This window comes from Microbacterium zouquanmingi (assembly GCF_052266695.1).
Taxonomy (GTDB): Bacteria; Actinomycetota; Actinomycetes; order Actinomycetales; family Microbacteriaceae; genus Microbacterium.
The window spans coordinates 170664-228131 of the sequence record NZ_JBQPQZ010000005.1 but is presented as its reverse complement, the minus strand read 5'-3'; the positions used below and the strand labels follow the sequence as shown (position 1 = coordinate 228131).

At 64.1% G+C, this 57468-nt stretch carries 56 protein-coding genes (2 of these 56 running past the window's edge); 45 read left to right on the top strand and 11 right to left on the bottom strand.

Going from position 1 to position 57468, the window contains the following annotated elements; genetic code table 11:
* The 18 genes from murD to ACTU6U_RS12495 all read left to right on the top strand — a co-directional run.
* Positions 1 to 1288: the 3' portion of a UDP-N-acetylmuramoyl-L-alanine--D-glutamate ligase gene (gene murD, locus ACTU6U_RS12580; RefSeq protein ID WP_443469447.1), read on the top strand. 245 nt of this gene lie to the left of the window's left edge; only the last 1288 of its 1533 coding nucleotides appear in the window; its start codon lies off the left edge, out of view; the stop codon is at positions 1286 to 1288.
* Positions 1257 to 2465 (top strand): putative lipid II flippase FtsW, encoded by a 1209-nt coding sequence (ftsW, locus tag ACTU6U_RS12575; protein WP_443469446.1) that lies wholly within the window; start codon positions 1257 to 1259, stop codon positions 2463 to 2465. The genes murD and ftsW overlap by 32 nt, the downstream gene beginning before the upstream one ends.
* Complete coding sequence (locus ACTU6U_RS12570; RefSeq protein ID WP_443469445.1) at positions 2462 to 3535, top strand: UDP-N-acetylglucosamine--N-acetylmuramyl-(pentapeptide) pyrophosphoryl-undecaprenol N-acetylglucosamine transferase; 1074 nt, start codon at positions 2462 to 2464, stop codon at positions 3533 to 3535. Before ftsW ends, ACTU6U_RS12570 begins: the two co-directional genes overlap by 4 nt.
* A 12-nt stretch (positions 3536 to 3547) precedes the next feature.
* Entirely contained in the window at positions 3548 to 4960 is a 1413-nt protein-coding gene (gene murC, locus ACTU6U_RS12565; protein WP_443469444.1) for a UDP-N-acetylmuramate--L-alanine ligase, read from the top strand.
* Between the two features lie 3 nt (positions 4961 to 4963).
* Positions 4964 to 5878, top strand: a complete 915-nt coding sequence (locus ACTU6U_RS12560) for an FtsQ-type POTRA domain-containing protein (protein WP_443469443.1) — start codon at positions 4964 to 4966, stop codon at positions 5876 to 5878.
* A 166-nt stretch (positions 5879 to 6044) separates the two neighbouring features.
* A complete protein-coding gene (gene ftsZ / locus ACTU6U_RS12555; protein WP_443469442.1) occupies positions 6045 to 7196 on the top strand; it encodes a cell division protein FtsZ in 1152 nt (383 codons plus the stop codon).
* A 7-nt stretch (positions 7197 to 7203) separates the two neighbouring features.
* Positions 7204 to 7905, top strand: a complete 702-nt coding sequence (locus ACTU6U_RS12550; RefSeq protein WP_443469441.1) for a YggS family pyridoxal phosphate-dependent enzyme — start codon at positions 7204 to 7206, stop codon at positions 7903 to 7905.
* A gap of 40 nt (positions 7906 to 7945) precedes the next feature.
* Positions 7946 to 8428 carry a cell division protein SepF gene (locus ACTU6U_RS12545; protein ID WP_443469440.1) on the top strand — a complete coding sequence of 161 codons (483 nt, stop codon included), beginning with the start codon at positions 7946 to 7948 and terminating at the stop codon, positions 8426 to 8428.
* 12 nt (positions 8429 to 8440) lie between these two features.
* Entirely contained in the window at positions 8441 to 8731 is a 291-nt protein-coding gene (locus ACTU6U_RS12540; RefSeq protein ID WP_443469439.1) for a YggT family protein, read from the top strand.
* Positions 8732 to 8838: 107 nt separating this feature from the next.
* Complete coding sequence (locus tag ACTU6U_RS12535; RefSeq protein WP_443469438.1) at positions 8839 to 9447, top strand: DivIVA domain-containing protein; 609 nt, start codon at positions 8839 to 8841, stop codon at positions 9445 to 9447.
* A 9-nt stretch (positions 9448 to 9456) separates the two neighbouring features.
* A complete protein-coding gene (gene lspA / locus ACTU6U_RS12530) occupies positions 9457 to 10050 on the top strand; it encodes a signal peptidase II (RefSeq protein WP_443469437.1) in 594 nt (197 codons plus the stop codon).
* A gap of 2 nt (positions 10051 to 10052) precedes the next feature.
* Positions 10053 to 10973: an RluA family pseudouridine synthase gene (locus ACTU6U_RS12525; RefSeq protein ID WP_443469436.1), complete on the top strand. Its 921-nt coding sequence runs from the start codon at positions 10053 to 10055 to the stop codon at positions 10971 to 10973.
* 59 nt (positions 10974 to 11032) lie between these two features.
* The gene (locus tag ACTU6U_RS12520) at positions 11033 to 11605 is read left to right on the top strand and encodes a GNAT family N-acetyltransferase (protein ID WP_443469435.1); all 573 of its coding nucleotides are present in this window, start codon (positions 11033 to 11035) and stop codon (positions 11603 to 11605) included.
* Between the two features lie 88 nt (positions 11606 to 11693).
* Positions 11694 to 15164, top strand: coding sequence for a DNA polymerase III subunit alpha (dnaE, locus tag ACTU6U_RS12515; protein WP_443469502.1), 3471 nt, complete (start codon positions 11694 to 11696; stop codon positions 15162 to 15164).
* A gap of 11 nt (positions 15165 to 15175) precedes the next feature.
* Complete coding sequence (locus ACTU6U_RS12510) at positions 15176 to 16231, top strand: hypothetical protein (RefSeq protein WP_443469434.1); 1056 nt, start codon at positions 15176 to 15178, stop codon at positions 16229 to 16231.
* A 1-nt stretch (position 16232) separates the two neighbouring features.
* Complete coding sequence (hisD, locus tag ACTU6U_RS12505; RefSeq protein WP_443469433.1) at positions 16233 to 17561, top strand: histidinol dehydrogenase; 1329 nt, start codon at positions 16233 to 16235, stop codon at positions 17559 to 17561.
* A 4-nt stretch (positions 17562 to 17565) separates the two neighbouring features.
* Positions 17566 to 18042 (top strand): transcriptional regulator NrdR, encoded by a 477-nt coding sequence (gene nrdR, locus ACTU6U_RS12500; protein WP_443469432.1) that lies wholly within the window; start codon positions 17566 to 17568, stop codon positions 18040 to 18042.
* Between the two features lie 10 nt (positions 18043 to 18052).
* Positions 18053 to 19060 carry a quinone-dependent dihydroorotate dehydrogenase gene (locus tag ACTU6U_RS12495; protein WP_443469431.1) on the top strand — a complete coding sequence of 336 codons (1008 nt, stop codon included), beginning with the start codon at positions 18053 to 18055 and terminating at the stop codon, positions 19058 to 19060.
* 1 nt (position 19061) lies between these two features.
* Here the strand turns inward: ACTU6U_RS12495 and ACTU6U_RS12490 are convergent, their stop codons facing one another.
* Positions 19062 to 19625: a DUF3043 domain-containing protein gene (locus ACTU6U_RS12490; RefSeq protein WP_443469430.1), complete on the bottom strand. Its 564-nt coding sequence runs from the start codon at positions 19623 to 19625 to the stop codon at positions 19062 to 19064.
* 45 nt (positions 19626 to 19670) lie between these two features.
* On the opposite strand from ACTU6U_RS12490, the gene ACTU6U_RS12485 reads away from it, so the two are divergent.
* The 5 genes from ACTU6U_RS12485 to ACTU6U_RS12465 all read left to right on the top strand — a co-directional run bounded on the left by ACTU6U_RS12485 (position 19671) and on the right by ACTU6U_RS12465 (position 24712).
* Positions 19671 to 21074, top strand: coding sequence for a dipeptidase (locus ACTU6U_RS12485; RefSeq protein ID WP_443469429.1), 1404 nt, complete (start codon positions 19671 to 19673; stop codon positions 21072 to 21074).
* Between the two features lie 79 nt (positions 21075 to 21153).
* The gene (erpA, locus tag ACTU6U_RS12480; RefSeq protein ID WP_417511294.1) at positions 21154 to 21516 is read left to right on the top strand and encodes an iron-sulfur cluster insertion protein ErpA; all 363 of its coding nucleotides are present in this window, start codon (positions 21154 to 21156) and stop codon (positions 21514 to 21516) included.
* Positions 21517 to 21611: 95 nt separating this feature from the next.
* Entirely contained in the window at positions 21612 to 22520 is a 909-nt protein-coding gene (ctaC, locus tag ACTU6U_RS12475) for an aa3-type cytochrome oxidase subunit II (protein ID WP_443469428.1), read from the top strand.
* 5 nt (positions 22521 to 22525) lie between these two features.
* The gene (gene ctaD / locus ACTU6U_RS12470; RefSeq protein WP_443469427.1) at positions 22526 to 24274 is read left to right on the top strand and encodes an aa3-type cytochrome oxidase subunit I; all 1749 of its coding nucleotides are present in this window, start codon (positions 22526 to 22528) and stop codon (positions 24272 to 24274) included.
* Between the two features lie 3 nt (positions 24275 to 24277).
* Entirely contained in the window at positions 24278 to 24712 is a 435-nt protein-coding gene (locus tag ACTU6U_RS12465) for a cytochrome c oxidase subunit 4 (protein ID WP_443469426.1), read from the top strand.
* Between the two features lie 115 nt (positions 24713 to 24827).
* On the opposite strand, the gene ACTU6U_RS12460 is transcribed toward ACTU6U_RS12465, so the two are convergent.
* The 5 genes from ACTU6U_RS12460 to ctaE form a co-directional block, all read right to left on the bottom strand.
* A complete protein-coding gene (locus tag ACTU6U_RS12460; protein ID WP_443469425.1) occupies positions 24828 to 25247 on the bottom strand; it encodes a rhodanese-like domain-containing protein in 420 nt (139 codons plus the stop codon).
* A gap of 99 nt (positions 25248 to 25346) precedes the next feature.
* Positions 25347 to 27158, bottom strand: a complete 1812-nt coding sequence (gene qcrB / locus ACTU6U_RS12455) for a cytochrome bc1 complex cytochrome b subunit (RefSeq protein ID WP_443469424.1) — start codon at positions 27156 to 27158, stop codon at positions 25347 to 25349.
* On the bottom strand, positions 27155 to 28231 hold the full coding sequence (qcrA, locus tag ACTU6U_RS12450) for a cytochrome bc1 complex Rieske iron-sulfur subunit (RefSeq protein ID WP_443469423.1): 1077 nt from the start codon (positions 28229 to 28231) through the stop codon (positions 27155 to 27157). Before qcrA ends, qcrB begins: the two co-directional genes overlap by 4 nt.
* A gap of 36 nt (positions 28232 to 28267) precedes the next feature.
* Positions 28268 to 29071 carry a cytochrome bc1 complex diheme cytochrome c subunit gene (qcrC, locus tag ACTU6U_RS12445; RefSeq protein ID WP_443469422.1) on the bottom strand — a complete coding sequence of 268 codons (804 nt, stop codon included), beginning with the start codon at positions 29069 to 29071 and terminating at the stop codon, positions 28268 to 28270.
* 20 nt (positions 29072 to 29091) lie between these two features.
* On the bottom strand, positions 29092 to 29784 hold the full coding sequence (ctaE, locus tag ACTU6U_RS12440) for an aa3-type cytochrome oxidase subunit III (protein ID WP_443469421.1): 693 nt from the start codon (positions 29782 to 29784) through the stop codon (positions 29092 to 29094).
* Positions 29785 to 29927: 143 nt separating this feature from the next.
* Between ctaE and trpD the strand changes: the two genes are divergently transcribed.
* Together trpD and ACTU6U_RS12430 are read left to right on the top strand one after the other, a co-directional pair.
* Positions 29928 to 30992, top strand: a complete 1065-nt coding sequence (gene trpD / locus ACTU6U_RS12435; RefSeq protein ID WP_443469420.1) for an anthranilate phosphoribosyltransferase — start codon at positions 29928 to 29930, stop codon at positions 30990 to 30992.
* Between the two features lie 6 nt (positions 30993 to 30998).
* A complete protein-coding gene (locus tag ACTU6U_RS12430) occupies positions 30999 to 31985 on the top strand; it encodes a PHP domain-containing protein (protein WP_443469419.1) in 987 nt (328 codons plus the stop codon).
* A gap of 1 nt (position 31986) precedes the next feature.
* Here ACTU6U_RS12430 and ACTU6U_RS12425 read toward each other — a convergent pair whose 3' ends face one another.
* The 3 genes from ACTU6U_RS12425 to ACTU6U_RS12415 are packed head-to-tail and all read right to left on the bottom strand — an operon-like array spanning position 31987 to position 34305.
* The gene (locus ACTU6U_RS12425; RefSeq protein WP_443469418.1) at positions 31987 to 32922 is read right to left on the bottom strand and encodes a 5'-3' exonuclease; all 936 of its coding nucleotides are present in this window, start codon (positions 32920 to 32922) and stop codon (positions 31987 to 31989) included.
* A gap of 46 nt (positions 32923 to 32968) precedes the next feature.
* A complete protein-coding gene (locus ACTU6U_RS12420; RefSeq protein WP_443469417.1) occupies positions 32969 to 33778 on the bottom strand; it encodes a hypothetical protein in 810 nt (269 codons plus the stop codon).
* Positions 33766 to 34305, bottom strand: coding sequence for a hypothetical protein (locus ACTU6U_RS12415; RefSeq protein WP_443469416.1), 540 nt, complete (start codon positions 34303 to 34305; stop codon positions 33766 to 33768). Before ACTU6U_RS12415 ends, ACTU6U_RS12420 begins: the two co-directional genes overlap by 13 nt.
* Positions 34306 to 34516: 211 nt before the next feature.
* On the opposite strand from ACTU6U_RS12415, the gene rpsA reads away from it, so the two are divergent.
* From rpsA to coaE, 5 genes are all read left to right on the top strand, one after another.
* Entirely contained in the window at positions 34517 to 35980 is a 1464-nt protein-coding gene (gene rpsA, locus ACTU6U_RS12410) for a 30S ribosomal protein S1 (protein ID WP_443469415.1), read from the top strand.
* A gap of 112 nt (positions 35981 to 36092) precedes the next feature.
* Positions 36093 to 38105, top strand: coding sequence for an acetate--CoA ligase (gene acs, locus ACTU6U_RS12405; protein ID WP_443469414.1), 2013 nt, complete (start codon positions 36093 to 36095; stop codon positions 38103 to 38105).
* Between the two features lie 31 nt (positions 38106 to 38136).
* A complete protein-coding gene (locus ACTU6U_RS12400; RefSeq protein WP_443469413.1) occupies positions 38137 to 39441 on the top strand; it encodes an O-acetylhomoserine aminocarboxypropyltransferase/cysteine synthase family protein in 1305 nt (434 codons plus the stop codon).
* Positions 39438 to 40001, top strand: coding sequence for a CoA-binding protein (locus ACTU6U_RS12395; protein ID WP_443469412.1), 564 nt, complete (start codon positions 39438 to 39440; stop codon positions 39999 to 40001). Before ACTU6U_RS12400 ends, ACTU6U_RS12395 begins: the two co-directional genes overlap by 4 nt.
* 31 nt (positions 40002 to 40032) lie before the next feature.
* Positions 40033 to 40623 (top strand): dephospho-CoA kinase, encoded by a 591-nt coding sequence (gene coaE / locus ACTU6U_RS12390; protein ID WP_443469411.1) that lies wholly within the window; start codon positions 40033 to 40035, stop codon positions 40621 to 40623.
* Here coaE and ACTU6U_RS12385 read toward each other — a convergent pair.
* Positions 40610 to 41215, bottom strand: a complete 606-nt coding sequence (locus ACTU6U_RS12385; RefSeq protein ID WP_443469410.1) for a DUF4126 domain-containing protein — start codon at positions 41213 to 41215, stop codon at positions 40610 to 40612. The two genes, coaE and ACTU6U_RS12385, sit on opposite strands and share 14 nt — an antisense overlap.
* A gap of 54 nt (positions 41216 to 41269) precedes the next feature.
* Between ACTU6U_RS12385 and uvrB the strand changes: the two genes are divergently transcribed.
* Together uvrB and ACTU6U_RS12375 are read left to right on the top strand one after the other, a co-directional pair.
* Positions 41270 to 43345: an excinuclease ABC subunit UvrB gene (gene uvrB / locus ACTU6U_RS12380; protein ID WP_443469409.1), complete on the top strand. Its 2076-nt coding sequence runs from the start codon at positions 41270 to 41272 to the stop codon at positions 43343 to 43345.
* A 2-nt stretch (positions 43346 to 43347) separates the two neighbouring features.
* On the top strand, positions 43348 to 43689 hold the full coding sequence (locus ACTU6U_RS12375) for a TfoX/Sxy family protein (protein ID WP_443469408.1): 342 nt from the start codon (positions 43348 to 43350) through the stop codon (positions 43687 to 43689).
* A gap of 5 nt (positions 43690 to 43694) precedes the next feature.
* Here ACTU6U_RS12375 and ACTU6U_RS12370 read toward each other — a convergent pair whose 3' ends face one another.
* Positions 43695 to 43955 carry a hypothetical protein gene (locus tag ACTU6U_RS12370; protein ID WP_443469407.1) on the bottom strand — a complete coding sequence of 87 codons (261 nt, stop codon included), beginning with the start codon at positions 43953 to 43955 and terminating at the stop codon, positions 43695 to 43697.
* Between the two features lie 62 nt (positions 43956 to 44017).
* On the opposite strand from ACTU6U_RS12370, the gene ACTU6U_RS12365 reads away from it, so the two are divergent.
* The 13 genes from ACTU6U_RS12365 to ACTU6U_RS12305 all read left to right on the top strand — a co-directional run.
* A complete protein-coding gene (locus ACTU6U_RS12365; protein WP_443469501.1) occupies positions 44018 to 44437 on the top strand; it encodes a MarR family winged helix-turn-helix transcriptional regulator in 420 nt (139 codons plus the stop codon).
* Positions 44438 to 44502: 65 nt separating this feature from the next.
* Entirely contained in the window at positions 44503 to 45189 is a 687-nt protein-coding gene (locus ACTU6U_RS12360; RefSeq protein WP_443469406.1) for a DUF4129 domain-containing protein, read from the top strand.
* On the top strand, positions 45186 to 45656 hold the full coding sequence (locus ACTU6U_RS12355; protein ID WP_443469405.1) for a hypothetical protein: 471 nt from the start codon (positions 45186 to 45188) through the stop codon (positions 45654 to 45656). The genes ACTU6U_RS12360 and ACTU6U_RS12355 overlap by 4 nt, the downstream gene beginning before the upstream one ends.
* Positions 45653 to 46618: an AAA family ATPase gene (locus tag ACTU6U_RS12350; protein ID WP_443469404.1), complete on the top strand. Its 966-nt coding sequence runs from the start codon at positions 45653 to 45655 to the stop codon at positions 46616 to 46618. The genes ACTU6U_RS12355 and ACTU6U_RS12350 overlap by 4 nt, the downstream gene beginning before the upstream one ends.
* Positions 46615 to 47880, top strand: a complete 1266-nt coding sequence (locus ACTU6U_RS12345) for a DUF58 domain-containing protein (RefSeq protein WP_443469403.1) — start codon at positions 46615 to 46617, stop codon at positions 47878 to 47880. Before ACTU6U_RS12350 ends, ACTU6U_RS12345 begins: the two co-directional genes overlap by 4 nt.
* A complete protein-coding gene (locus tag ACTU6U_RS12340; RefSeq protein WP_443469402.1) occupies positions 47877 to 48401 on the top strand; it encodes a hypothetical protein in 525 nt (174 codons plus the stop codon). The genes ACTU6U_RS12345 and ACTU6U_RS12340 overlap by 4 nt, the downstream gene beginning before the upstream one ends.
* Positions 48402 to 48445: 44 nt before the next feature.
* Entirely contained in the window at positions 48446 to 51334 is a 2889-nt protein-coding gene (gene uvrA / locus ACTU6U_RS12335; RefSeq protein WP_443469401.1) for an excinuclease ABC subunit UvrA, read from the top strand.
* Positions 51334 to 53238 (top strand): excinuclease ABC subunit UvrC, encoded by a 1905-nt coding sequence (gene uvrC / locus ACTU6U_RS12330; RefSeq protein ID WP_443469400.1) that lies wholly within the window; start codon positions 51334 to 51336, stop codon positions 53236 to 53238. Before uvrA ends, uvrC begins: the two co-directional genes overlap by 1 nt.
* A 27-nt stretch (positions 53239 to 53265) precedes the next feature.
* A complete protein-coding gene (rapZ, locus tag ACTU6U_RS12325; protein WP_443469399.1) occupies positions 53266 to 54138 on the top strand; it encodes an RNase adapter RapZ in 873 nt (290 codons plus the stop codon).
* Positions 54139 to 54211: 73 nt separating this feature from the next.
* Positions 54212 to 55189, top strand: a complete 978-nt coding sequence (gene whiA, locus ACTU6U_RS12320) for a DNA-binding protein WhiA (protein ID WP_443469398.1) — start codon at positions 54212 to 54214, stop codon at positions 55187 to 55189.
* A 141-nt stretch (positions 55190 to 55330) separates the two neighbouring features.
* Positions 55331 to 55957, top strand: coding sequence for a superoxide dismutase (locus tag ACTU6U_RS12315; RefSeq protein ID WP_443469397.1), 627 nt, complete (start codon positions 55331 to 55333; stop codon positions 55955 to 55957).
* Positions 55958 to 56074: 117 nt separating this feature from the next.
* Positions 56075 to 57085, top strand: coding sequence for a type I glyceraldehyde-3-phosphate dehydrogenase (gene gap / locus ACTU6U_RS12310; RefSeq protein WP_443469396.1), 1011 nt, complete (start codon positions 56075 to 56077; stop codon positions 57083 to 57085).
* A gap of 7 nt (positions 57086 to 57092) precedes the next feature.
* Positions 57093 to 57468, top strand: the 5' portion of a protein-coding gene (locus ACTU6U_RS12305; protein ID WP_443469395.1) for a phosphoglycerate kinase. Its footprint extends 839 nt past the window's final position; 376 of the gene's 1215 nt are visible here — the first part of the coding sequence; it begins with the start codon at positions 57093 to 57095; its stop codon lies beyond the right edge, outside the window.

Below are 57468 nucleotides of genomic sequence, written 5' to 3'. Positions count from 1 at the left end.
TGACGTCGTCGTCGCGTCCCCGGGATTCGCGCCATCGCACCCGGTCATCCGCTGGACGCTCGAGTCGGGCATCGCGCTGTGGGGAGATGTGGAACTGGCCTGGCGCGTGCGCGACAAGGTCGTGCGCGCCGATGGAACGCCAGCGGACTGGGTGCTGATCACCGGCACCAACGGCAAGACGACGACCACCCAGCTGACCGCGACGCTGCTCGTCGAAGGAGGGCTTCGCGCCGCTCCCTGCGGAAACATCGGCGTTCCGGTGTTGGATGCTGTTCGCGATCCCGCCGGATTCGATGTGCTCGTCGTGGAGCTCTCCAGCCACCAGCTCTGGTACATCGGACAGAGTGCGCCAGAGGGACAGCTCGTGCCGCATTCCGCGGTCTGCCTGAACCTCGCTGACGACCACCTCGTGTGGCATGGCAGCGCCGAGGCGTACCGCGAGGCGAAGTCCTTCGTCTATCGCAATACGCGCGTCGCCTGCGTCTACAACAAGGCCGATGAGGCGACCAGGGTCATGGTGGAAGAGGCCGACGTCACAGACGGCGCCCGAGCGATCGGGTTCGACCTCGGGATTCCCGGTCCCAGCGATGTCGGCGTGGTCGACGGCATTCTCGTCGATCGTGCTTTCCTCGACGACCGTCGAAACAATGCGCTCGAGCTTACGACGATCGCTGAGCTAGTAGAGGCAGGGCTTGCCGCTCCGCACATCGTGCAGAACATCCTCGCTGCCAGCGCTCTGGCGCGGGCCCTCGGTGCAGAGCCCGCTGCGATCCGTCGCGCACTGGAGCGCTTCCGCCTCGATGAGCACCGGATCCAGGTCGTGGCCCGACATGCTGGCGTCACCTGGATCGATGATTCCAAAGCCACCAACCCGCATGCGGCTGCCTCCTCGTTGCGTGCGTACCCCGGGGCCGTCTGGGTCGTGGGCGGAGACCTGAAGGGTGTCGACGTCTCTGAAGTCGTGGCAGGTGCCGGCCGCACAGCGAGCGCAGCTCTTGTCATCGGCGTAGAGCGCGGCGACGTTCTGGCGGCATTCGCGCGACACGCGCCCGACGTGCGGGTCTATGAGGTCGCCACTGGTGAGACTGAAGATGTGATGACCCGCGTGGTGGAACTGGCCGCAGGGATCGCCACTGACGGGGGCACAGTTCTACTGGCACCCGCCGCGGCATCCTTCGATCAGTTCGAAAGCTACGCGGATCGTGGCCACCGCTTCGCCGACGCGGTGCAGAAGTGGATCGACCGGGGGAGTGCCGATGACGCAGGCAGCCCGCCCGTCGCGCACTGACCGCGCGGTAGCCGACTCCTCGCCCTCGGACTCACGCGGTCTTGCCGCTCGCGTCTCACTGGGACGTATCTTCACGCCGCCCTCGAGCGAGTTCCTGCTGATCGCATCCACAGCTCTGTTGCTGACGGTGTTCGGGATCGTGATGGTGATCTCCGCTACCAGCGCGACCGAATCCGGCGTCATGGACACGGCGCTGAAGCAGAGCATGTTCGCCGCCATCGGCATCCCGCTGATGTTCCTCGTGAGCAGACTGCCGATCAAGTTCCTGAAGAAGATGGCGTGGCCGCTGCTGATCGCCGCCACCCTGATGCAGCTGCTGGTGTTCACGCCTCTGGGCGTCACCGACGCCGGAAACCGCAATTGGATCCGTCTGGCCGGCTTCACGATGCAGCCATCAGAATTCCTGAAACTCGCGCTCGCACTGTGGATCGCCTACGTGCTGCTGCGCAAGCGCGCCCTGCTGGGCATCTGGCGCCACGTGTTCATCCCGGTGATCCCGGTCGGGTTGCTCGTCTTCGGCACCGTGATGGCCGGTCGTGACCTCGGTACGGCGATGGTGCTCGTGCTCATCTTGCTCGGCTGCCTGTTCTTCGCCGGCGTGAAGCTGCGCCTGTTCATCCTCCCCGTTCTGCTCGGGGTCGTCGGCGTCATCGCTCTGGCGATCGCAAGCCCCGACCGCATGCGACGGATCACCGCGGTGTGCTCCGACATGAGCAATTACGAGCATGACTGCTACCAGTCGATCCACGCCGTATGGGGCATGGCCAACGGCGGGATCTTCGGCCTGGGCCTGGGCAACTCCCAAGAGAAGTACGGCTGGCTTCCTGCAGCCGCGAACGACTTCATCTTCGCGATCGTCGGTGAAGAGCTGGGACTCATCGGCTGCCTCGTCGTGCTGGCGCTGTTCACCTTCTTCGCGGTCGGCGCCTTCCATGTGATGCGCAAGACCGATGACCCGTTCATCCGCGTCGCAGCCGGTGGCATCACGGTATGGATCCTCGGCCAGGCACTCATCAACATCGGCGTCGTCATCGGCGTGCTCCCGGTCATGGGCGTGCCGCTGCCGTTCATGTCGCAGGGCGGTACCGCCTTGCTCGCCGTGCTGTTGGCGTGCGGCGTGCTCCTCGCGTTCGCTCGCACGATTCCTGCAACTGAGCGGGGTAAGGTCACGAGGTGACCTCGTACCTCCTCGCAGGTGGCGGCACTGCCGGCCACGTCAATCCTCTGCTCGCTGTCGCCGATTCTCTGCGAGAGCGCGACGCGCACGCTTCCGTACTGGTTCTCGGGACGAAGGAAGGGCTGGAAGCGAGGCTCGTGCCCGCACGCGGCTATGAGCTGCTCATCGTCGACAAGGTGCCGTTCCCTCGGCGCCCGAATCAGGCGGCCATCGCTTTTCCCGGACGGTTCCGCAAGGCGATCGCGCAGGTGCGCGCGCACATCCGCGAGCACGAGGTCGATGTCGTGGTCGGATTCGGCGGCTACGCTTCCGCGCCCGCCTATGTCGCCGCGCGCCGGGAGAAAGTTCCCTACATCGTGCACGAGGCGAACGCCCGGCCGGGCCTGGCGAACAGATTGGGCGCTGGACGCGCTGCCGGAGTGGGCGTCGCTTTCGAGGGCACCCCGCTCAAGCGGGGAGAGGTCGTCGGGATGCCGCTGCGCCACGAGATCGTTGATCTCGATCGGGCGGCATCGCGCGCAGAGGCCGCTGCAGCCTTCGGATTGGATCCGGCCCGCCCCGTGCTGCTCGTGTTCGGCGGGTCACTCGGTGCGCAGCGACTGAACGAGGCGCTGGCCGATTCCTGGGGCGATGTGCTCGCCGCCGGGTGGCAGCTGCTGCACGTCACGGGGGAGCGCAGCGACCTCGTTGACCCAGAAGTGCCCGGATATGCGGTGCGTCGCTACGTCGACCGGATGGATCTCGCATTCGCGCTGGCCGATCTGATCGTCTCGCGCGCAGGCTCTGCGACCGTCAGCGAGATCAGTGCTCTCGGCATCCCCGCGGTATACGTGCCGTACGCCGTCGGCAATGGTGAGCAGCGTCTGAATGCCGCGTCGGCTGTCGCCGCGGGAGCCGCGCTGCTGATCGATGACGGCACCTTCACCGGTGACAAGGTGCGCGAGGAGATCATCCCGCTGCTCGCCGATCGCGCGCGCATCGATCGCATGGCTGAGGCAGCCGTGCACGTCGGCACGCGCACCGGCACACAGAACGTCGTCGCCATGATCTACGGCGCTCTCACGAATTAGGATGGAGGGGACATGATCAAGCCTGACCTCTCTCTCCCGATTCCGGACTCCATCACCGCCGCCCACTTCATCGGGATCGGTGGGTCTGGCATGAGCGGGTTGGCGAAGATGTTCCTCGATGCCGGCATCCGGGTGTCCGGTTCAGACCGCGCGGACAGCGATAGCCTTCGTGCTCTCGCGGCAGCTGGCGCGACCGTGCACGTCGGTCACGATGCCGCCCACCTCGGCGATGCTGACACCGTCGTGCACACGGGCGCGATCTGGCCGGAGAACCCCGAGTTCGTCACCGCCAAGGAACGCGGCCTGCACGTCATCCATCGTTCGCAGGCGCTGCACTGGCTGATTCGCGGGCATCGGCTCGTCTCGGTCGCCGGCGCGCACGGCAAGACGACCTCCACGGGCATGATCGTGACGGCCCTGCAGGCCCTGCGCACCGACCCGAACTTCGTCAACGGCGGAGTGATCGAGCAGCTCGGCGTCTCGAGCTCCTCGGGAACCGATGATCTCTTCGTCATCGAGGCCGATGAGTCCGATGGAACGTTTCTGCTCTACGACACGGCCATCGCTCTCATCACCAATGTCGATCCTGATCACCTGGACCATTACGGATCGGACGAGGCATTCCACGACGCATTCGTGCAGTTCGCGGATGCGGCAGGCGAGGCCGTTGTGATCTCCAGCGACGATCCTGGTGCCCTGCGCGTGAAGGCCGGTCTCTCGCACCAGAACGTGATCACGTTCGGCACTGCCGCCGATGCCGATGTCCGCCTCGCCGACATCTCCACGACAGGCCCCGTTTCAGCGACGATCAGCCACGGTGGCGCGAGCGAGCGGATGCAGCTGGTCATCCCCGGTGCGCACAACGCGATCAATGCCGCAGGCGCGGTGGCGGTACTCGTCGCTCTCGGCCATGCGTTCGCCGATTCTGTGCGCGCTGTGGAGAGCTTCGCGGGCACCGTGCGCCGATTCGAGCTGCACGGCGTTGAGCGCGGTGTGAGTGTCTTCGACGACTACGCTCATCACCCGACCGAGGTGAAGGCGGCGCTGGAAGCCGCGCGAGGCGTCGTCGGCGAGGGAAGGCTCATCGCCATCCAGCAGCCGCACACGTACTCGCGCACACAGCACATGTATCGCGAGTTCGCGGAGGTGCTGGAGACCTATGCCGATCACACTGTCATGCTCGACGTATACGGGGCACGGGAGGATCCGGTGCCTGGAGTCACGGGCGAGCTGGTCAGTGGTGCGTTTGCCGACTCTGACCACGTGCACTACGTTCCGGACTGGCAGGAGGCCGCCGATTACACGGCGTCGATCGTGCAAGAGGGCGACTACGTCATCACTCTCGGCTGCGGCAATGTCTACCTGATCATCCCGCAGGTGCTCGAATCGCTCCGACAGCGCCCGGCGCCCGGCGCAGAGGGCTGATCGATGCGCCGCCCGGCACCGCTTCCGACTCCACCGGGGGAGGCGCACGCAACATCGGCGCGCCGGCCTCTCACCGACGAGACGGTCGAGCCGGTCGAGCTGCGTTCGAGCGCCACTGATCTTGACGCGGATATTTCGCAGGCCGAACCGGAGTCGTGGGACGACCTCACCGCGAAAGATGTGTGGCGGGCCGCTCGTGCTCGCCGTAAGCGTCTGCGCGCCGAGATCCGCCGGTTCACTCAGCGGTCCCGCAGGCGCCGAATCATCTGGCTGAGCGTTCTCGGCGCACTGATCGTGCTGGTCGGCGGCAGTGCGATCGCGGCATACAGCCCGCTGTTCGCGGTCGAGCGGATCAATGTCGTCGGGGCTTCCACGATCGACCCAGCGCAGATCCAGGCCGCGCTGGCCGACCAGATCGGCACGCCGCTCGCTCTTGTGGATGAGAGCGAGGTGAAGGCCGCGCTGATGGCCTATCCGTTGATCGAGAGCTATGCGCTGGAGGCGAAGCCGCCGCATGATCTGACGGTTCGCATCGTCGAGCGCACACCCATCGGCGTGATCGAATCGGATGCCGGGTACACGCTCGTGGATGCCGCGGGAGTCGCCCTGTCGACCACTGCGCAGGTTCCTGCAGGACAGCCGATACTGCGCGTGGAACGTGGGGTCGAGTCAGACGCATTCGAGTCGGTCGGACTCGTGATCCGCTCGCTTCCCGCTGACGTGCGCGGATCGCTCGTCGAGGCTTCGGCGAGCACTCTGGACGATGTGTCGCTGAAGCTCTCTAGCGGACTGACCGTCTTCTGGGGGAGCGCTGAGAAGTCGGTTGAGAAGGCGCGCACTCTGACCTCGACGATGCTGGCGAATCCGGCGGCCCGCACGATCGATGTCTCTTCGCCGGACGTGGTCGTCGCCGGTTGAGCGCGATTGCGCACCGGAACACACGACACACCCGTGTCGCTGCGCGCACACGGCAGGATCGCGCATACCTTCGATCTTGAGAACGCAATACCGGGAAATACTTTACACCTCTAGTTGAGGTTTAAGGTTCACATTCTTTCCAGGCTCGAACTATCGGAGGCCGGCCATGAGCCAGAACCAGAACTACCTCGCCGTGATCAAGGTCGTCGGCGTCGGCGGTGGCGGCGTCAACGCCGTCAACCGCATGATCGATCTCGGCCTTCGAGGCGTCGAGTTCATCGCTGTCAACACCGATGCGCAGGCGCTGCTGATGAGTGACGCCGACGTCAAGCTTGACGTCGGCCGCGAGCTCACCCGAGGACTCGGCGCAGGAGCCGACCCTGAGATCGGTCGGCGGGCCGCAGATGACCACGCCGAAGAGATCGAGCAGGCACTCGCCGGAGCCGACATGGTCTTCGTCACTGCGGGCGAGGGCGGCGGAACCGGCACCGGTGGCGCTCCGGTCGTCGCGCGCATTGCGAAGTCGATCGGCGCGTTGACCATCGGTGTCGTCACCAAGCCGTTCTCGTTCGAAGGCCGCCGCCGTCAGAGCCAGGCAGAGGCCGGCGTCGCCAAGCTGAAGGAAGAGGTCGACACTCTCATCGTCGTGCCCAACGACCGTCTGCTGGAGATCAGCGACCGCGGCATTTCGATGATCGAGGCGTTCGCCACGGCCGACCAGGTGCTGCTCGCCGGTGTGCAGGGCATCACCGACCTCATCACCACCCCTGGTCTCATCAACCTCGACTTCGCTGACGTGAAGTCGGTCATGCAGGGTGCCGGCTCGGCTCTCATGGGCATCGGGTCCGCTCGCGGCGCCGACCGCGCCATCAAGGCGGCTGAGCTTGCTGTCGAATCGCCGCTGCTCGAAGCATCCATCGAGGGCGCGCACGGCGTGCTGCTCTCGATTCAGGGTGGATCGAACCTCGGAATCTTCGAGATCCACGATGCTGCAGACCTTGTCAAGGAAGCGGCGCACCCCGAAGCGAACATCATCTTCGGTACCGTCATCGACGACACTCTCGGCGACGAGGTGCGCGTGACGGTGATCGCCGCTGGGTTCGACGGTGGTGAACCCTCGCAGCGCCTTGACCCGATCATCGTCTCTCGTCCGGAGCCCGCATCGCTTCCCGAGGTCACTCTCTCCGACGAAGAGACTGAGGCGCCGAAGAGCACCGCCGAGTCCGCTGAGCGACCGGCGGCGCCTCGCGTGGCATCGACGAGCCTCGAGCCGGCGTTCACGGACGATGACATCGACATTCCCGAGTTCCTGAAGTAGGCCCGCTTTGGGTGAACTGGCGCAGCGGCTGTCTGCGATCGACGCGCAGATCGCAGAGGCCGCACGCTCGGCGGGCAGAAACCCCGGCGAGATCACGCGCATCGTGGTGACCAAGTTCCACCCGGCTTCTCTCGTACGCGACCTGTACGCACTCGGCGTACGAGACGTGGGGGAGAACCGGCAGCAGGAGCTCACCGCGAAGCGTGGAGAGATTGCTGATGACCTCGCGGAACTGCGCTGGCACTTCATCGGTCAGGCGCAGACGAAGAAGGCCGGAGCCATTCGGCGAGGTGCGGATGCCGTGCACTCGGTCGATCGCGCCAAACTCGCCGATTCGCTGCATCGGGCGGCGCAGTCGGATGAGTCAGAGGACCAGCGAGTGCTTGACGTGCTCCTGCAGGTCAATCTCACAGCGGATGAGGGGCGCGGGGGAGTCGAGCCGGATGCTGCGGCAGAGCTCGCCGATCACATCCTCACGCTGCCCTCGCTGCGGCTGCGTGGAGTGATGGGAGTCGCTCCACTGGATGAGCCGCCGGCGGCAGCCTTCGAAAGGCTACGAGGCGTCTCAGACGTCGTCCGCGAGAGCGAGCCGAACGCCACCTGGATCTCGGCTGGCATGACCGGAGACTTCGCCGAGGCGATTGCCGCAGGTGCGACACACCTGCGGATCGGCTCGGCAATCACGGGACCCCGGCCAGACCGGGGTTAACCTCGAAACAGATCAGCCCACGTCGAACACGGAGGACACGATGGGAAACCCGCTGAAGAAGACCATGGTGTACCTGGGACTCGCCGATGAGGAAGAGGCCTACGAGGAGCAGCTCGCTCCGGCACCCGCACGCGCGCAGCGCGAGCGTGACCGCGATCGTGAGCAGAGCGAACCCGCTCCGGCACCTGTCACCCCGCTGCGTCGCCCCGTTGCCGTGCGCCAGCCGTCGGCCGGTGCGGTCAACGAGATCCTCACTGTGCACCCCAAGCAGTACCGTGACGCGCAGTTGATCGCCGAGAGCTTCCGCGAAGGCATTCCGGTGATCATCAACCTGTCGCAGATGTCGGATGCTGATGCACGCCGTCTGATCGACTTCGCAAGCGGCCTGTCCCTCGGACTGTACGGCCGGATCGAGCGCGTGACCAGCAAGGTGTTCCTGCTCTCGCCCGAGAACATCGCTGTCTCGGGGCACGGCGGCATCGCAAGCGCTGACCCGGAGTCCACGGGCTTCGACCAGTCCTGATCCGTGGCCGGGGTGGTCTCCTGGATCGCATCGATCATTCATTTGATCCTGCTGATCTACATCTTCGTGCTGTTCGCGCGGCTCATTCTTGATTACATTCCGCTGTTCAATCGCGGTTGGCGCCCCAAGGGTGCTGGTCTCATAGCCGCTGAGGCGGTCTACACGGTCACTGACCCGCCGATCAGACTGTTCCGACGCTTCATTCCTCCACTGCGTATCGGAACGCTGGCACTCGATTTCGGGTTCACTTTCACCATGCTCGCAGTGCTGATCCTGATGTCCATCGTGCGGCAATTCATCTGATCGGGACTATGCTGGCACGAGGCGCGCGCCCCGGGTACGCGCCTCATCAATAACACGCCATGCTTCAGACACTGGCAACAGAACTCATCGAAAGAGGAGCCGAGATAATGGCACTGACCCCGGATGACGTCGTCACCAAGTCGTTCCAGCACGTTCGTTTCAAGGACGGCTTCGACCCGGACGAGGTCGATGACTTCCTCGACGAAATCGTCGTCGAGTGGCGCAAGACGCTGGAAGAGAATGCTGAGCTGAAAGCGAAGCTCGCCGCCTACGAGTCCGGCGAGACGCCTGCTGAGGCTTCGGCGGCAGAGCAGGCGCCTGTCATCGAGGAAGCTCCGGCTCCCGTTGCAGCAGTTCCGGCAGCGCCTGTCGAGACCGCTACCGGATCGACGACCGCTACTGCGGGCATCATCGAACTGGCCCAGCGCCTGCACGATGAGCACGTCGCAGAGGGCGAGGCGAAGAAGAGCCAGCTCATCTCCGAGGCTCAGGCCGAGGTCGACCGCATCCAGAGCGAAGCTCAGGTCAAGCAGCGCGAAGAGTCGGCTCGTCTCGAGCGCGAGCGCAACACGCTCGAGGCTCGCATCACCGAACTCCGCAACTTCGAGCGCGACTATCGCACGCAGCTGCGCGGCTACATCGAGGGTCAGCTCCGCGACCTCGATGAGAAGTCGACTTCGACCGACTCGACACCGGTCTCGGCGATCGGACTGTAGGTCAGCCCTTTGGCCGAACATCGTCCGATTCGTCGGTCGGCGGCCGGCATCATCGTCGCGATTCTCGCGGTGGTGGTGCTGGCCGCCGATCAGTTTGTGAAGTACCTCACGGTCGAGAACCTGCCTCTCCATGAGGTGGTCCCCGTGATCGGCGAGTTCTTCCAGCTGTATTACATTCGCAACTCCGGTGCAGCGTTCTCGCTCGGCAGCGGGGTGACGTGGATCTTCACGATCGCCCTCACGGTTGTCGCAGCGATCATCGTCTGGAAAGCCTTCGGGCTGCGGTCGAGGCTCTGGGCCGTTGTTCTCGGATGCCTGCTCGGCGGTGTGCTCGGTAATCTCACCGATCGGCTCTTTCGGGAGCCGGGATTCGCCGTGGGCCACGTCGTCGACATGATCTCGATGCCGTGGATGATGCCTGCGATCTTCAACGTCGCCGATATCTTCATCGTGTGCGGCATGATCTCGGTCGCGCTGCTGGTGATTCTCGGCATCCGTTTCGACGGCACGCGCGAGAAGGACCACGTCGATTCCGAGAACGTCGAATCTGAGGCTGTCGGGTCCGAGACCTCCGAGTCCGAGGTCACTGAGAAGGGCAACTGATCGTGGAATCACGGTCGCTGCCCGTGCCAGACGGGCTGGACGGCGCACGCGTCGATGCGGCGCTTGCGAAGATGCTCGGCTTCTCGCGAACCTTCGCCGCTGACGTGATCTCCGCGGGTGGAGTCCGCCTCGATGGAGCGGTTCTCGACAAATCCGATCGCCTGCGCAGCGGCGGATGGCTGGATGTCGAATGGCAGCCGAAGCAGGGCCCCGTGATCGTTCCGATCGAAGTGCCAGAGCTCGGCATCGTCTACGACGATGACGACATTGTCGTCATCGACAAGCCGACAGGCGTTGCAGCCCACCCGTCTGTGGGGTGGGAAGGGCCGACGGTGCTCGGCGCTCTCGCCGGGGCAGGGTTCCGGATCGCCACCAGTGGCGCAGCCGAGCGGGCCGGCATCGTCCACAGGCTCGATGTGGGCACGAGCGGGCTCATGGTGGTCGCCAAGAGCGAGTCGGCGTACACAGCACTCAAGCGCGCCTTCAAGGAGCGCACGGTCGAGAAGATCTACCATGCGGTCGTTCAGGGGCATCCAGACCCGTTGGCAGGGACTATCGAAGGACCGATTGGTCGGCATCCGAACCACTCATGGAAGTTCGCCGTCATTCCCGACGGCAAGCCGTCTGTGACCCACTATGAGACGCTCGAGGCGTTCCCCGGGGCGTCGCTGTTGGAGATTCATCTCGAGACGGGGCGCACGCATCAGATCCGCGTGCATATGGCCGCACACCGACATCCGTGTGTCGGCGATCCGCTCTACGGGGCGGACCCGACTCTTTCCGCACGCTTGGGGCTGACGAGGCAGTGGCTGCACGCGCACAAGCTCGCATTCACGCATCCCGCGACGGGGGAGTGGGTGCAGTTCGAGTCAGGCTATCCGGCCGATTTCGAGCATGCACTCGGGATTCTGCGCGGAGACTGACAGGGTTCGTCGAAGAACCCGTACCGGCGGGTGTCGGAGGCATCCGGCACAATGACGGGATGAGCATCGAGGTGCGACCGGCGACGGTCTTCGACGACGTCGCTGTGGTCGTCGGTCCGAAGAAGCCGACATCGAACGTGTGCTTCTGCCTGAGCTACCGGCTCAGAGCGAAGGAGAACAACCTCCTCAAAGGGCCAGCGCGCGCGGAGCGCGTGCGAGAACTGTGCGAAGGTGATCCTCCGCCCGGTGTGATCGCGTATCTCGATGGCGAACCGGTCGGCTGGGCAGCGCTTCAGCCTCGACGCGAGACGAGCTTTGCGACGAATCGGCGCATTCCCCACGTCGATGAGCTCGATGTCTGGTCGCTGTGGTGCTTCCGGGTTCGGCCGGGGCATCGTAAGCAGGGTCTCATGCATGAGCTGATCGAAGGCGCTGTCGCATACGCGAAGACGTGTGGGGCGCCCGCGGTGGAGGGCTATCCGGTCGACAATCAGGGCGCGAAGGTGAACCTGACCATGATGTACGTCGGCACGAAGGCGTTGTTCGAGCGAGCGGGGTTCGCCCTGGCATCCGACACGCAATCGGTTCTCGACGGGTTCCCTCGTGTGCTGATGCGTCTCGATCTCGGATGAGCGGGGGCCGGTGTCTGGCCCCCGACGTAGACTCGAAGGCGTGGCATCTGACTCTTTCGTACACCTGCACGTTCACAGCGAATACTCGATGCTCGATGGTGCCGCGAAGATCAACGCGATGACCCAGGCGGCCGCCGATTACGGCATGCCGGCCATCGCTGTAACCGACCACGGCAACACCTTCGCAGCCTTCGAGTTCTACAACGCGGCCAAGAACGCGGGCGTCAAGCCGATCATCGGCCTCGAAGCCTACGTCACCCCCGGCACCCATCGCAGCGACAAGTCTCGTGTGGCATGGGGCTCGCCGGATCAGAAGAGCGATGACGTCTCCGGTACTGGTGCGTACACCCACACGACGATGTGGAGTCAGAGCACTGAGGGTATGCACAACCTCTTCCGGCTGAGCTCGCTGTCGAGCCTCGAGGGGTACTACTTCAAGCCCCGGATGGACCGGGAGCTGCTGCAGAAATACGGCAAGGGCCTGATCGCGACGACAGGGTGCCCCTCCGGCGAGATCCAGACCCGCCTGCGCCTGGGCCAGTACGACGCCGCTCGCGCAGCTGCCGCCGAGTTCCAGGACATCTTCGGCAAAGAGAACTACTTCGCCGAGATCATGGACCACGGGCTGTCGATCGAACGCCGCGTGATCAGCGATCTGCTGAAGATTTCGAAGGACCTGAATATTCCGCTGGTCGCGACGAACGACTCGCACTACACGCACCAGCATGAGGCCGACGCGCACGCCGCGCTGCTGTGCGTGCAGTCCGGCTCGACGATGGATGACCCGAACCGGTTCAAGTTCGACGGTGACGGCTACTACATCAAGACGGCGCAGGAAATGCGCCAGATGTTCCGCGATCACCCCGAGGCGTGCGATAACACTCTCCTCATCGCCGAGCGGTGCGAAGTCGAGTTCAACACGGCGGCGAACTACATGCCGCGCTTCCCGGTTCCCGACGGCGAGACCGAAGACAGCTGGCTCGTCAAAGAAGTCGAGCTCGGTCTGCACCACCGTTATCCAAACGGCATCCCGGACCAGGTCCGCAAGCAGGCCGAGTACGAGACCGGCATCATCCTGCAGATGGGGTTCCCCGGCTACTTCCTCGTCGTCGCCGACTTCATCAACTGGGCCAAGGACAACGGCATCCGCGTCGGCCCCGGCCGTGGTTCCGGAGCTGGATCCATGGTCGCCTATGCGATGAAGATCACTGACCTCGATCCGCTCGAGCACGGTCTCATCTTCGAGCGCTTCCTCAACCCGGACCGCGTCTCGATGCCTGACTTCGACGTCGACTTCGATGACCGGCGCCGCGGCGAGGTGATCGACTACGTCACCGCGAAGTACGGCTCAGAACGCGTTGCACAGATCGTCACCTACGGCACGATCAAGTCCAAGCAGGCGCTCAAGGACGCCGGACGCGTGCTCGGCTTCCCCTTCAGCATGGGAGAGCGCCTGACCAAGGCCATGCCGCCACCCGTCATGGGCAAGGACATGCCGCTGGACGGCATGTTCGACAGCAAGCACCCTCGCTACAAAGAGGCGAGCGAGTTCCGGGCGCTCATCGAGACCGATCCCGAAGCGAAGACGGTATTCGACCGCGCGCTCGGTCTTGAGGGGCTGAAGCGTCAGTGGGGCGTGCACGCTGCCGGTGTGATCATGTCGTCTGAGCCGCTGCTCGACATCATCCCCATCATGAAGCGTGAGCAGGACGGCCAGATCGTCACGCAGTTCGACTACCCGTCGTGCGAGACGCTCGGTCTGATCAAGATGGACTTTCTGGGGCTGCGAAACCTCACGATCATCTCTGACGCGCTCGACAACATCCGTACGAACCGGGGTGAAGAGCTCGATCTCGAGCATCTCGAACTCGATGATCGACCTTCCTACGACCTGCTGACCCGGGGCGACTCGCTGGGAGTCTTCCAGCTCGACGGTGGGCCGATGCGCTCGCTGATGCGGCTGATGAAGCCAGACAACTTCGGTGACATCTCGGCTCTCATCGCGCTGTACCGCCCTGGTCCCATGGGAGCGAACTCGCACACGAACTACGCACTGCGCAAGAACGGTCTGCAACCGATCACGCCCATCCACCCCGAGCTCGAAGAGCCTCTGAAAGACATTCTCGAGGAGTCCTACGGCCTGATCATCTATCAGGAGCAGGTGATGGCCATCGCGCAGAAGGTCGCCGGCTTCACCCTCGGCCAGGCAGACATTCTGCGTCGCGCGATGGGTAAGAAGAAGAAATCAGAGCTCGACAAGCAGTACGAAGGCTTCCACGGCGGAATGCGCTCGAACGGTTTCGGTGATGCAGCAGCCAAAGCGCTGTGGGACATCCTGCTGCCGTTCTCGGACTACGCATTCAACAAGGCGCACTCGGCCGCGTACGGACTCGTGTCGTACTGGACCGCGTACCTGAAGGCGCATTACCCCTCTGAGTACATGGCCGCGCTGCTCACGAGCGTCGGCGACTCCAAAGACAAGATGGCGATCTACCTCAACGAGTGTCGCCGTATGGGCATCAAGGTGCTGCCGCCCGACGTCCGCGAATCGATCAACTACTTCGCCGCTGTGGGCGAAGACATCCGTTTCGGTCTCGGAGCGGTGCGCAATGTCGGCAGCAACGTCGTCGACGGCATCATCGCGGCGCGCGAGAAAGACAACTTCGGCTCCTTCCACGATTTCTTGAAGAAGGTTCCGCTGCATGTCTCGAACAAGCGCACGGTGGAGTCTCTGATCAAAGCCGGTGCGTTCGATTCCATGGGCGACACACGCCGAGCGCTGATGGAGATCCATGAGGATGCCACAGAGGCGGCGGTCGACCAGAAGCGCAACGAGGCGCAGGGCGCGATCGGCTTCGACTTCGACAGCCTGTACGACGCACAGGAGGAGGCGCCGCCAGCGAAGGTCCCGGATCGCCCTGAGTGGATCAAGAAGGACAAGCTCGCCTTCGAACGCGAGATGCTCGGGCTCTACGTCTCGGATCACCCGCTGGCAGGTTTGGAGGTTCCGCTTGCAAAGCACGCGTCCATCTCCATTCACAACCTGCTCGCCTCGGAAGATCTCCAAGATGGCGACCAGGTCACCGTCGCGGGGCTGGTCACGAGCGTTCAGCACCGAGTCGCGAAGGCCAGCGGAAACCCCTACGGCATGATCACGATCGAGGACTTCAACGGCGAAGTCACGGTGATGTTCATGGGCAAGACCTATACGGAGTTCCAGCACACGCTGCAGCAAGACGCCATCCTGGCGGTCCGCGGCCGTGTTTCGCGACGCGACGACGGCCTGAATCTGCATGCGCAGTCAGCGTTCACTCCCGACGTCGGCTCGTTCGACGCGGCTGGGCCGCTCTCGCTTCTACTGGCAGAGCAGCGCGCCACAGAACAGGTGATGAACGAACTCGCGGAGGTGCTGCGCAGGCACAACGGTGAAACTGAGGTCGTGCTGCGCGTGCATCGTGGGCAGACGGCGAAGGTGTTCGACGTGCCGATGCCGGTGAAAGTCTCTGCAGATCTGTTCGGCGACCTGAAATCTCTGCTCGGCCCGACATGCCTCGGGTAGTATCGAGACCCATGAGTACGGACACACCGGAAGAGCTCTTCTCCGACGAGGACGGCGTGCTCTACGCCGAACAGGTCACCCCTCAACCCGGCATCCTGAGGTTCACGCTGCGTGAGCTGCTCATCGTCGCCGCATGGCTGGTGCTGTTCATCGTCTCGTTCATCCCCGTCGGATGGGGTCCTGCTCTGTGGCTGCAGGGCATCAGCTGGATCATCCCGCTCGGGCTGCCGACTGTCGCGGTCTTCCTGATCGTCCTCCGTCGGTTCTCCCCTGATGGGATCCGCAGAGTGGGGTCACTGGGAATAGACCAGTTCGCCTCGGTGGTGTTCTCGATCGCCGCCCTCTGGTGGGTCCAGGTCATCTGGGAATTCGTCTCGGTCTCCGTGCTCAACGGCTCATATGGGGTGATCTGGGTGCCGTGGGTGCAGCTGGCGGCGCTCATCATGCTCGTCATCGTCACCGTCTTCGCCCCGATCATCCCGGGACTGCGTGAAGACTTCCACGGTCGCCTTGTCGCTCTCGCGCACCGCAATGCCAACCCCGTGCGTCCCGTGATCGCCCGTCCTCGTCCTGAGCGCACGGCACAGCGCACGGCGGCCGGCGCAGCCATCGCCGATGGGGTGGAACTCGACGCAGAGATCGCCGACTCGTTCGATGAGGAGTCCGTTGATGAGATCACTCATGAGACCGTCGAGCAGCAGAATCTCGGTGGGAGCGTCCCGCTGACCGAGCACGCCTCAGGCGGTGCGATCGGCACGGCGATGGATCTCGACGACGACTACGTCCCCACTTACCGGCGCTCTTCCAACGAGACGCTCTTCATCGAGGAGGACCCGGTCGTCGAGGACGATCTCGTCGTCGAGGCGGAGAACAGCCAGCCTCAGCCGTTCTGGGCGCTCGCGCCAACCGCGCGTGACGTCGTCGATGAGCAGGGGGCGCCGCTGTTCCGCATCGGTCCGGATGCCTGGGCTCTCGTCGTCGAAGATCGAGGAGGCGCCTACGTTATCCGACATGATGACGGACGTATCGGCTACCTCCACGAAATCGCAGACATCACGAAAGGCTGACGTGCGCACAATCGATCTTCGAGGGCAGCAGCTCTCGCCGGCAGACATGCTCGCCGCCGTCCCGCGCGCCACTCAGGCGCGCGCTGAAGCGCTCGAGACCGCAGCGCGAATCGTTGAAGACGTTCGCACCGATGGGCAGGCAGCTCTCCGCGCCCAGGCCGAGAAGTTCGATCGTGTCACCGGCCACGAGATCCGCGTGCCCGCGCAGCACATCCAGGAGGCTGTCCAGTCTCTGACTCCGCAGATCAAGGCCGCGCTCGAAGAGGCGATTCGCCGCGTGCGCCAGGCATCCGCAGCGCAGGTGCCTGATACCCGTGTGACGCAGATCGGCGACGGTGCGCTCATCACGCAGCGCTGGCAGCCGGTGAACCGTGTCGGTGTGTACATTCCTGGCGGCAAGGCGGTCTATCCGTCGAGCGTGATCATGAACGTCGTGCCCGCCCAGGTCGCGGGGGTGCAGCAGATCGCGCTGGCCTCACCGCCGCAGGCAGATCAAGACGGGCGCATCCACCCGACGATTCTCGCTGCGGCCGGTCTGCTTGGGGTCACCGAGATCTACGCGATCGGCGGTGCGGGGGCAATCGGCGCCTTCGCGCATGGCGTGGCCGATCTCGATCTGGATCCCGTCGATGTCGTCTCCGGACCGGGCAACAACTATGTCGCCTCTGCCAAGCGTGCAGTGGCCGGGGTCGTGGGAACGGACTCCGAGGCTGGAGCGACCGAGATCCTCATCGTCGCCGACGGTGCCGCGGACGCGCGACTTGTCGCTGCCGACCTTGTGAGCCAGGCTGAGCACGACGAGCAGGCATCGGCCGTGCTCGTCACCGACGATGCGTCTCTCGCCGAGCGCGTCGCCGTTCATCTCGCAGAGCTCGCCGCAGCAACGAAGCACGCCGAGCGTGTCGACGTTGCGCTGTCAGGTCCGCAGTCCGCGATCATCCTCGTCGACGACCGCGCGATGGCTACGGGTTTCAGCAACGCCTACGCACCGGAGCACCTCGAGCTGCACCTCGAAGATGCGCAGGAAGCGGCGGGGGCGTTCACCAGTGCTGGAGCGATCTTCGTCGGCGATCAGACGCCGGTGAGCCTCGGAGATTACATGGCGGGGAGTAACCACGTGCTGCCGACCGGGGGGCAGGCACGCTATACGCCCGGGCTCGGTGCCTATACTTTCCTGCGTCCCCAGCAGGTGATCTCGTACAACCACTCCGCCCTCGCAGCCGTGCGCGAGGGTGTCGTCGCGCTGGCGAACACCGAGGTGCTCCCCGCTCACGGCGAGGCCATCGAAGCGCGCTTCCAGGAAGGCGACAGCTCAGCGACTACGCTGTAACACCATGCACTGCCCCTTCTGTCGCCATCCTGATTCCCGCGTGATCGACTCGCGTACCAGCGATGACGGACTCTCGATCCGCAGGCGCCGGCAATGTCCGGAGTGCGGTGGCAGATTCACCACGACCGAGACCGCGAGCCTCAACGTGATCAAGCGCTCCGGGGTCATGGAGTCTTTCAGTCGTGAGAAGGTCATCTCAGGAGTGCGCAAGGCCTGCCAGGGACGCCCAGTAACAGAGGCGGACCTCGCCATCCTCGCGCAGCGGGTAGAAGAGAGCGTGCGGCAGACCGGTGTCTCACAGCTCGATGCCAATGAGATCGGCCTGGCCATTCTCGGGCCGCTGCGCGATCTGGATGAGGTTGCCTACCTGCGGTTCGCTTCCGTCTACCAGGCCTTCGAGTCGCTGGAAGACTTCGAGACGGCGATCACTGATCTGCGGGCAGACCACGCGAGGTCAGAGGCAGCAGCTACCGACGGGTAATCTGGCAGGGATGTATCCCTTCCTCTTTCGCACCGTCCTGTCGCGCTTCGATCCTGAGTTCGCGCACCACGCCGGGATGGCTGTCATCCGCGTGCTCGGTGCGCCGCCATTCTCGTGGGCGGCACGTGCGCTGTGTGCGCCGAGACAGCAGGTTCATGCCCTCGGCCTCGTCTTCGATTCGCCGTTCGGCGTAGCGGCTGGCTTCGACAAGAACGCAGTGGGCGTGCGTGGGCTTGCGGCGCTGGGATTCGGTCATGTCGAGATCGGCACAGTGACGGCCATCCCGCAGGACGGCAACCCGAAACCGCGCCTGTTCCGCCTCGTGCCTGACCGTGCGGTGATCAACCGAATGGGGTTCAACAACGCAGGCGCGGATGCAGCGGCGAAACGGCTCGCGAAGCTGCGTCACCGTCGCCCGAAGACGATCATCGGCGTCAATATAGGCAAGAGCCGGGTCGTCGACGTCGAGAACGCGACAGCCGACTACGTCGAGAGCGCTGCGAAGCTCGCGCCGCTGGCTGACTATCTCGCCGTCAACGTCTCTTCACCGAATACGCCAGGCCTTCGGGGTCTGCAGGCTGTTGAGACCCTCGCGCCCTTGTTGCGTGCGGTGAAGACGGCAGCGGGCAGAACGCCATTGCTTGTGAAGATCGCCCCGGATCTCTCCGACGATGAGATCGTCGGAATCGCGCGCCTCGCGGTCGCCGAAGGTCTGGACGGCATCATCGCGCACAATACGACGATCGGTCGCGAGGGGCTTCTGACGGATCCCGCGGTCGTCGAAGCTGCCGGCGCAGGCGGCCTTTCTGGCGCGCCGCTGCGTGAACGTTCGCTGGAGGTGCTGCGCGTCGTCCGCGAAGCCGTGCCGAGCGAGTTTTGTGTGATCTCCGTCGGGGGAGTGGAGACGGCATCCGACGTTCGCGAACGACTGGATGCCGGCGCCACTCTCGTTCAGGGATACACAGCGTTCCTCTACCGCGGCCCGCTGTGGGCGCGGCAGATCAACCGAGGGTTGTGAATCAGGCGGGGTACTGGCCGCGCTTGACCTGAGGCTTGGGCAGGCGCATGAAGCGCATCTGCAGTGAGCGCATCGCGGCGTACCAGCCAAGGCCCTTCTCGAGACGATCCTTACCGAACTTCGCGGCGGCCTTCTTCTTCACGCGCCCCCCGAGGAAGACCATGTCGAGCACGGCGAGCACGACGAAGGCCCAGAGTCCGATGAAGGCATAGAACGAGAACGTCGGGTCCGGTACGAGCGAGACGAGGATGACGACGACCATCAGCGCCATCACCCATTCGGACAGATGCCATCCAGCATCCACGTAGTCACGCACCCAGCGACGCTGCGGGCCTTTGTCGCGGGGCGGAAGGTACTTGTCCTCGCCCGCGGCCATGCCAGCCTGCGCGCGATCCCGCTGCTCGCGCAGCTGCGCCTTGGCAGCAGCGCGTGCTTCTTTGGTATCGGCGACGAGTGGGCGGCGGCGGGCGGCTTCGCGCTCTGCACGAGTCGGGGTCGGCCGTCCCTTGCCGGCGACCGGGGTCTCGGGGGACTCGTCGTTCGTCGATGGGGTGGAAGTGGCCACGGAACTCCTCGAATCAGAATGCGGTGAAGCCTTAAGATTACTCGCATGACTTCTGTCCCGCCCACAGCCGGCCCCGATACCGAATCCGCCGTCATTGAAGCAGTGAACCTCGGCATCCCGAGCGCACTGTCAGACCTCGGTGATCTTGTGCGCATCCCGGGTATCGCCTGGCCATCGTTCGACCAGACCCAGCTCGAGCGCAGCGCGGAGCGCGTCGCCGAACTCGCCAGAGCGGCAGACGTCTTCGATGAGGTGCGGGTCTTGCGCGCCGCCGTGCCGGGGACTGATGAGATGGGGCAGCCGGCCGTTCTCGCTACGCGCGCTGCGCGCAACGGCAAGCCCACAATCCTGCTCTATGCCCACCACGATGTGCAGCCTCCCGGAGACGACGCGCTGTGGGAGACCTCGCCCTTCGAGCCGACCGTGCGCGACGGGCGGCTCTATGGCCGGGGGGCGGCAGACGACAAGGCGGGCATCATGTCGCACATCGCGTCTCTGCGCGCAGTGCGCGAAGTGCTCGGCGATGATTTCGATCTCGGTGTGTCGATGTTCATCGAAGGTGAGGAAGAGTACGGCTCGCGCTCGTTCACACAGTTCCTCAGCGACAACGCCGATGCGCTGCGTGCCGACGCGATCGTCGTGGCGGACTCCGGCAACTGGGACTCGAACACGCCTGGGCTCACGGTCTCGCTGCGAGGAAACGCGCGCTTCACCCTCACCGTGCGCACGTTGGATCACGCATCCCATTCCGGGATGTTCGGGGGAGCGGTGCCCGACGCGATGATGGCGACCGTGCGGCTGCTCTCGACGCTATGGGATGCTGACGGCGCCGTCGCTGTGGAGGGCCTGGCCGAACGCGAAGCGCCGACGCCCGAGTACGGCGAAGATACTCTGCGCGACGAGACGGGCCTGCTTCCCGGGGCCACCCCGATCGGGCGCGACAGCATTCTGAGCCGCATCTGGAACAAGCCGTCCGTGACGGTCGTCGGCATCGACGCGACGAGTGTGGAAGCCGCATCCAACACTCTGCTCCCCGAGGTCTCCGTGGTCATCAGCGCTCGCGTAGCACCGGGGCAGAGCTGCGAGGAGGCGTACGCGGCTATGGAGAAGCACCTTCGCGAGCATGTGCCATTCGGTGCGCAGTTGACGTTCTCGGACGTCGATCTGGGCGACGGGTTCCTGGTCGATACCAGCGGATGGGCAGTATCGATGGCTCGTCAGGCGATGGCAGACGGCTACGGAACCGAACCGGTCGATCTCGGCGTCGGCGGCTCTATCCCGTTCATCGCTGATCTGGTACGCGAGTTCCCTGAGGCGCAGATCCTCGTGACCGGGGTGGAAGACCCGTACTCGAGGGCGCACAGCCCGAACGAATCCCTGCACCTGGAGACGTTCCGCCACGCGGTACTGACCGAAGCGCTCATGCTGACGCGGATGAACGCGCGCTGAAGGAGCCTTCTTCGGCACCCGGCGGTAGAATCACAGATAAGCCAGCCGTGCGTATGCGCGGCCTGTCATAAGGAGCGACATGAGCGACACGACCATCACTTCCGAGACCAAGACTCCCCATGGCGTCACCCTCACCTCTGCTGCTGCGACGAAGGTGAAGAACCTTCTGGAGCAGGAGGGACGTGACGACCTTCGTCTGCGCGTCGCGGTCCAGCCCGGCGGATGTTCAGGCCTCATCTACCAGCTCTACTTCGACGAGCGCTACCTCGACGGCGACGAGACCATTGACTTCGACGGCGTAGAGGTCATCGTCGACAACATGAGTGTTCCCTACCTCGATGGGGCTGCGATCGATTTCAAGGACACGATTTCCGAGCAGGGTTTCACGATCGACAACCCCAATGCGGCTGGCAGCTGCGCCTGCGGCGACAGCTTCCACTGAACATAAGCCGTGTCCAGCCTGCGTGGTTGGCATGAATCAGGTGTGAGCTTGCCCTAGACTGGTTGAGCCCTGTCCGCGATCTTGAAAGGTGCATCGTGCCCTCGAAACGCCGCCTTCGTTGGGCCGCTATTCCTGTAGGAATTGCGGCAGCCGTGGCCCTGGCGGGATGTTCTCCCACCGAGCTTCACGGATTCCTCCCGGGCTTTGTAGAAGACGGCACTGCCGCCACGAACCAGACCGACCGTGTCGCGTCGCTCTGGGTGAACTCGTGGATCGTGCTTCTCATCGTCGGTCTCATCACATGGGGCCTCATGGGCTGGGCGGCGATCGCATACCGCCGCCGTAAAGGTCAGACCGGTCTCCCGGTCCAGATGCGGTACAACATGCCGATCGAGATCTTCTACACGGTGATTCCGCTGATCCTCGTCGGTGCGATGTTCTTCTTCACCGCGCGTGACCAGGCAGAGATCGAGACCCAGTGGGGTGACGATGCCGACGTGCAGGTCACTGCGATCGGCAAGCAGTGGGCGTTCGACTTCATGTACGCCGGCGACGACGATGATCTCTCTGACGCCGTGTGGACCATGGGTGTCCAGGCTCAGGCCGACGCCGACGGAAACATCGACAAGGAAGCACTTCCGACGCTCGTTCTGCCCGTCGACCAGAAGGTGCAGATCAGCCTTCAGTCGCGCGATGTCGCTCACTCGTTCTGGATCATCGACTTCCTCTACAAGAAGGACATGTTCATCGGGAAGGACAACTCCTGGTCCTTCATCCCGACGCGTGTCGGTGAGTACGACGGCAAGTGCGCCGAGCTGTGTGGCGAATACCACTCGATGATGATGTTCAACGTCAAGGTCGTTGAACAGGACGAGTACGACGCCTACATTGAAGACCTCCGCGATGAGGGCAACGTCGGCGACATCAACAACGCGTATGACCGACTCGGCAACCTCCCGGGCACTGGTGCTCCGGGCACGGACTCCGAGGAAGAGGGAGAGTAATCCTCATGACTACCACCACTGAGGCCCCCAGCCAGCCGGCTGGTGCTCGCCCCACTGCGCTTCCGGCCCGTCAGGCCGCTCTGCTGAGTTCATCTCGAACTGAGCAGAAGGGCAACATTGTTGTCAAATGGCTCACGTCCACCGACCACAAGACGATCGGGTACATGTACCTGATCGCATCGGTGCTGTTCTTCCTCCTCGGCGGTGTGATGGCTCTTGTCATCCGTGCCGAGCTGTTCGCTCCTGGAATGCAGATCGTTCCCACGAAGGAGCAGTACAACCAGCTGTTCACGATGCACGGCACGATCATGCTGCTGATGTTCGCGACGCCGCTGTTCGCCGGCTTCGCGAACGCGATCCTGCCCCTGCAGCTCGGTGCGCCCGACGTCGCGTTCCCGCGACTGAACGCCTTCGCGTTCTGGCTGTTCCTCTTCGGTTCGATCATTGCGGTCGCCGGCTTCCTCACCCCGCAGGGTGCGGCTTCGTTCGGCTGGTTCGCCTATCAGCCCCTTGCCAACGCATCGTTCTCGCCAGGAGCGGGTGGAAACCTGTGGATGGTCGGCCTCGGAATGTCCGGTTTCGGAACGATCCTTGGTGCAGTCAACTTCATCACCACCGTGATCACGATGCGTGCCCCGGGTCTGACGATGTGGCGTATGTCGATCTTCTCGTGGAACACGCTGATCACCAGCCTGCTGATCCTGATGGCGTTCCCTGTGCTCGCTGCAGCGATCTTCGCTGCAGCGGCCGACCGCATCCTCGGCGCTCACATCTACGACCCGGCCAACGGTGGTGTGCTCCTGTGGCAGCACTTGTTCTGGTTCTTCGGGCACCCGGAGGTGTACATCATCGCGCTGCCGTTCTTCGGCATCGTCTCCGAGATTTTCCCGGTGTTCAGCCGCAAGCCGATCTTCGGATACAAGACGCTGATCTACGCAACGATCTCGATCGCTGCTCTCTCGGTGTCCGTGTGGGCTCACCACATGTACGTGACCGGTGGTGTCCTGCTGCCGTTCTTCGCGCTGATGACGATGCTCATCGCAGTGCCGACCGGTGTGAAGATCTTCAACTGGATCGGAACGCTCTGGCGAGGTTCGGTCACGTTCGAGACGCCCATGGTGTTCTCGCTCGGCTTCCTGGTCTCGTTCGTGTTCGGCGGTCTGACTGGTGTCATCCTTGCGTCGCCGCCGCTGGACTTCCACATCAGTGACACGTACTTCGTGGTGGCGCACTTCCACTACGTCGTGTTCGGAACCGTTGTGTTCGCCATGTTCGCCGGCTTCTACTTCTGGTGGCCGAAGTGGACGGGGCGCATGCTCAACGAGCGACTCGGCTACGTACACTTCTGGATGCTGTTCATCGGCTTCCACATGACGTTCCTCATCCAGCACTGGCTGGGCGTCGACGGCATGGTGCGTCGCTACGCGGACTACTCCGCGGCTGACGGCTGGACATGGGGTAACCAGGTCTCCACCATCGGTGCGATACTCCTCGGCGCCTCGATGCTGCCGTTCTTCCTGAATGTCTGGATCACGGCTCGTAAGGCGCCCAAGGTCACGGTCAACGACCCGTGGGGCTACGGTGGATCGCTCGAGTGGGCGACCAGCTGCCCGCCGCCGCGTCACAACTTCACGTCGATCCCGCGCATCCGCAGTGAGCGTCCGGCATTCGATCTGAACCACCCCGAGGCGGCAGAGCACCCGGCCGGTGTCCCCGCCCCCGCTATGTCCGGTGCGGACGGAGAGGCCAAGTAAGCCATGCGTTCAAACGTCGTTCTCTGGTGGATCCTCGCCGTCTTCTTCCTGGTGGTCTCGGCCGCCTACACGGTGTGGCACATCCTCGCGTACCCCGAACTCGTCGGTGCGGCAAAGGTGGAGTGGGTCGGTACGATCGCTCTCCTGTTCGTTGCTTTCATGTCGGCGATGGTTGCGGTTTACCTCGACCGCACGTACAAGGCACAGGGTGGCGAGCTGCCCGAAGACATCCTGACCTCTGACATCGATGACGGTGACCCGGAACTCGGCGAGTTCAGCCCGTGGTCCTGGTGGCCGATGGTGCTGGCAGCGTCAGCAGGTGTGTTCCTGGTCGGCATGGCCGTCGGACAGTTCCTGCTCCCGATCGGTGTGGCGATCTTCCTCGTCGCGATCGTCGGATGGGTCTACGAGTACTACCGCGGAAACTTCGCTCGCTGAGCCAGTCCCGCAACACATAGAGAACGCCCCGGAGAATCCTCCGGGGCGTTCTCCATCTGCGCTGGATGCTGCTGCGTGGGGATCGTCCGGGCTCGCCTGCTCTACGACCGCAGGATCACGGGCGGATGCGGATGCGGGGTACACCGGTGAGTGGGTCGATGGGGCGGCGGTGCACACCGTCGTGATCCTCGACGGGGTAACCTTCGCGGACCCAGTACTCGAAGCCGCCGATCATCTCGCGGACGTCGTAGCCGAGCCTGGCGAACTCCAGTGCGCCCTTGGCGCCGGCGTTGCAGCCGGGGCTCCAGCAGTAGACGATCACACGGGCATCGCGGGGGATATCTTGCGGCGCACGCGCCGCGATCTCGCTGTAATGCATGTGGACGGCGCCTGATACGCGTCCCTGCGCCCACGCTTCGTCGGAGCGGACATCGACGACCACGATGTCTTCTCCAGCCTTCTGTGCGGCGTACACGTCGCTGGCGTCGGTCTCGTAGGAGAGCTTGGCAGTGAAGAACTCGGCACGATCGATCATGGCCCCAGCATATTCTCGTGTGACCGCATCGGGCGCGGATGTAACGCAGAAGGCCCCGTCCAAAATGGACAGGGCCTTCTGCGAAGAGGGAGCGGACTATTACTTGTCGCTCTCACCCTTCTTGGGCTTCTTCACCGGGTCAGTCGCGATGACCGAGCTCGGGGTGTTCGGAGTCTCACCGATGTGCGTCTCGGCGTCAGGCTGCAGCGGGGCATCCGGAGCGCCAGCGCGCTCGTGAGCACCCTGGATCTCGGCTGCCTCGGTCTCAGCCATATCGGCGGACACATGGTGCTGGTGGGCGTCAGCAGCCGTGACCTCTGCCTGCGTGAGCGGCGAGAGACGGTCTTCGTAGAACCAGCGAGACATCGAGGAACGCAGGTTCTGCGTCCACGGGATACGTCCCTTGGTGTTGGGGCGCACGACGAGGGGCTCGTAGCCTTCGACGTCGATGAGCTTCCAACGGTCGTACTGGTCGACCGGCTGGTGAACCTCGATGTACTCGCCACCGGGAAGGCGGACGATGCGACCGGACTCGTAGCCGTGCAGAACGATCTCACGGTCCTTCTTCTGCAGCGCGATGCAGATGCGCTTGGTGACGAAGTAGCCGAGGATCGGGCCGACGAACAGCAGCGCCTGCAGCGAGTGGATTACGCCTTCCATCGTGAGGTGGAAGTGCGTCGCCATGAGGTCAGACGATGCAGCGGCCCACATGACTGCGTAGAAGATCACGCCTGCGACACCGATCGCGGTGCGCGTCGCGGCGTTGCGCGGACGCTCGGCGATGTGGTGCTCGCGCTTGTCGCCGGTCACCCAGGCCTCGATGAACGGGTAGATGGCCACGGCAACGATGAACAGCCCGAGGATGACGACCGGAATCAGGATGCCGAACGACCAGGTGTGGTTCAGGAAGACGACGTCCAGGTTCGGCGGTGCGAGGCGCAGCGCGCCATCGGCAAAGCCGATGTACCAGTCAGGCTGCGTTCCCGCAGACACCGGAGAGGGGTCGTAGGGGCCGTAGTTCCAGACCGGGTTGATCTGGAAGAAGGTCGCGATGAGCACGATCGCACCGAAGACGATGAACAGGTAGCCACCCATCTTCGACATGTACACCGGCATCATCGGGAAGCCGACGACGTTGTCGTTCGTGCGGCCGGGGCCGGCGAACTGGGTGTGCTTGTTGACGATCATCAGCATCAGGTGCACGACGATCAGACCGATCACGAGCAGCGGCAGCAGCAGAATGTGCAGCGTGTACAGGCGTCCGACGATGTCGGTGCCCGGGAACTCGCCTCCGAACAGCAGGAAGGAGGTCCACGTGCCGATCAGGGGGAGACCCTTGATCATGCCGTCGATGATGCGCAGACCGTTACCGGAAAGCAGGTCGTCAGGCAGCGAGTAACCGGTGAAGCCCTCAGCCATTGCCAGGATGAACAGCACGAAGCCGATCACCCAGTTCAGCTCGCGGGGCTTGCGGAATGCGCCGGTGAAGAACACGCGGAGCATGTGGATGCCGATTCCAGCGACGAAGACCAGAGCAGCCCAGTGGTGGATCTGACGGACCAGCAGTCCGCCACGCAGGTCGAACGAAATGTGCAGCGTCGACTCGAGTGCGGCCGACATTTCGATGCCTCGCATCGGAGCGTACGCGCCCGTGTAGTGCGTCTCGACCATCGATGCATCGAAGAAGAACGTCAGGAACGATCCGGAGATGAAGACGACGACGAAGCTCCACAGAGCGATCTCGCCGAGCATGAAGGACCAGTGGTCGGGGAAGATCTTCCGACCCAGCTCCTTGATGAAGCCGGAAAGGCTCGTGCGCTCGTCGATGTAGTTCGCGGTCGCTCCGACGAAGCGGCCGCCAAGGGGCGCCTTGTTGTCGTTGTCCTCTTTAGACAGCGTTGCGGTGCTCAATGGCGCTCCCAGAAGCTCGGGCCAACAGGCTCAGTGAAGTCGCTGCGTGCGACGAGATAGCCGTCATCATCGACCGTGATCGGCAGCTGCGGCAGTGGGCGCGCAGCCGGGCCGAAGATGACCTTTGCGTGATCGGTGACGTCGAACTGCGACTGGTGGCAGGGGCACAGCAGATGATGCGTCTGCTGCTCGTAGAGGGCGACCGGGCATCCGACGTGCGTGCACACCTTCGAGTAGGCGACGATTCCGTCGTACGACCAGTCCTTGCGGTCTTCGGCTTCGATGAGCTGCTCCGGGCGGAGACGCATCATCAGCACGATCGCCTTGGCCTTCTCTTCGAGGTAGCCATCGTGGTGGGAGAGCGTGGCAAGGTCCTCGGGGATCACGTGGAAAGCGGATCCCAGCGTGACATCCGCCGCGCGAATCGGTGTGCCGTCGGGGTCGCGGACCAGACGCTGGCCCTTGTCCCACATCGTCTGCTTGAGCAGTGCGACGGGGTCGCCGGCGAGGGGGTCATCAGGCGTGCTGTGCGGTGCGAGACCACGGAACAGGGCTACACCGGGAACGATGGAGGCGACAAGCGCGGCGATCAGCGAGTTGCGGATCATCGTGCGGCGACCGAAGCCGGACTCCTCATTGGCGTCAGCGAAGGCCTGGATGGCCGCTTCACGCGTGGAGTCCTTGCCGCGGGTCGGGTGGCGATACTCGATGTGCTCCTTGTCGCTCATGAGCGCCTTGGACCAGTGAATCGCGCCGATTCCGATGGAAAGCAGAGCCAGGGCGATGCCCAGGCCGATGAAGAGGTTGTTGTTGCGGATCGACGCCAGCGAACCATCTTCGATCGGGAACAGCATGTAGGCGGCGACCGCCCAGATGCTGCCCGCGAGCGACAGATAGAACAGCGTGTAGACGGTGCGTGCCGCGCGCTTCTCTGCCTTCGTGTCCTTGTCTGTCATCCGCTCGCGATGCGGCGGCAGACCCGGATTCTGCACGGGATCGTTGACTGCGACGCCCAGCCCAGGGGAGGGCTGGTAGGCCCTGTCAAGGGCCTGCGAGTCGTCGTCGTGTGCCATGGTGCTCCTCGTACGTTCCTCTTCGATGAATATGCGTCAGTTGGACTTCGCCGTGATCCACACGGTGACAGCGACAAGGCCGCCGATACCGAAGATCCAGATGAACAGACCTTCTGAAACCGGGCCGAGTGAGCCGAGTGTGAAGCCACCGATCTGAACCTCCTGCTGCTGGAAGAGCAGAGCGGAGATGATGTCGCGTTTGTCGGTGTCGGACAGGTTCATGTCGCTGAAGACAGGCATGTTCTGCGGGCCGGTGACCATGGCCGCGTAGATGTGCAGTGCGCTCGTGCCCGCAAGCCCCGGGGCGTACTTGCCCTCTGTGAGGGCACCACCTGCGGCTGCGACGTTGTGGCACATCGCGCAGTTGACGCGGAACAGCTCGGCGCCGTGTGCGACGTCGCCTTCGCCGTCGAGGATTTCATCTGCGGGGTAGGACGGCCCAGGAGCGACGCTCTGGACGTATGACGCCATTGCATCGATCTGGTCGTGCGTGAACTGCACGGGCTTCTGGGGCGCCTGCGGTCCCTGCATCTGCAACGGCATGCGACCAGTTGCCACCTGGAACTCGACGGCCAGCTCGCCGACGCCGTACAGGCTTGGGCCCTCTGGGGTGCCCTGCAGGTCAAGACCATGACAGGTGGCGCAGTTCGCCTGGAACAGTTTCTTGCCGTCGTCGACGGTGAGCTGAGTGCTCGCCGATGTGGGTGTTTCGGTTGCGGCCATCGCTGCCGATGCTCCGGCGTAGATACCGCCGGTGATCAGGAGTCCCGCTCCGATCAGAGCCGCAGCGGCCAGGGGGCTACGGCGTCCGCTTGAGCGACGCTTCTTCTCTCGTGCCATTTCGCAGGTCAGCTCCGCTCTTATTTCAGGAAGTAGATGACGAAGAACAGCACAACCCAGACGACGTCGACGAAGTGCCAGTAGTACGACACGACGATCGAGGAAGTCGCCTCCTTGTGCGTGAAGTTCTTGACCGCGTACGCCCGTCCGATGACGAGGAGGAACGCGATGAGTCCGCCGGTGACGTGGAGGGCGTGGAAGCCCGTGGTGATGTAGAACGCCGATGCGTAGGCGTCAGCCTGAATCGGCAGGCCCTCAGCGACGAGCTGCGCGTACTCCCAGACCTGGCCCGAGACGAAGATCGCGCCGAGGGCGAAGGTGACCCAGAACCACTCGACCATTCCCCAGCCGAAGAGGCGGCGTCGGCCTGCGCCGTTCACCTGGCCCTTCTTGATGCGGTAGGACTGCAGGTCTTCTGCCGCGAACACGCCCATCTGGCATGTCACAGACGAGAAGACGAGGATCGCGGTGTTGACTGCGGCAAACGGAACGTTCAGCAGCTCGGTACGGTCAGCCCACAGTTCTGGTGAGGTACTGCGGAGGGTGAAGTAAATCGCGAACAGTCCCGCGAAGAACATCACCTCGCTGCCGAGCCACACGATGGTGCCGACAGCTACCGGGTTCGGGCGCTTGATCGTTCTTGCCGCCGGGGCATAGGTCGCTGAGGTGGTCACCTCTCCATTATGGCCGATCCGCGAGGGTGATTCTTGCATCGGCGGGCCCCGTTTCGCTGACCCGTGACTTAGGGGACCCTAAGAAGACACTGCGAATTCCCGGTGAATTCAAGGGAAAACAATGAAGTCCCGCCGTTACGCCGGGGCGCGGGGAATTTATTCTCGCCGATAGGATCACTGTCATGGCTGATTCCTTGACCTGGCCCGACGTCCTCACCGCCCTTTTGGAGGGCCGCGACCTCAGCGTGTGGGAGTCGACGTGGGCGATGCGGCAAGTGATGCAGGGCAATGTGTCCGATGCGAAACTCGCCGGTTTCCTCATCGCGCTCCGTGCAAAGGGGGAGACGATCGACGAGGTCGTCGGGTTCCGTGACGCGATCCTCGAATCCGCAGTGCCGCTTCCGGTCTCCTCCAACGTTCTCGACATCGTGGGGACAGGCGGCGATCGCGTGGGCACCGTCAACGTATCGACGACGGCGGCGGTCATCATCGCCGCGACGGGAATCCCCGTCGTCAAGCACGGCAACAGGGCGGCGAGCTCAGCATCCGGTTCTTCAGATGTGCTCGGAGCGCTCGGCTTGCAGCTGTCCCTCTCGCCCGATGACGTCGCATCCGTGCTTGACCGAACCGGCATCACGTTCGCATGGGCCGCAGCATTCCACCCCGGGTTCAAGCACGCGGGCGCTGCCCGTGCGGAACTCGGCGTCCCGACCGTATTCAACATGCTGGGGCCACTCTGCAACCCCGCGCGCGCCGAAGCGAACGCGGTAGGCGTCGCGCAGCTCGAGCGCGTTCCGCTCATCACCGGAGTGTTCCGCACCCGTGGCGCCACTGCACTGGTGTTCCGCGGCGACGACGGTCTGGATGAACTGACCACCACCGGCCACAGCCGTATCTGGGAGGTCTCGCGCGGCGACATCCACGAGCATGACCTCGACCCCCGTGATCTCGGCATCCCGACAGCAGAACTCGCCGACCTGATCGGCGGCTCCCCCGAATACAACGCAGGGGTGCTGCGTGACACGCTTGCCGGCACCAAGGGGGCTGTACGCGACATCGTGCTGCTCAACGCTGCTGCCGGCATCGTCGCGTTCGAGCTGTCGCAGGACGCGACGCAGGTGACGCGCCCGATCCTCGAGCGTCTCGGCGAAGCGTTCGAACGTGCAGAAGCCGCAGTCGACGACGGCAGTGCAGCGGCGAAGCTCGTTGCCTGGGTCGACGCGACGCGCGAGCTCGCCACTGCTTGAGATGACATGGATCCGGTAGCCGCGCTGCTCGAGATCGCGTCCCTGCTCGAGCGCGAACGCGCCTCCCGCTACCGGGCGAAAGCCTTCCGGCAGGCTGCCGAGACTCTGAGATCTCTTCCGGCCGAGGTGCGCACTGACCCCACGCGCTTGCGGGCGGCCAAAGGCATCGGTGCTTCGACGTTCGCGGTGATTCAGCAGGCACTCGACGGGGCGGTGCCGGAGTATCTCGTCGACCTGCGAGGCGACGTGGAGCCCGAACGCACGTCTGCGCTGCATGCGAAGCTGCGTGGAGACCTGCATTCGCACACCGAATGGTCTGACGGCACGACTCCGATAAGTGCGATGGCGGATGCTGCGCGGGCACTCGGACACGAGTATCTGGCGGTGACCGATCACTCCCCGCGGCTCCGCGTGGCGCGTGGACTCTCCGCGGAGCGACTCCGCGAACAGATCCCGCTCGTGCGGGCGGAATCCACGCCGGGACTCTCCATGCTCGCTGGCATCGAGGTGGACATTCTCGAAGACGGCGCGCTCGATCAGGAAGATGACCTCCTTGCCGAGCTCGACATCGTCGTGGCATCCGTTCATTCCGCGCTGCGCATGGAGTCTCGTGCGATGACTGCGCGCATGATCGCGGCAGTGTTGAATCCGCGCGTGAACGTGCTCGGCCACTGCACCGGTCGGCTTGTGCAGGGGGAGCGCGGCACGCGCCCCCCGTCGCAGTTCGATCCGCGGGCGGTCTTCGAGGCCTGTGCGGAGAATGGCGTCGCTGTCGAGATCAACTCGCGTCCAGAGCGTCAGGATCCGCCTGATGAGCTCATTGCGATCGCCATGGAGGCCGGCTGTCTGTTCTCGATCGATTCGGATGCCCATGCGCCAGGCCAACTGTCATTGATCGACCACGGTGCAGAGCGGGCGGAGAAAGCAGGCGTGCCCGCAGAGCGCATCGTCACCACATGGGGACTTGATCGATTGAGGGCCTGGGCGGAGTGAGTCAGCTGCCGCCTCGGGGGCTGCTGAGAGCGGCGATGGCACGTTGCATGGAGCCGCCGAGGTTCCACTGCTCGGCAAGTGCGGCCGCGGCAGCCGCTTTCTCGAAGTCGAGAGGATGCACGGGCGTTGTCGGCGGCACGATGTCGAGACCGCGTGCGACCTCGACGACAGTGGGCGCGACATCAAGGTATGCCGATGCGTCGAGGATCTTGGACTGAATGCGCGCGCTCATGCCTTCGCCGGCTGTTGCAGCTGCGCGGATGCTCTCGAGATCGCCGTGCGTCTGCAGAAGCGTCGCGGCGGTTTTCTCTCCGACTCCGGCGACACCGGGCAGTCCGTCTGACGCGTCGCCGCGCATTGTGGCGAAATCGACGTACTGCGAGGGGAGCACTCCGTACTTGGCGACCACGGTCTCGTCTGTCATGACTTCGAGGTTGCTCATGCCGCGTGCGGTGTAGATGAGGCGGATACCGCGACCATCGTCGATCAGCTGAAAGAGGTCGCGATCACCCGTGACGATGTCGACAGGCATGGTGGCGCGGCTTGCGAGAGTGCCGATCACATCGTCTGCCTCATGGTTCGCGACGCCGATGATCGGGATGCCGAGGGCGGTCAGCGTCTGACGGATGAGGGGGATCTGCGCTTCGAGCGGGTCGGGCACTTCTTCGATGTCGGGCCCTGCTTCGACGACTTCGACGACGCGGTGCGTCTTATAGCTCGGAATCAGATCGACGCGCCACTGCGGACGCCAGTCGTCATCCCAGCACGCGACGATGTGCGTGGGTTCGTAGAGCGTGACGAGCTTGGCAATGATGTCGAGCAGGCCGCGCGCTGCATTGACCGACGAGCCGTCGGGTGCTTTGACCTTGTCGGGAACACCGTAGAAGGCCCGAAAGTAGAGGGACGCGGTATCGAGGAGCATCAGCTTGTCGCTCATGGAGTCAGCTTGTCACACGGCGTCGACATCGTGATCGTCTCGTCGATCAGCAGCCGGGGGAGTGCGGCGCCTCGGCGCAGGTGAACGCCACCAGTGCGGTGTGCGCCTCGAAGATGCGGATCTCCTGGGGAGCTCCATTCGCGGTCACTTGGCCGGTGACCGGGAACCAGCCGGTGCCGAAGTCGACCTCCGCGCTGTATCGAACATTGACCTGCGCGATGTACGTGCCGCGCTCCCGGTAGGCGTGGCTCGTATCGGTCGGCGTGAACTGGACCTGGGCGAGATCGGCCCAGGTAGCTCCTCCCGTCGAGCTGGTTGAGGTGGCGCCGTCGCCGTAGATGAAGTCGTAGGCAGCGGGAGTGAACCGCACCGAGAGCGGGAAGCCGAACAGTTCACCTGCGACAGTCTGCGTCGAGGCCGCGGTCACGAAGTTGGTGGGAAGCCCTGCAACACCGACATTGTTCGGTTCACCGGTCAGCACTGAGCCGGCCGGGGCGAATCGCACGAGATCTGTGATCGTCACGGGCGGGATGCCGGGATCTTCGTCTTCCTCCTCGTTCTCCGCAATCGGGTCGAAGCAGTTCTTGTCGGACTCCCAGTCATCAAGACACGTGTCGAGATCGGAGGGCCCCTGCGGAGTCCCAGGATCGGTCGGAACCTGCCAATCGTCAGGTCCCGTCTCGGTGCCGTCGGTGCCACCGGTTTCGTGAGTGCCATCGATGATGATGTCCGTGCCCGTGTTATCAACGCCACAGTTCCCAAGCTCCTCCTGCCATTGAGGGCAAGCATTACTTGAGGCGACCGTCGTAGGAAAAGCGATCAGGCTCCCGAGTATCAGTGCGCTTAGGACACGCATGCTTCGTCCTCGACTGCCTGAGACTCTGCGAGCAAGAGTTCAGATCCGGCGATTTCAAGCGTCAGTTCCACTGCGGAGAAATCTGGACGATCTGGCGAGACAAGAGATCTCCCTCCAGCATCGAGTACTTCGACGTCGCTGAGGTCCTTGCAGACGCGCACCGTCACCGTGGAGTTGTCCATATCGACGCCGTGCACCCACACAATTGATGCCTGCCCAGATCGCACTGCTCCCGTGGCATGCAGCTCAGAGAGCCCTTCGCGTTCACTCGACTGATACGTCCCTGTTGTGAACGAGTCCAGCGGATCGAAAGACGAAGGGTCACTGAAGTCCACGCGGTTGTACGCGTCGTTGTAGGCGCGATAAACCTCTTCCGCCGCGGCAAAGGCCTCGTCCTCGCTGGCAAACGCGGCCGTAGGAGTGGGTGAGGGGGCAGGGCCGGGCGAGCAAGCGCTCAGCATCGCTCCGGCCACGGCCAGCACTGCCAGCATCCGAACTCGGCCGGTCTTCGTTCGCAGGATCGTCACCCGTTCACGCTAACGTGATGCAGCAGAATGCCGCCGGAGTTATCCACAGCACGAGATAGTGCGATTCTCTGATATTCTGAAGTGTCACTCTTGGCGTGTACATACGCGCGCTTGAGCGATACCCAACAACAATCCATTCGCTTCTTCATCGCGATCGCACGTGCACGCGTCGGAGCAGCCTGAGTTTCCACCCACAAGGACAACCCACTACATGACTACCGCAACGACCGCCCCGGCCACCAAGCAGGTCGCCATCAATGACATCGGATCTGCTGAGGACTTCCTGGCCGCGGTCGAGAAGACGCTGAAGTTCTTCAACGACGGCGACATCATCGAAGGCACGATCGTCAAGATCGACCGCGATGAGGTTCTGCTCGACGTCGGATACAAGACCGAGGGTGTCATCCCCTCCCGCGAACTTTCCATCAAGCACGATGTCGACCCGAACGAGGTCGTCAAGGTCGGCGACGAGGTCGAGGCTCTTGTTCTCCAGAAGGAGGACAAGGAAGGCCGTCTGATCCTGTCCAAGAAGCGTGCACAGTACGAGCGCGCTTGGGGCGACGTCGAGAAGATCAAGGAAGACGACGGCGTCGTCACCGGTACGGTCATCGAGGTCGTCAAGGGTGGACTCATCGTCGACATCGGCCTTCGTGGCTTCCTGCCGGCATCGCTCATCGAGCTGCGCCGCGTCCGCGACCTGACCCCGTACCTGGGTCAGGAGATCGAGGCGAAGATCCTCGAGCTCGACAAGAACCGCAACAACGTGGTTCTCTCGCGCCGCGCACTGCTTGAGCAGACGCAGTCCGAGTCGCGCTCGAACTTCCTCAACAACCTGCACAAGGGCCAGGTCCGCAAGGGCCAGGTTTCGTCGATCGTCAACTTCGGTGCGTTCGTCGACCTTGGCGGCGTCGACGGTCTCGTCCACGTCTCCGAGCTGTCTTGGAAGCACATCGAGCACGCCTCTGAGGTCGTCGAGGTTGGCCAGGAGGTCACCGTCGAGATCCTTGAGGTCGACCTCGACCGCGAGCGCGTCTCCCTGTCGCTCAAGGCGACGCAGGAGGACCCGTGGCAGGTCTTCGCCCGCACCCACGCGATCGGCCAGATCGCCGCGGGTAAGGTCACCAAGCTCGTCCCGTTCGGTGCGTTCGTCCGCGTTGCAGACGGCATCGAGGGCCTCGTGCACATCTCCGAGCTCTCCAGCAAGCACGTCGAGCTGGCTGAGCAGGTCGTGTCCGTCGGCGAAGAGGTCTTCGTCAAGGTCATCGACATCGACCTCGAGCGTCGTCGCATCTCGCTGTCGCTCAAGCAGGCCAACGAGTCGGTTGACCCCAACGGCACCGAGTTCGACCCGGCCCTGTACGGCATGCTCGCCGAGTACGACGACAACGGCGAGTACAAGTACCCCGAGGGCTTCGACCCCGAGACCGGTGCGTGGAAGGACGGCTTCGACGCACAGCGCGAGGCCTGGGAGCAGGAGTACGCTGCAGCCCAGACGCGCTGGGAAGCTCACAAGGCTGCCGTCATCAAGGCCGCAGAGGCCGAGGCTGCTGCGGGCGACGACTTCGGCGCTGCCGCAGGTCAGTCGTTCACGAGCGACGTTTCGGGTGCTGGCACCCTTGCTGACGACGAGGCTCTCGCGGCTCTCCGCGAGAAGCTCTCGGGCGGCAACGCGTAAGCACGTTTCACTGAAACGGGCCGTCATCCTTCGGGGTGGCGGCCCGTTTCGCGTGTGACGGAAGGTTACGACTCGACTCGCCTCGCGCTCCCCGCTCCTCAACGATGGGGAGATGACTTCCGCACTGCTCGCGTCACAGATGTCAGAGGCGAGACTCGTCGAGGAACGCACCTACCCGCCGTCTGCGGAGTTCCGCGCCCAGGCGAACGTCACCGACGAGATCTATTCGCAGGCGGATGCTGACCCGATCGCTTTCTGGGAAGACGCCGCCCGACGGTTGGACTGGGCGACCCCGTGGCACACGGCCCTGGACTGGCAGCCGCCGACCGACAACACGATCCCCTCGGCACGATGGTTCGATGGCGGAACGCTGAACGTCGCGTACAACTGCGTCGATCGGCACGTCGAAGCGGGGCGCGGGAACAAGGTCGCGCTTCACTTCGAGGGAGAACCGGGTGACCGCACGGCCGTGACCTACGCCGATCTACAGCGCAGGGTTTCGCAGGCCGCCAATGCGCTGACTGCTCTCGGCATCGTGCCGGGCGACCGCGTCGTCGTGTACCTGCCGGTGCTTATCGAGACGGTGGTGATCGCGCTCGCGTGTGCGCGCATCGGCGCGGTGCACTCTCTTGTCTTCGGCGGTTTCTCCGCCGAGGCAGTGCGATTCCGGCTCTTCGACACCGGCGCGAAGCTGCTGGTGACCAGTGACGGGCAGCACCGGCGAGGTGCGGCAGTTGAGGTGAAGTCCGCCGCCGACATCGCGGCTGCTGATCTGCCGGACCTCGAACATGTCCTCGTCGTCCGCCGGACCGGACAGAACGTGGCCTGGACCGAGGGCCGCGACCTCTGGTGGCACGACGTCGTCGACACCGCCGATGAGAGTCATGAGGCGCAGCCCTTCGCGGCAGAGCATCCACTCTTCATCATCTACACGTCCGGTACCACCGGCAAGCCGAAGGGCCTCGTCCACACCTCCGGCGGCTACCTCTCCCACGCGAGCTGGGCGCACTGGGCCCATTTTGATTCGAAACCCGACGATGTGCATTGGTGCACTGCCGACCTCGCGTGGGTGACCGCGCATACGTACGAGATCTACGGGCCGCTCTCGAACGGGCTCACCCAGGTGATCTACGAGGGAACTCCTGACAGCCCGCACCGCGCGCGGCACCTCGAAATCATCGAGCGCTACGGGGTGACGGTCTATTACACCGCTCCCACCCTGATCCGCACGTTCATGACCTGGTTCGGCGAAGAGCTTCCCGCAGAGCACGACCTGTCCAGCATCCGCCTGCTCGGCACCGTCGGCGAGGCGATCAACCCCGAAGCCTGGGTCTGGTTCCGCCGCACTTTCGGGCGGGATGAGCTTCCCATCATCGATACGTGGTGGCAGTCCGAGACGGGAGCTGCGATGATCGTGCCGCTTCCAGGGGCGACCACGCTCAAGCCCGGATCTGCGACCGTCGCGCTGCCGGGCATCGACATCGCCGTCGTCGACGAGAACGGCGACGAGACGGCCGCGGGACGATCCGGCACTCTCGTGGTCAGGCGGCCCTGGCCCGGAATGGCACGCACGGTGTGGGGAGATCCGCAACGGTACCGCGACTCCTACTGGTCCGACTACGCCGGAAAAGGCGAGTACGGCGGATACTACGTCGCAGGCGACGGAGCCACGCGAGATGCCGACGGGCACGTGTGGATCCTGGGGCGCCTCGATGACGTCGTGAACGTCTCCGGACACCGCCTCTCGACGATTGAGATCGAGTCTGCGCTGGTCGCCGACCCCTCCGTGGGGGAGGCCGGCACAGCCGGAGTCTCCGATGCGCTCACCGGACAGTCGGTCGTCGCGTTCGTGACGCCGTCAGGACACGGCGAGATCGCGGCATCCGCTCTGCGCGACCGTGTCGCCCGTGAGATCGGACCCGTTGCCAAACCACGCCATATCGTCGTCGTTCCCGACCTGCCCAAGACCCGCTCGGGAAAGATCTTGCGCAGGCTTCTCGCGCAGCTGTGGGAAGCCGAACAGGACCGCCGCGCCGGGCGAGAACCGCAGGAGCGAGGCGACACGACCTCTCTCCAGAATCCGGATGCCGTCGACGGCATCGCGGCGGCTCTCGCGGCCTTTTAGACCTCGACTCGATACTCGACTGAAGGAAGTCATGACGGAAGAACACCGCTTCGGGTTCCGCACCCGCGCGCTCCACGCCGGAGGAACACCGGATGCCGCGACCGGCGCGCGCGCCGTACCGATCTACCAGACCACCTCGTTCGTCTTCGATGACGCGAAGGATGCCGGAAACCTCTTCGCCCTGCAGAAGTACGGCAACATCTACTCCCGCATCGGAAACCCCACCGTCGCAGCCCTCGAAGAGCGCCTCGCCTCGCTCGAGGGCGGGATCGGTGCAGTGGCGACAGCATCCGGCATGAGCGCGGAGTTCATCACCTTCGCAGCCCTGGTGGGTGCGGGCGACCATGTCGTGGCATCCGCACAGCTCTACGGCGGCACGGTGACGCAGCTCGATGTCACCCTGCGCCGCTTCGGGGTCGAGACGACGTTCGTCCCATCCACGGATCCGGCGGACTTTGCCGCGGCGATCCGGCCCGAGACCAAGGTCGTCTATGTCGAGATGATCGGCAACCCCTCCGGAGAGATCGCCGATATCGAGGGGCTTGCTGCCGTCGCCCATGCCGCGGGCGTGCCGCTCGTCGTCGACGCGACCCTCGCGACGCCGTATCTTGCCCGTCCTCTCGAGCACGGTGCAGACATCGTCATCCACTCGGTCACGAAGTTCCTCGGCGGTCACGGCACGACTCTCGGCGGCATTGTCATCGAGAAGGGGACATTCGACTGGGGCAACGGAAAGTTCCCGCAGATGACCGAGCCGGTCGCCTCTTACGGCGGCATCAAATGGTGGGACAACTTCGGCGAGTACGGATTCCTCACAAAGCTGCGCTCCGAACAGCTGCGCGACATCGGTCCTGCGCTCAGCCCGCAGTCCGCATTCAACCTGCTGCAGGGCGTCGAGACGCTGCCGCAGCGCATCGATGCGCACCTCGAGAACGCGCGCATCGTCGCGGAATGGCTCGAGTCCGACCCTCGCATCTCGTATGTGACCTGGGCGGGACTCGAATCGCATCCGCATCATGAACGCGCGGCGAAGTACCTGCCGCTCGGCCCCGGATCGGTCTTCGCCTTCGGTGTCGCAGCCGACGACGGTCGCGCCGCAGGGGAGACGCTGATCGAGAACCTCCAGCTCGCCTCGCACCTCGCGAACATCGGTGACGCTCGCACGCTCGTGATCCACCCCGCATCGACCACGCACCGCCAGCTCTCAGCCGAGCAACTCGTCGCTGCAGGAGCGCCCGCCGACCTCATCCGGATCTCGGTGGGATTGGAAGACGCGGACGACATCATCTGGGACCTCGATCAGGCCCTCACCGCAGCGACAGGAGCCACACGATGAGCACGAACGACGCATGTGAGTTCACGCCGCCGGCCGCAGCTGTCGCGTGCGAGCTCCCGCCGGTGACCCCGGCTGCGGGTGCCTGGACGAGTCCTAGCCAGCAGGAGAGGTTCGCTCTGCTACGGCGATCGCGCTCGATCGCCATCGTCGGCGCATCGAGCAATCCCGCGCGTGCGTCGTACTTCGTCGGGACCTACCTGCTGTCGAGCTCGCCGTACGATGTGTACTTCGTGAACCCGATGGCCGACGAGATCCTCGGACAACCCGCATACAGGTCGATTTCTGATCTGCCGGTGGTGCCGGACATCGTTGACGTGTTCCGCAAGCACGATGACCTTCCCGGCGTGGCGCAAGAAGCGGTCGACGCCGGCGCGAAGGCTCTGTGGCTGCAGCTCGGCTCCTGGAATGAGGAGGCTGCTGCAATAGCCGAATCCGCAGGACTCTCGGTCGTCATGGACCGCTGCATCAAGATCGAGCACGCCCGGTTCCACGGCGGACTGCACCTCGCAGGCTTCGACACCGGAGTGATCAGCGCCAAACGACAGCTGCTCGCGCGCTGAGCTGCGCCGGCGCTCATGCCAGGATGGACGCATGCCACTCATCGCCTTGACCGGCGGCATCGCCTCCGGGAAATCCACGATCGCGCGCCGGCTGCAGGAGCACGGTGCGGTCATCATCGACGCGGACCAGATCGTCCGCGACGTGCAGGCGCCGGGTTCGCCTGTGCTGAGCGCGATCGCCGAGGCTTTCGGCAGCGACATGATCGATTCCTCCGGGGCACTCGATCGCGCGGCGCTCGGAGCACTGGTATTCGGAAACCCGGATGCCCTGACGAAGCTGAACGCGATCGTGCACCCCGCGGTGCACGCGGAGTCTCAGAGCCGGTTCGAAGCGACAGAACCTGATGCGTTCGTCGTGTACGACGTGCCGCTGCTGGTAGAGGCGAGAGTCGACGACCCGTGGGACACGATCATCGTCGCCCACGCACCCGTGTCGGAACGCCTGCGGCGCCTCGTCGAGTTACGGGGGATGGAACCGGACGCCGCGCAGGACAGAATCGACGCGCAGGTCTCCGATGAGGCGCGTCTCGCGATCGCGGACGTCGTGATCGACACGTCCGGAACCATGGAGCACACTCTCGATCAGACGGATGCCGTCTGGACGAAGCTCACTCGTCCGTAGCGCTCGTTTCGGCGCGCCGCTTGCGTCGTCGGCGACGGAACAGCATGACCACGGTCACGATGAGGCCGATGAGAAGCAGCCCCGCGAGCACGGGAACGATGATGGCGAGCGCGGCGAGCAGGAACGATGCGCCATTCTCTGCGGTGCTCAGCACGGGTGCTGCGAGCCCACCGGTCACGGCGTTCGCGGCGACCCGGCCGGTTGCTTTTGTGACATGCACGATGAGCGCGATTACGATCCCGGTGACGATCGGCACCCATGTGTTCTGCGAGAAGAAAGCGGCGGGATCGTCCACGGCGACGGTCTGCGCGCTCGCCCCCGCGCCGAACACGATGCCGCCGGAAGCCGGGCGGAGCACGCTCTGGACGATGTCGTTGACCGAATCGAGCGCGGGTATCTTGTCGGCGACGATCTCGAGGACCAGCAGCGCGCCGAGAATCCAGAGCGCGATGTCGCTGCCGATCCACGACCACCCCGCCGGGAGGTTCACCGCGGGAAGGAAGCGGTCGGCCAGCCCCAGCAGGAACAGCGGCATCCAGGCATTGAGACCAGCGGATGCCGCAAGACTGGAGCCGATCAGGAACTCGATCACGGCCCCACTCTACGACGCGGCCCCAATGTCGGATGCTCCGCTTACGCTGGATTCATGCAAACCACCCGCAGCGTCCGTCCGTTCGAAGTGGTCAGCGAATACATGCCCGCCGGTGACCAGCCGAAGGCGATCGCCGACCTTGCCGCGCGGATCAACGCGGGTGAGACCGACGTCGTCCTTCTGGGTGCGACTGGTACCGGAAAATCGGCGACCACTGCCTGGCTGATCGAGCAGGTGCAGCGTCCGACCCTGGTGATGGCGCACAACAAGACCCTTGCTGCGCAGTTGGCGAACGAGTTCCGCGAGCTCATGCCCAACAACGCTGTCGAGTACTTCGTCTCGTATTACGACTACTACCAGCCCGAGGCGTATGTACCGCAGACCGATACCTTCATCGAGAAGGACTCATCGATCAACGCCGAGGTCGAGCGCTTGCGTCACTCGACGACGAACTCGCTGCTGAGCCGTCGCGATGTCGTGGTGGTGTCGACGGTGTCCTGCATCTACGGCCTCGGTGCTCCAGAAGAGTACCTGCGTGCGATGGTGGCGCTGCAGGTGGGTGAGAGATACGACCGCGATGCGCTGATCCGACAGTTCATCGCAATGCAGTACAACCGCAATGACGTCGACTTCTCGCGCGGCAACTTCCGCGTGCGCGGCGACACGATCGAGATCATCCCGGTCTACGAAGAGCACGCGATTCGCATCGAACTGTTCGGAGACGAGATCGAAGGGCTCTATTCGCTGCATCCGCTCACCGGCGACGTGATCGAGAAGCTCGATGCGGTGCCGATCTTCCCCGCGTCGCACTACGTGGCCGGTACTGACGTCATCCAGCGCGCGATCGGCACGATCGAGGCAGAGCTCGCCGAGCGGCTGGCGGAGTTCGAGAGGCAGGGCAAGCTGCTCGAAGCGCAGCGGCTGCGCATGCGCACCACGTTCGATCTCGAGATGCTTCAGCAGCTCGGGTTCTGCTCGGGAATCGAGAACTATTCACGCCATCTCGACGGCCGGCAGTCGGGGGAGCCGCCGCACACGCTGTTGGACTTCTTCCCCGATGACTTCCTGCTCGTGATCGACGAGTCACACGTCACCGTGCCGCAGATCGGTGCGATGTACGAGGGTGATGCATCACGAAAGCGCACGCTCGTCGATCACGGCTTCCGTCTGCCGAGCGCCATGGACAACAGGCCGCTGAGATTCGATGAGTTCAAGAACCGGATCGGCCAGACCGTGTATCTCTCGGCGACGCCGGGCAAGTACGAGATGGGGATCGCTGACGGCATCGTCGAACAGATCATTCGTCCGACTGGCCTGGTCGATCCCGAGATCATCGTCAAGCCGTCCAAGGGACAGATCGACGATCTGCTGGAAGAGATCCGGATTCGTGTCGAGAAGGACGAGCGTGTGCTCGTGACGACTCTGACGAAGAAAATGGCTGAAGAGCTGACCGACTTCCTCGGCGAACACGGCGTGCGCGTGAGGTATCTACACTCCGACGTCGACACGCTGCGTCGAGTCGAACTCCTCAGCGAGCTGCGGTCCGGTATCTACGACGTGCTTGTCGGCATCAACCTGCTGCGTGAGGGACTCGACCTGCCCGAAGTGTCGCTCGTGGCGATCTTGGACGCCGATAAGGAAGGGTTCCTGCGCTCTGGGACCTCGCTCATCCAGACGATCGGTCGTGCCGCGCGAAATGTCTCCGGCGAGGTGCACATGTACGCCGACAACATGACTGACTCGATGGCCAAGGCGATCGATGAGACCGATCGTCGCCGTGAGAAGCAGGTCGCGTACAACAAGGAGCACGGCATCGATCCGCAGCCACTGCGCAAGAGGATCGCTGACATCACCGACGTGCTCGCACGCGAAGCATCCGATACGCAGGAGATGCTCCGAGGCAAGGGGAATAGCAAGTCAGGCAAGGGCAAGAGCCCCACTCCTCGCCTTCGCCGCGAGGGCATCGCCGCAGAGGGCGCGGAACAGCTCGAATCGACGATCGACGATCTGACCGCGCAGATGCTCGCCGCAGCCGCAGAACTGAAGTTCGAACTCGCCGGGCGGCTGCGTGACGAAGTGCAAGACCTCAAAAAGGAGCTGCGGGCGATGGAGCGAGCGGGGCACGCGTGAGCGTGAGGGGGTCGAGTACGGACGCTGCCGCCACTGAACTGGCCGACCGGGTTCGCGCGCTGCTGATGTCCGAGCCAGGGCTGGAAGAGAAGCGGATGTTCGGCACTCGAGCGTTCCTGCTCGGCGGTCGGATTCTCGTCGGCGCGCGCAAGGGGGGCACTCTTCTTGTGCGTGTCACCGATGAACAGGGCACCGCGCTGCTGACCGAAGCGGGCGTCAGCATCGCTGTGATGGGCGCCAAAACCATGGGTCCCAGTTGGCTCGACGTGGCCCCGACAGCTCTGGAAGACGACGAGTCACTGATGTTCTGGGTTGATGCTGCGAGGGAGAGCGCGCAGTACTGACCCTGTCACCGAGGGCAGTGCATAAGCGGCTTCGGCCCGGTGCGGTCGATCACGTGCTCAGTCATCGCGTGGCCGCAGAGGGGGCAGGCCCGCTCCGCACGCTGTGCGGCGGTCGGCGGAGGAGTCGCCTCGTAGGGGCCGACAGCCGCAGGGCCTGCCAGCTTGATCAGATTGGTGTTGAACCACCTGTACAGACCACCTGCCTCGCGGATGCGGGTGCGCAACGGGGCTCGTTCTGAACCGTTCTCCATGTCGCCGTTCTCCATGATCATTAGTGTACTAACGATTAGTGTATAGCTATAATCAGAACGTGACCACGACCGATGACATGCTCAAGCTCGAGAACCAGCTGTGCTTCGCGCTGGTCACGGCAGCACGCAATGTCGTGGCGATCTACCGGCCCATTCTTGAGCCGCTCGGCCTCACGCATCCGCAGTATCTCGTCATGCTCGCGCTTTGGGACCGGTCGCCGCGCTCATTGAACGACCTTGCCGCAGACCTCGCTCTCGACCCTGCGACGGCATCCCCGCTCGTCAAGAGGTTGGAGAATGACGGGCTGATTGCTCGCACCCGCAGCAAAGAGGATGAGCGACGGCTCGACATCCAGCTGACGGATGCCGGACGGGCGCTGCGCGATCGAGCTGTTGATGTCCCACGCCAGGTGATGGCGGCTGTGCACATGGACTTGGAACAGATCGCCGCGCTTCGTGATGGGTTATCCCCATTTGCCGGCCGCGTCCCCGAATGACCGGCACCGCGCCATAGTCTGAAAGACATGTCGTCGCCGCTCCTGTCTTCCGGATGGTGCGGGATATGAGGCGGGGCATCGCCATTATGAGCCTGGTGGGTCTGTTCGTCGTCGTGATGGTTGCCGCGGCGGTGCAGGGAACGCCAACGATCGAACCGTTCGACACACAGCCGATCAACGATTCTCCGCCCGTGATCCCCCTTCCGACGAGCACGCCGAGCGGTACGCCGACGCCGCAGCCCATCAATGATGTGATGACGGCAGTCATCGGCATGGTCCTCCTCATCCTTGGCGCTGTGATTCTCCTCGCGCTCGGAGTTGTGCTGGTGCGGGCCCTGATCCGCGCCTGGCTCAACCGACCGCTCGCGATTCGCAGCGGTGACGAGGTGGCGTACGAGCTGAGCGCGCAGGATGTTCCGCAGGACGAGGAAGCGGCGGCCCCGGTGATCCGGCGCGGGATCGAAGGTGCGCTGCGCGCGGTCGACGAGCGCCCGCAGCCGACCGATGCGATCATCGCGGCGTGGGTTGGGCTCGAAGAGAGCGCGGCCGATGCCAATCTCACTCGTGGGGTGAGCGAGACACCGTCGGAGTTCACGCTGCGCATCATCACGCGCCGAGCGGGAATCGGTTCTGCCGCGCAGGAGCTGCTTGAGCTGTATGAGCGTGTCAGGTTCGGCGGGCATGTGGCAGATGAGGATGACCGCACAGTTGCCCGTAGGGCCCTCCGTGCGATCGAGGAGGGCTGGCGATGACGCGCGGTCGGATCATCGCAGCGATAGCGGTCGCGGCAGGCGCGGCTCTGATCCTGCTGTTCGGTCTCCGGGTTGAACCGGTCTTCGCGTTCTCGTGGGCCGCGATCGCCGGGGTGATCGTTGTCAGCACGCAGCTCGTGATCCCCGAGGACGCGCGGGTCGACGCTCCGGACATTCCGATACGCAGGGAACAGCGCGGCACTGATGTCTCTCGTATGGCATGGTCTTTGAACCCTCGCACCCGTGAAGCCGGTGAACTCGCGACCAGGCGCGTGCGCGGTGTGCTCGGACGGCGGCTGCTGCGAAGTGGTCTGAATATCGACGAGCCCATGCATCGAGCACAGATCAATGCGCTCATCGGCGACGGACTCTGGGATCGGCTCTCCGGGCCGGGTACGAAGATTCAGGATGTTGAGCGAGCACTGACGGTCATTGACTCGCTCGCCGCGAACAAGGAGAAGCAATGACGCAGGACACTTCCATCGCAGAAATCGGTGCCGAGATTCTCGCGGCGGTCCGCACTGTCGTCGTCGGTATGGACGATCCCCTTGAGATCGCGCTGGCGACCATCCTCGCCGGTGGCCACGTGCTGCTCGAGGACGTGCCCGGTCTCGGGAAGACTGTCGCCGCACGGAGCCTGGCATCAGCACTCGGCCTCGATTTCCGGCGCCTGCAGTGCACCCCGGACATGCTCCCGGGAGACGTGACCGGATCTTATGTGTATGCCCCCGATACCGGTGAGTTCGTGTTCCGCCCAGGGCCGATCTTCGCGGGATTGCTGCTGGCCGACGAGATCAACCGCACCACTCCGAAAACTCAGTCGGCGATGCTTGAAGCGATGGCCGAGCGGCAGGTGACTGTCGAGGGGAACAGCTTCGCCCTGCCCACGCCGTTCCATATCATCGCCACCTCGAACCCGATCGAGTACGAGGGGACGTACGCGTTGCCCGAGGCTCAACTGGATCGGTTCATGGTGCGCCTCGCCGTCGGATATCAGGAGACCGAAGGCGAGACGCAGATTCTGCTGAACCGAATGGCCCGCCAACAGGAGGCCACCCACGTCGAGCCCGTGATCGATGCCGCGCGACTTCTCGATGTTCAGCGAGCGGTCGAAGCGATCCACGTCCACCCGGATATTGCGCGCTACTGCGTCGAGATCGCACGCGCTACGCGGCACGCGCAGAACGTCGCGGTCGGCGCGTCGCCCCGTGGATCGCTCGGACTCTTGCTGCTCGGCCGAGCCCTCGCGGCACTCGACGGTCGAGACTTCGTCAGGCCGGATGACATCAAGCGGATCTCGGTGCCCGTACTCGCCCATCGCTTGACGCTCACCCCGCAAGCCTGGGCACAGGGCGTCAGCGCGGAGCAGATCGTCCGGAACGTCGTCGCGCTGGTGCCCGTGCCGCCGACGGTGGGCGTCCCCGCGTGACCAGTCGCGGTGTGCGCGGCCGCTGGGGTCCCGGAGTCGTTCTCGGCTTCCTTGCAGCGATAGCGCTCGCCAGTGCAGGCCTCGTCTTCTCACGTGCTGACATCGTCGCCATGGGGCTCCCGTTGGCGATTCTCAGCGTTGTGGCCGTCTGCCGTCGCCAAGATGTCGAAGGCGTCGAGATCGAGCTCATCAGCATTCCCGATGCGGAAGACGACGGGATGCTGCGCACAGATGTGCGCGTTACCGGCGAAGCTGAGCTCGCTCAGCTCGTGGTCGTTCAGTCAGAGCGGCGCACGCGGCGGCTGATCGTCCCTGCGAATGGGGCGGTGGTGACCTCGCTCAGTCGCTCATTGCACTCAGGGCCGGTCGCTGCTGTACGGGCCGCTGCAAGGGGAGCGGATGCTGGTGGTGCGATCCTCGGACCGTCGACTGCGGTGGTCGAAGGGATCCGCAACATCGCGCCTCTGTCGGCGAAACTGCCGAAATTGCCGTTATCTCTCCGGCTCACCGGCACTCACGGCAGTCATGAGGGTAGGCGACTCGGACAGGGCGGCGACTTTCGAGACATTCACCAGTTCGTCCAGGGGGATGAGTTGCGTCGGGTCGATTGGAAGGCGACGGCTCGTATGGCACGTCGCCCCGGCGATCTGATGGTGCGCAGGACGAACACGCTCAGCGACGCGACCATGGTCATCGCGATGGATACCGCAGACGATCTGGGCACGGTCGTGGCGACGTGGGGGAGCGGGGACCTCGTCCGCAGCGGAGTCACGTCCCTTGACCGTTCGCGTCATGCTGCCCGGTCGATCGCAGCGGCAGCGATTGCCGGGGGTGACCGCGTCGCATTCCATGTGCTCACGCACGGTGGACGATCTGTGCGCAGCGGTGCAGGATCTCGGCACCTGGCACGGGTGGAAGCCGCGATCGCCGCGACGGGGCAGGCGGGGGAGGACGCCCGTTTCCTGCGCACACCACCGGTGCCGCATGCCTCGGTGGTTTTCGTCCTCTCGACTTTTTTCGCCGGAGCAGCATCCGAGATCGCGCTGATGTGGCGAGCATCCGGTCATCGGGTCATCGCTGTCGATATCCTTCCAACGCTCGACACCAGCCGGATCAACCGCGAGCAGCAGATCGCACTGCGCACGGTACTCGCGGAGCGAGAGGACGTGTTGCACGATCTGCGCACAGCTGACGTCGACGTCATCACCTGGGGTGACGAGGCCGCAACCGACTTGGCCGCAATGGCGAGGAGCCGACGGTGAACGCGGGGGCACGTGCGAACGACAGGATGCGCACAGGCCCGGCCGTTCCGGGTGCTGTGCTGCAGCTCTTGCTGGTCGTGGTGGCTGCGGGGGGAGCGGTTCTACTGATTCCCGTCGCGGGGTGGCAGTTCATCGTCGTCGGTACCGCACTGCTCGGGATGCTGTTCCCGCAGAGCCTCGGCGGATGGCTGTCGATTCTGTGCCTGGCAATCGGGATGCTGATGGCGGATCCCGGCATCTGGCAGGCAATGGTCGCGGTTGCAGTCGCGCACATCATGTGTGCGCTGTGCACACTGCTGCCGCTCGTGCCATGGCGGGGACGGGTCGTGCTTCGCGCTCTCCGTCCGAGTCTGTACCGGCTGCTCGCGGTGCAGGCGGTTGCACAGCCGCTCACAGCGGCCGCGATGCTCGTTCAGCGTGAGGACGGATTCAGGCTCGCCGCATTGGCCGGAGCCGTTGCCACCACGGCCTTCGCGGTGCTCTTCCTGCTGCGCACGCGGGTGCGCTCTCAGCACCCCTGAGTGCGCGTGGAGCCAATGTCCGTAGCCCCTCGTAGACTTGTCCGGTGCCCATTGTTCCCGTTGCCGCCCCAGGAAAACTCAGTGTTCGTGGTGCCCGCGTACACAACCTCAAGAACGTCGATATCGACATCCCGCGCGACTCACTGGTGGTGTTCACCGGGCTTTCCGGTTCCGGAAAGTCCAGCCTCGCGTTCGACACGATCTTCGCAGAGGGACAGCGCCGCTACGTCGAGTCGCTGAGCGCATATGCGCGGCAGTTCCTCGGGCAGGTTGATCGCCCCGACGTCGACTTCATCGAAGGATTGAGTCCTGCGGTTTCGATCGACCAGAAGTCGACGAACCGCAACCCGCGTTCGACCGTGGGCACGATCACTGAGATCTACGACTACATGCGCCTCCTCTGGGCGCGTATCGGCATCCCGCACTGTCCGGAATGCGGCGAGCGCATTCAGCGACAGACGGTGCAGCAGATCGCCGACCAGCTCATGGAGCTGGAAGACCGCACCCGCTACCAGATCGTCGCGCCGATCGTCTCGCAGAAGAAGGGTGAGTTCGTCGATCTGTTCCGTGAGCTCGGCGCGAAGGGCTACTCGCGTGCGATCGTCGACGGTGAGCTCATCCAGCTCGCCGAGCCGCCGAAGCTCAAGAAGAGCTATAAGCACGACATCGCCGTCGTCGTCGACCGTCTTGTGGCATCCGATGACATTCTCGGACGCGTCACTGATTCAGTGGAGACCGCCCTGGGGCTGGCCGGCGGTGTCATGCAGATCAACTTCGTCGACGGCGAGGGCGATGACGCATGGCAGTCATTCTCTGAGAAGCTCGCGTGTCCGAACGGGCACGCCATCACGCTCACTGAGATCGAGCCCCGCACCTTCTCGTTCAACGCGCCGTTCGGCGCCTGCCCCACCTGCTCTGGACTCGGCACCCGCATGTCGGTGGACGTCGATCTCATGCTCGGCGATGAAGACCTCTCGATCCGTGAAGGCGCGATCATTCCGTGGACCACTCAGGGCAAGGGGCTCTTCCAGTACTACGAGAGACTGCTCGAGGGCCTTGCGCGCGACCTCAACTTCTCACTCGATACGCCATGGCGGGACCTGCGCGTCGACGTGCAGGACGCTGTGCTGCGCGGAGACAACTACAAGGTCACCGTCAAGTGGAAGAACCGCTACGGCAGGGAGATGCGGTACGCCTCGGGATTCGAGGGCGTCGTCCCCTACATCGAACGGCAGTATGCACAGGCAGAGAGCGACACTCAGCGTGCTCGCTGGGGCGAATACCTGCGTGAGGTCCCGTGTCCGGTGTGCGACGGCACACGTCTCAAGCCAGAAGTTCTTGCCGTCAAGGTGCACAACCGCTCGATCGCCGAGGTTTCTCAGCTCAGCCTCTCGGACGCGCGAACCTTCATGGAGCAGCTGACACTCACCGAGCGCGAGGCGAAGATCGCAGCCCAGGTGCTGCGCGAGATTCGCCTTCGGCTGGATTTCCTGCTGCAGGTCGGTCTGAACTACTTGAACCTCAGCCGGGCTGCAGGTTCGCTCTCGGGCGGCGAGGCGCAACGTATCCGGCTGGCCACCCAGATCGGCTCTGGGCTCACCGGTGTGCTCTATGTGCTGGATGAGCCGTCGATCGGTCTGCACCAGCGCGATAACCGGCGACTGATCGATACGCTGCAGAAGCTCCGCGATCTCGGCAACACGCTCATCGTCGTCGAGCATGATGAAGAGACGATCGAAGCGGCCGACTGGGTTGTCGATATCGGTCCTGGAGCCGGTGTCAACGGTGGCGCAGTGGTGCATTCCGGCCCGTACTCGGCGCTGCTCGGCGAATCGGAATCGGTGACCGGCGACTACCTCGCAGGTCGGCGAGAGATTCCTACGCCGAAGAAGCGGCGCAAGATCGACAAGAAGCGGCAGCTGACCGTCGTGGGCGCTCGCGAGAACAACTTGAAGAACGTCACAGCAGATTTTCCGCTCGGCGTGCTGACGGCTGTGACCGGCGTCAGCGGTTCGGGAAAGTCTTCGCTGGTCAACGACATCCTCTATCGCGTCCTCGCCTCCAAGCTCAACGGCGCTCGCAAGCTCGCAGGCAAACACACCCGTGTCACTGGTCTCGACAACCTCGACAAGGTCGTTCACGTCGATCAAGCGCCCATCGGGCGCACCCCGCGATCGAACCCGGCCACCTACACGGGTGTCTTCGATCGCATCCGGTCGCTGTTCGCTGAGACGCCAGAAGCGAAGGTTCGCGGCTATCAGCCGGGCCGATTCAGCTTCAACGTCAAGGGTGGGCGCTGCGAGGCGTGCTCCGGCGACGGAACGATCAAGATCGAGATGAACTTCCTCCCCGACGTGTACGTCGACTGCGAGGTCTGCCACGGAAAACGCTACAACCGCGACACGCTTGCCGTGCACTACAAGGGCAAGAACATCGCAGAAGTTCTCGAGATGCCGATCGAAGAGGCAGCCGCGTTCTTCGAGCCGATCCAGGCGATCCACCGCTACATGAAGACCCTCGTCGACGTCGGCCTCGGATATGTGCGCCTCGGGCAGTCGGCGACGACCCTCTCAGGTGGTGAAGCGCAGCGCGTGAAACTCGCAACCGAGCTTCAGCGCCGCAGCAACGGCCGAAGCGTCTACGTGCTCGACGAGCCGACCACCGGTCTCCATTTTGAAGACGTGCGCAAGCTTCTCGAAGTGCTCAACAGCCTGGTCGAAAAGGGCAACACGGTGATCGTGATCGAGCACAACCTCGATGTGATCAAGTCCGCCGACTGGGTCATCGACCTCGGTCCTGAAGGTGGTGCGGGGGGCGGAGAGATCCTCGCGACCGGAACTCCCGAGCAGATCGCACAGGTCGAATCCAGCCACACCGGGCTCTTCCTCGCTGAGATCCTCGAAGATGGGCGCGGGGCTCGGAAGGCCAGCTGATGGCCGACGTGCTCCCGTACAAACCGAAGCAGGGAGAGATTCCGACGGCCCCGGGGGTGTATCGCTTTCTCGATGCATCGGGTCGCGTGCTGTACGTCGGCAAGGCGAAGAATCTGCGACAGCGCCTGTCGAACTATTTTGCGCCGCTGCGCACGCTACACGAGCGCACCAGGCGCATGGTGACGACCGCGGCATCCGTGGAATGGACCGTCGTGCCCACCGATGTGGATTCCCTGCAGCTGGAGTACATGTGGATCAAGGAATTCGATCCGCCTTTCAATGTGCGCTACAAAGACGACAAGTCCTATCCGTTCATGGCTGTGACGCTGGGGGATGAGGCTCCGAGGGTGCTGGTGACGCGTAATCGCAAGATTCCGCGGGCACGGTACTTCGGGCCGTACCCGAAGGTCTGGGCGGTGCACGAAACCATCGATCTGATGATCAAGGCATTCCCGATTCGCACCTGCAGCGACTCCAGCTACAAGCGCGCCATGGTGACGGGTCGCCCGTGCTTTCCCGGCCAGATCGGCAAGTGCGGTGGTCCGTGCTCGATGAAGGTCACCATCGAAGAGCACCGTGCGATCGTCGACGACTTCGTCGCCTTCATTGCGGGCGGTGATGAGCGCTTCACGAAGGAACTCACCAAGCGGATGCACGCGGCTTCTGCAGCGATGGACTATGAAGCCGCCGCACGATACCGTGACCAGCTCGCGTCTATCGAGGCAGTGCTGGGGAAGAGCTCGCTCGTGTTGGCGGCTGACGAGGATGCTGATCTCTTCGGCATCGCTGAGGATGAGCTCGCCGCGACCGTTCAGCACTTCACGATCCGTGGCGGACGCGTGCGCGGAGTGCGAGCAACGACGATCGAGAAGGAGCTCGACATCTCGGACTCCGACCTCGTCGATCAGGTGCTGCAGCGTGCGTACGGCGATGGCGTCGACATTCCCCGGCGCGTACTCGTTCCTTCGCTGCCCGACGACGTGGTCGAACTCGAGCTCTGGCTGCGAGAGCGCCGCGGACGCAAGGTCGAGATCGCGGTGGCGCAGCGCGGTCAGCGCGCCGAACTCATGCGCACGGCCACGCTCAACGCACAGCAGGCGCTGATCCGGCACAAGACCAAGCGGACCAGTGATTACGTCGCACGTACTCAGGCGCTGACTGATCTGCAGGAGGCTCTCGGCCTCGATGCGGCGCCGCTGCGGATCGAGTGCTTCGACATCTCTCACCTCGGCGGTACGAATGTGGTCGCGTCGATGGTGGTGTTTGAAGACGGGCTGCCGCGCAAAGACCAATACCGCTCCTTCAACATCGCTGAGACCACCGATGACACCGACTCGATGCATCAGGTGCTCATGCGCAGGCTGGCGTACCTGGATCGGCCTGAAGAGCCCGAGCCCGTCGAAGTGGCGACAACCGATGACGCTCTGGCAGACGGCGAGGTCATCACCACGCGCAGGAAGCCGCGATTCTCCTATCCGCCCCAGTTGCTGCTCGTCGACGGCGGGAAGCCGCAGGTCGAGGCGGCAGCACGCGCGCTGCGTGATGCAGGACACACTGAGATCGGTCTGTGCGGCATCGCCAAGCGCCTTGAAGAGGTGTGGCTGCCGGGGGAGGACTTCCCCGTGATCCTGCCGCGCACGAGCGAAGCTCTCTATCTGCTGCAGCGACTGCGCGACGAAGCGCACCGCTTCGCGATCACCCATCAGCGAAAGCGACGCCGACGCGATATCTCCACGGTGCTCGAAGAGGTACCTGGCCTCGGCGCATCCCGAATCAAGGCGCTGCTGAAGCACTTCGGCTCGGTCGCAGCCCTCAAGAGTGCGACCGCGGCGCAGATCCAGGAGATCCCCGGTATCGGCCCCACGCTCGCTGACAGCATCCACAGCCACCTCGCGAGTAGATAGGCTGGTCTCCACAGGGAAGGAGCACCGATGACCGACGAGGACAAGAACGAATTCCTCATCGTTACCGGCATGTCCGGTGCGGGGAGATCCACGGTCGCGAACGCACTCGAGGATCTGGACTGGTACGTCGTTGACAACCTCCCGCCGCAGATGCTGCGCCCTCTGCTGGACCTCACTGATCTCGGTGGGGGAGCACTGCCGAAGGTTGCCGCGGTCGTCGATGTCCGTGGTCGAAACCTCTTCAATGACTTCCCCGAGGTCGCGCGGGCCCTGCGGTCGCGCGGAAGCGTGCGGGTGCTGTTCCTCGACGCCTCAGATGATGTGCTCGTGCGACGGTTCGAAGCGGTCAGACGCCCGCACCCTCTGCAGGAAGACGGCACCCTTCTCGATGGCATCCGATTGGAGCGCTCGCGCCTGACGCTCGTGCGCGAGGCCGCCGATATCGTCATCGATACCTCATCGCTGAACATCCATCAGCTGGCGACGCAGATTTCTGAGACCTTCTCTGAAGAGGGGGCTGCTCGACACCGGCTCACGGTCCTCAGCTTCGGCTTCAAATACGGGCTCCCCACGGATGTGGACCTCGTGGCAGACATGCGATTTCTCCCCAACCCGTACTGGAATGACGATCTGCGAGGATTCACCGGTCAAGACCCTCAGGTGCGCGACTACGTTCTCGCGCAGGAAGGTGCATCGGAGTTCCTCGAGGCCTATGCCACCGCGCTCGTACCGGTGCTCGAGGGCTACCAGCGGGAGAACAAGGGCCATTCGACCGTTGCGATCGGATGCACCGGAGGCAAGCACCGCTCCGTAGCAGTCGCCGAAGAGCTCGCGAAGCGTCTCGCACAGATTCCGGGCGTCGCGGTCAGCGTGCGCCATCGCGATCTCGGCCGAGAGTAATCGACGCGAGCCCGGGCCGGTAAACTGATTGTTTGCGTCGCGATCCGACGCACCAAGCTTTTCAAGGAGTCCCGTGGCACTTACCACCGATGTCAAGGCTGAACTCGTCAGCATCCGTAACGCACCGCCGACCGTGCGCGTCGCGGAGGTCACCGCGATCCTTCGGTTCGCTGGGGGGCTCCACTCCATCGCAGGCCGAGTAGCGGTGGAAGCCGAGGTCGATGCTGAGCTGCTCGCTCGTCGCGTTGCGCGCGACCTTGCCGAGATCTACGGTGTGCGTCCTGAGATCGCGCAGGTGCAGTCAGCGAGCTCACACGACGGTGCACGATACGCGGTGCGTGTGATCGGCGCGGGGGAGACTCTCGCACGTCAGACCGGTCTGCTGGATCAGCGCCGCCGGCCAGTGCGCGGGCTGCCGAACCGACTTACGACCGGGTCTCGAGAAGAGATCGCCGGCCTCTGGCGCGGAGCGTTCCTCGCTGCGGGGTCGCTGTCGGAGCCTGGACGCTCCGCAATGCTTGAAGTCTCGTGCCCGACCTCGGAAGCCGCAATGGCACTCGTCGGCGCAGCGCACCGACTCGGTGTCGCAGCGAAGGCCAGAGAAGTACGCGGACTGCCGCGCGTCGTAGTTCGTGAGGGCGAAGCGATCCGATCGATCCTCGCTCAGATGGGCGCGCAGAAGACGGCTGCGACGTGGGAAGAGATGCGTCAGCGGCGCGAGGTGCGCGCGGGGGTGAACCGCCTGGTGAACTTCGACGACGCCAACCTGCGCCGTTCCGCACAGGCGGCGGTTGCCGCATGTGCACGTGTCGAGCGGGCTCTCGAGATCCTCGGCGACACGATTCCCGACCATCTGCGACTTGCCGGCGAACTGCGCCTCTCGCACCGCGATGCCAGTCTTGATGAACTCGGCCATCACGCCGAGCCGCCTCTGACCAAGGACGCCGTTGCAGGTCGAATCCGTCGTCTGCTGGCGATGGCAGACAAGCGCGCGCAGCAGGAGGGCATCCCCGGCACGGAATCAGCAGTGCCCGCCGGCCTCGACGTCTAGCTCGTTCGCGATTCGTGGAAGCTTCCGTGCCGCAGGGGCGTTGTCGTCAGTAGGATGAAAATGTCTCCTCCGCGCCGCACTCGGATGGCGTGGGGAAACCGACAAGCGCCGCGGCGCGGCGCGGAATGGATGAAAAGCGACATGGCTACATACACGCTCCCTGACCTCCCCTACGATTTCGCAGCGCTGGAGCCGCACATCAGCGGCAAGATCATGGAGCTACACCATGACAAGCATCACCAGGCTTATGTCACCGGCGCCAACGCAGCGCTCGACGGTCTTGCCGAGGCACGTGAAAGCGGCAACCTCGCCAACGTCAACAAGCTCGAGAAGGACCTCGCGTTCAACCTTGGCGGTCATGTCAACCACTCCATCTTCTGGACGAACCTCTCACCGAACGGCGGAGGGCAGCCCGAGGGGGAGCTGAAGGCGGCCATCGACGAGTACTTCGGTTCGTTCGAGAAGTTCCAGGCGCACTTCACGGCAACGGCCATGGGCATCCAGGGCTCTGGCTGGTCGGTGCTGAGCTGGGACTCGATCGGGCAGCGCCTGATCATCCAGCAGCTTTTCGATCAGCAGTCGAACTCAGCGCAGGGCACGATTCCGCTGTTCCAGCTCGACATGTGGGAGCACGCCTTCTACCTGGATTACCTCAATGTGAAGGCAGATTACGTCAAGGCTGCCTGGAATATCGCCAACTGGGAGAACGTCGCGCAGCGTCTCGACATCGCGCGTAAGCAGACGAACGGCCTGCTGGTACTGTCGTAACCGGGTCGCGTCCCGACGGGTTTCGTCTCGTCGGGACGCCGTCTCAGCCAAAATCCCCCGCGTGCGGCGCAGGTGCTACTGCTGCGTTCGGCGCATGACAAACAGGGAGAGACCTTAGTGTCTGTCAAGATCGGTATCAACGGCTTCGGCCGTATCGGACGTAATTTCCTTCGTGCGGCTCTCGCACAGAACGCTGACATCGAGATCGTTGCAGTAAACGACCTCACCGATAACGCGGCTCTCGCGCACCTCCTGAAGTACGACTCCGTCGGCGGCCCCCTGGGCGTCGAGGTCTCGCACGAGGGTGACGTGATCACCGTCGGCGGCAAGGCCATCAAGGTCTTCGAAGAGCGCGATCCCGCCAACCTCCCCTGGGGCGATCTGGGTGTTGACATCGTCATCGAGGCGACCGGTCGTTTCACCAACGCCGCCGACGCCGGCAAGCACATCGCGGGCGGTGCCAAGAAGGTCATCATCTCGGCCCCCGGCACGGACGTCGACGGCACCTTCGTCATGGGTGTGAACGAAGAGTCCTACGACCCCGCCAACGACAACATCATCTCGAACGCATCGTGCACCACGAACTGCCTCGCGCCTCTCGCGAAGGTCTTCAACGACAAGTTCGGCATCCAGCGCGGTTTCATGATGACCGCACACGCGTACACGGCCGACCAGAACCTGCAGGACGGCCCGCACAGCGACCTGCGCCGCGCCCGCGCTGCCGCGATCAACATCGTCCCCGCCTCCACTGGTGCAGCGAAGGCCATCGGCCTCGTGCTGCCCGAGCTCAACGGCAAGCTCAGCGGCTCCTCCTACCGCGTCCCGGTTCCCACCGGCTCGATCGTCGACCTGACGATCGTCTCGGACCGCGATGACCTCACGGTTGAGGAGATCAACGCTGCATACCGCGAGGCCGCAGCTGACGGTCGCCTCAACGGAATCCTCGAGTACACCGAGGACCCGATCGTGTCGAGCGACATCCAGCTCAACCCGCACTCGTCGATCTTCGACTCGGAGCTGACCAACGTCAGCGGAAACCTCGTCAAGGTCTCGAGCTGGTACGACAACGAGTGGGGCTACTCCAACCGTCTCGTCGACCTGACCGAGTACGTCGCAGAGCGTCTCTGAGCAACTCATGACCCTGCGCACCCTGGACTCATTGGGTTCGCTCGAGGGCAAGCGCGTCATCGTCCGTTGTGACCTGAACGTCCCCCTGAAGGACGGCGTCATAACGGACGATGGCCGTGTTCGCGCCTCGTTGCCCACCCTGAACGCCCTCATCAATGAGGGTGCACGCGTCATCGTGTGCTCTCATCTCGGACGCCCAGACGGTGCGCCGGACCCGCAATACAGCCTCGAGCCGGTCGCGATGCGTCTGGCCGAGCTTCTCGATCAGCCCGTCGCGTTCGCGTCCGACACTGTCGGCGAGTCCGCGAGCGCGGCAGTTGCTGCCCTCGAGAACGGCGAGGTCGTCGTCGTCGAGAACCTCCGGTTCAACGCCGGGGAGACTT

What these genes read in the sequence shown, in the direction of transcription:
- ftsW (WP_443469446.1), top strand. Translation starts at nt 1,257, where the DNA reads ATGACGCAGGCAGCCCGCCCGTCGCGCACTGACCGCGCGGTAGCCGAC.
- murC (WP_443469444.1), top strand. Translation starts at nt 3,548, where the DNA reads ATGATCAAGCCTGACCTCTCTCTCCCGATTCCGGACTCCATCACCGCC.
- ACTU6U_RS12560 (WP_443469443.1), top strand. Translation starts at nt 4,964, where the DNA reads ATGCGCCGCCCGGCACCGCTTCCGACTCCACCGGGGGAGGCGCACGCA.
- ftsZ (WP_443469442.1), top strand. Translation starts at nt 6,045, where the DNA reads ATGAGCCAGAACCAGAACTACCTCGCCGTGATCAAGGTCGTCGGCGTC.
- ACTU6U_RS12545 (WP_443469440.1), top strand. Translation starts at nt 7,946, where the DNA reads ATGGGAAACCCGCTGAAGAAGACCATGGTGTACCTGGGACTCGCCGAT.
- ACTU6U_RS12535 (WP_443469438.1), top strand. Translation starts at nt 8,839, where the DNA reads ATGGCACTGACCCCGGATGACGTCGTCACCAAGTCGTTCCAGCACGTT.
- ACTU6U_RS12520 (WP_443469435.1), top strand. Translation starts at nt 11,033, where the DNA reads ATGAGCATCGAGGTGCGACCGGCGACGGTCTTCGACGACGTCGCTGTG.
- dnaE (WP_443469502.1), top strand. Translation starts at nt 11,694, where the DNA reads ATGCTCGATGGTGCCGCGAAGATCAACGCGATGACCCAGGCGGCCGCC.
- ACTU6U_RS12510 (WP_443469434.1), top strand. Translation starts at nt 15,176, where the DNA reads ATGAGTACGGACACACCGGAAGAGCTCTTCTCCGACGAGGACGGCGTG.
- nrdR (WP_443469432.1), top strand. Translation starts at nt 17,566, where the DNA reads ATGCACTGCCCCTTCTGTCGCCATCCTGATTCCCGCGTGATCGACTCG.
- ACTU6U_RS12495 (WP_443469431.1), top strand. Translation starts at nt 18,053, where the DNA reads ATGTATCCCTTCCTCTTTCGCACCGTCCTGTCGCGCTTCGATCCTGAG.
- ACTU6U_RS12485 (WP_443469429.1), top strand. Translation starts at nt 19,671, where the DNA reads ATGACTTCTGTCCCGCCCACAGCCGGCCCCGATACCGAATCCGCCGTC.
- erpA (WP_417511294.1), top strand. Translation starts at nt 21,154, where the DNA reads ATGAGCGACACGACCATCACTTCCGAGACCAAGACTCCCCATGGCGTC.
- ctaD (WP_443469427.1), top strand. Translation starts at nt 22,526, where the DNA reads ATGACTACCACCACTGAGGCCCCCAGCCAGCCGGCTGGTGCTCGCCCC.
- ACTU6U_RS12465 (WP_443469426.1), top strand. Translation starts at nt 24,278, where the DNA reads ATGCGTTCAAACGTCGTTCTCTGGTGGATCCTCGCCGTCTTCTTCCTG.
- ACTU6U_RS12460 (WP_443469425.1), bottom strand. Translation starts at nt 25,247, where the DNA reads ATGATCGATCGTGCCGAGTTCTTCACTGCCAAGCTCTCCTACGAGACC.
- qcrA (WP_443469423.1), bottom strand. Translation starts at nt 28,231, where the DNA reads ATGGCACACGACGACGACTCGCAGGCCCTTGACAGGGCCTACCAGCCC.
- qcrC (WP_443469422.1), bottom strand. Translation starts at nt 29,071, where the DNA reads ATGGCACGAGAGAAGAAGCGTCGCTCAAGCGGACGCCGTAGCCCCCTG.
- ctaE (WP_443469421.1), bottom strand. Translation starts at nt 29,784, where the DNA reads ATGCAAGAATCACCCTCGCGGATCGGCCATAATGGAGAGGTGACCACC.
- trpD (WP_443469420.1), top strand. Translation starts at nt 29,928, where the DNA reads ATGGCTGATTCCTTGACCTGGCCCGACGTCCTCACCGCCCTTTTGGAG.
- ACTU6U_RS12430 (WP_443469419.1), top strand. Translation starts at nt 30,999, where the DNA reads ATGGATCCGGTAGCCGCGCTGCTCGAGATCGCGTCCCTGCTCGAGCGC.
- ACTU6U_RS12425 (WP_443469418.1), bottom strand. Translation starts at nt 32,922, where the DNA reads ATGAGCGACAAGCTGATGCTCCTCGATACCGCGTCCCTCTACTTTCGG.
- ACTU6U_RS12420 (WP_443469417.1), bottom strand. Translation starts at nt 33,778, where the DNA reads ATGCGTGTCCTAAGCGCACTGATACTCGGGAGCCTGATCGCTTTTCCT.
- rpsA (WP_443469415.1), top strand. Translation starts at nt 34,517, where the DNA reads ATGACTACCGCAACGACCGCCCCGGCCACCAAGCAGGTCGCCATCAAT.
- acs (WP_443469414.1), top strand. Translation starts at nt 36,093, where the DNA reads ATGACTTCCGCACTGCTCGCGTCACAGATGTCAGAGGCGAGACTCGTC.
- ACTU6U_RS12400 (WP_443469413.1), top strand. Translation starts at nt 38,137, where the DNA reads ATGACGGAAGAACACCGCTTCGGGTTCCGCACCCGCGCGCTCCACGCC.
- ACTU6U_RS12395 (WP_443469412.1), top strand. Translation starts at nt 39,438, where the DNA reads ATGAGCACGAACGACGCATGTGAGTTCACGCCGCCGGCCGCAGCTGTC.
- coaE (WP_443469411.1), top strand. Translation starts at nt 40,033, where the DNA reads ATGCCACTCATCGCCTTGACCGGCGGCATCGCCTCCGGGAAATCCACG.
- uvrB (WP_443469409.1), top strand. Translation starts at nt 41,270, where the DNA reads ATGCAAACCACCCGCAGCGTCCGTCCGTTCGAAGTGGTCAGCGAATAC.
- ACTU6U_RS12370 (WP_443469407.1), bottom strand. Translation starts at nt 43,955, where the DNA reads ATGGAGAACGGCGACATGGAGAACGGTTCAGAACGAGCCCCGTTGCGC.
- ACTU6U_RS12365 (WP_443469501.1), top strand. Translation starts at nt 44,018, where the DNA reads ATGCTCAAGCTCGAGAACCAGCTGTGCTTCGCGCTGGTCACGGCAGCA.
- ACTU6U_RS12360 (WP_443469406.1), top strand. Translation starts at nt 44,503, where the DNA reads ATGAGGCGGGGCATCGCCATTATGAGCCTGGTGGGTCTGTTCGTCGTC.
- ACTU6U_RS12355 (WP_443469405.1), top strand. Translation starts at nt 45,186, where the DNA reads ATGACGCGCGGTCGGATCATCGCAGCGATAGCGGTCGCGGCAGGCGCG.
- ACTU6U_RS12350 (WP_443469404.1), top strand. Translation starts at nt 45,653, where the DNA reads ATGACGCAGGACACTTCCATCGCAGAAATCGGTGCCGAGATTCTCGCG.
- uvrC (WP_443469400.1), top strand. Translation starts at nt 51,334, where the DNA reads ATGGCCGACGTGCTCCCGTACAAACCGAAGCAGGGAGAGATTCCGACG.
- rapZ (WP_443469399.1), top strand. Translation starts at nt 53,266, where the DNA reads ATGACCGACGAGGACAAGAACGAATTCCTCATCGTTACCGGCATGTCC.
- ACTU6U_RS12315 (WP_443469397.1), top strand. Translation starts at nt 55,331, where the DNA reads ATGGCTACATACACGCTCCCTGACCTCCCCTACGATTTCGCAGCGCTG.